The sequence below is a fragment of the Agreia sp. Leaf335 genome, assembly GCF_001423605.1.
In the GTDB taxonomy this organism is placed as follows: domain Bacteria; phylum Actinomycetota; class Actinomycetes; order Actinomycetales; family Microbacteriaceae; genus Agreia.
In genome coordinates this window covers 1-55,574 of record NZ_LMOQ01000004.1, presented here as the reverse complement: position 1 = coordinate 55,574, position 55,574 = coordinate 1, and the positions used below count along the sequence as shown (strand labels likewise).

At 67.0% G+C, this 55,574-nt stretch carries 57 protein-coding genes and 1 tRNA gene (1 of these 58 running past the window's edge); 31 read left to right on the top strand and 27 right to left on the bottom strand.

What is annotated here, in order from left to right; all coding sequences use genetic code 11:
- The 3 genes in view from ASF79_RS14765 to ASF79_RS14760 are tightly spaced (at most 1 nt apart) and all read left to right on the top strand, a layout consistent with a single transcriptional unit that may run on beyond the window.
- A protein-coding gene (locus ASF79_RS14765; RefSeq protein WP_082495951.1) for a class E sortase crosses the window boundary here: on the top strand, positions 1 to 854 show its 3' portion. It extends 193 nt beyond the left edge of the window; the window shows 854 of its 1,047 coding nt (coding positions 194–1,047); its start codon lies beyond the left edge, outside the window; its stop codon occupies positions 852 to 854.
- Position 855: 1 nt separating this feature from the next.
- On the top strand, positions 856 to 1,017 hold the full coding sequence (locus ASF79_RS17570) for a hypothetical protein (RefSeq protein ID WP_181035804.1): 162 nt from the start codon (positions 856 to 858) through the stop codon (positions 1,015 to 1,017).
- Positions 1,014 to 1,652 carry an anthranilate synthase component II gene (locus ASF79_RS14760; RefSeq protein WP_055856311.1) on the top strand — a complete coding sequence of 213 codons (639 nt, stop codon included), beginning with the start codon at positions 1,014 to 1,016 and terminating at the stop codon, positions 1,650 to 1,652. Before ASF79_RS17570 ends, ASF79_RS14760 begins: the two co-directional genes overlap by 4 nt.
- A 34-nt stretch (positions 1,653 to 1,686) precedes the next feature.
- On the opposite strand, the gene pknB is transcribed toward ASF79_RS14760, so the two are convergent.
- The 7 genes from pknB to ASF79_RS14725 all read right to left on the bottom strand — a co-directional run bounded on the left by pknB (position 1,687) and on the right by ASF79_RS14725 (position 10,807).
- The gene (pknB, locus tag ASF79_RS14755) at positions 1,687 to 3,393 is read right to left on the bottom strand and encodes a Stk1 family PASTA domain-containing Ser/Thr kinase (protein WP_156366284.1); all 1,707 of its coding nucleotides are present in this window, start codon (positions 3,391 to 3,393) and stop codon (positions 1,687 to 1,689) included.
- 64 nt (positions 3,394 to 3,457) lie between these two features.
- Positions 3,458 to 5,260: a protein kinase domain-containing protein gene (locus ASF79_RS14750; RefSeq protein WP_082495950.1), complete on the bottom strand. Its 1,803-nt coding sequence runs from the start codon at positions 5,258 to 5,260 to the stop codon at positions 3,458 to 3,460.
- Positions 5,257 to 6,708, bottom strand: coding sequence for a peptidoglycan D,D-transpeptidase FtsI family protein (locus tag ASF79_RS14745; RefSeq protein ID WP_055856306.1), 1,452 nt, complete (start codon positions 6,706 to 6,708; stop codon positions 5,257 to 5,259). The genes ASF79_RS14750 and ASF79_RS14745 overlap by 4 nt, the downstream gene beginning before the upstream one ends.
- A gap of 4 nt (positions 6,709 to 6,712) precedes the next feature.
- Entirely contained in the window at positions 6,713 to 8,089 is a 1,377-nt protein-coding gene (locus ASF79_RS14740; protein WP_235480676.1) for an FtsW/RodA/SpoVE family cell cycle protein, read from the bottom strand.
- Between the two features lie 22 nt (positions 8,090 to 8,111).
- Positions 8,112 to 9,422, bottom strand: coding sequence for a PP2C family protein-serine/threonine phosphatase (locus tag ASF79_RS14735; RefSeq protein WP_055782960.1), 1,311 nt, complete (start codon positions 9,420 to 9,422; stop codon positions 8,112 to 8,114).
- Positions 9,423 to 9,425: 3 nt separating this feature from the next.
- The gene (locus ASF79_RS14730) at positions 9,426 to 10,007 is read right to left on the bottom strand and encodes an FHA domain-containing protein FhaB/FipA (RefSeq protein ID WP_055782965.1); all 582 of its coding nucleotides are present in this window, start codon (positions 10,005 to 10,007) and stop codon (positions 9,426 to 9,428) included.
- The gene (locus ASF79_RS14725) at positions 10,004 to 10,807 is read right to left on the bottom strand and encodes an FhaA domain-containing protein (protein WP_082495949.1); all 804 of its coding nucleotides are present in this window, start codon (positions 10,805 to 10,807) and stop codon (positions 10,004 to 10,006) included. Before ASF79_RS14725 ends, ASF79_RS14730 begins: the two co-directional genes overlap by 4 nt.
- Positions 10,808 to 11,070: 263 nt before the next feature.
- Here ASF79_RS14725 and ASF79_RS14720 point away from each other — a divergent pair.
- The 4 genes from ASF79_RS14720 (at position 11,071) to ASF79_RS14705 (ending at position 13,749) form a co-directional block, all read left to right on the top strand.
- Positions 11,071 to 11,154, top strand: a tRNA-Leu gene (locus ASF79_RS14720).
- Between the two features lie 108 nt (positions 11,155 to 11,262).
- Positions 11,263 to 12,327, top strand: a complete 1,065-nt coding sequence (locus ASF79_RS14715; protein WP_055856302.1) for a hypothetical protein — start codon at positions 11,263 to 11,265, stop codon at positions 12,325 to 12,327.
- Complete coding sequence (locus tag ASF79_RS14710) at positions 12,324 to 13,172, top strand: alpha/beta fold hydrolase (RefSeq protein WP_235500782.1); 849 nt, start codon at positions 12,324 to 12,326, stop codon at positions 13,170 to 13,172. Before ASF79_RS14715 ends, ASF79_RS14710 begins: the two co-directional genes overlap by 4 nt.
- Positions 13,165 to 13,749: a uracil-DNA glycosylase family protein gene (locus tag ASF79_RS14705; RefSeq protein WP_055856298.1), complete on the top strand. Its 585-nt coding sequence runs from the start codon at positions 13,165 to 13,167 to the stop codon at positions 13,747 to 13,749. The genes ASF79_RS14710 and ASF79_RS14705 overlap by 8 nt, the downstream gene beginning before the upstream one ends.
- A gap of 15 nt (positions 13,750 to 13,764) precedes the next feature.
- On the opposite strand, the gene ASF79_RS14700 is transcribed toward ASF79_RS14705, so the two are convergent.
- Together ASF79_RS14700 and pdxR are read right to left on the bottom strand one after the other, a co-directional pair.
- Positions 13,765 to 14,397: a GrpB family protein gene (locus ASF79_RS14700; protein WP_055856295.1), complete on the bottom strand. Its 633-nt coding sequence runs from the start codon at positions 14,395 to 14,397 to the stop codon at positions 13,765 to 13,767.
- A 76-nt stretch (positions 14,398 to 14,473) separates the two neighbouring features.
- Positions 14,474 to 15,901 (bottom strand): MocR-like pyridoxine biosynthesis transcription factor PdxR, encoded by a 1,428-nt coding sequence (gene pdxR, locus ASF79_RS14695; protein ID WP_055856292.1) that lies wholly within the window; start codon positions 15,899 to 15,901, stop codon positions 14,474 to 14,476.
- Between the two features lie 78 nt (positions 15,902 to 15,979).
- Here pdxR and ASF79_RS14690 point away from each other — a divergent pair, with 78 nt between their 5' ends.
- Both ASF79_RS14690 and ASF79_RS14685 read left to right on the top strand, forming a co-directional pair.
- Entirely contained in the window at positions 15,980 to 16,594 is a 615-nt protein-coding gene (locus tag ASF79_RS14690) for a GNAT family N-acetyltransferase (protein ID WP_055856289.1), read from the top strand.
- A 40-nt stretch (positions 16,595 to 16,634) separates the two neighbouring features.
- Positions 16,635 to 17,483, top strand: a complete 849-nt coding sequence (locus ASF79_RS14685; RefSeq protein WP_055856286.1) for an NAD-dependent epimerase/dehydratase family protein — start codon at positions 16,635 to 16,637, stop codon at positions 17,481 to 17,483.
- Positions 17,484 to 17,540: 57 nt separating this feature from the next.
- On the opposite strand, the gene ASF79_RS14680 is transcribed toward ASF79_RS14685, so the two are convergent.
- Complete coding sequence (locus ASF79_RS14680) at positions 17,541 to 18,137, bottom strand: NADPH-dependent FMN reductase (RefSeq protein ID WP_055856283.1); 597 nt, start codon at positions 18,135 to 18,137, stop codon at positions 17,541 to 17,543.
- A 136-nt stretch (positions 18,138 to 18,273) separates the two neighbouring features.
- Here ASF79_RS14680 and ASF79_RS14675 point away from each other — a divergent pair, with 136 nt between their 5' ends.
- Positions 18,274 to 18,681, top strand: coding sequence for a winged helix-turn-helix transcriptional regulator (locus tag ASF79_RS14675; RefSeq protein ID WP_082495947.1), 408 nt, complete (start codon positions 18,274 to 18,276; stop codon positions 18,679 to 18,681).
- A gap of 74 nt (positions 18,682 to 18,755) precedes the next feature.
- Positions 18,756 to 18,971, top strand: coding sequence for a hypothetical protein (locus ASF79_RS14670; protein WP_055782992.1), 216 nt, complete (start codon positions 18,756 to 18,758; stop codon positions 18,969 to 18,971).
- Positions 18,972 to 19,145: 174 nt separating this feature from the next.
- On the opposite strand, the gene ASF79_RS14665 is transcribed toward ASF79_RS14670, so the two are convergent.
- Positions 19,146 to 19,760 carry an N-acetyltransferase gene (locus ASF79_RS14665; RefSeq protein ID WP_055856278.1) on the bottom strand — a complete coding sequence of 205 codons (615 nt, stop codon included), beginning with the start codon at positions 19,758 to 19,760 and terminating at the stop codon, positions 19,146 to 19,148.
- Positions 19,761 to 20,029: 269 nt separating this feature from the next.
- Between ASF79_RS14665 and ASF79_RS17195 the strand changes: the two genes are divergently transcribed.
- From ASF79_RS17195 to ASF79_RS14640, 6 genes are all read left to right on the top strand, one after another.
- Positions 20,030 to 20,119, top strand: coding sequence for a potassium-transporting ATPase subunit F (locus ASF79_RS17195; RefSeq protein WP_104279474.1), 90 nt, complete (start codon positions 20,030 to 20,032; stop codon positions 20,117 to 20,119).
- On the top strand, positions 20,120 to 21,793 hold the full coding sequence (gene kdpA, locus ASF79_RS14660) for a potassium-transporting ATPase subunit KdpA (protein WP_055856276.1): 1,674 nt from the start codon (positions 20,120 to 20,122) through the stop codon (positions 21,791 to 21,793). It begins immediately after the preceding gene.
- 14 nt (positions 21,794 to 21,807) lie between these two features.
- Positions 21,808 to 23,907, top strand: coding sequence for a potassium-transporting ATPase subunit KdpB (kdpB, locus tag ASF79_RS14655; RefSeq protein WP_235480666.1), 2,100 nt, complete (start codon positions 21,808 to 21,810; stop codon positions 23,905 to 23,907).
- Positions 23,908 to 23,970: 63 nt separating this feature from the next.
- Entirely contained in the window at positions 23,971 to 24,582 is a 612-nt protein-coding gene (gene kdpC / locus ASF79_RS14650) for a potassium-transporting ATPase subunit KdpC (protein WP_055856272.1), read from the top strand.
- 2 nt (positions 24,583 to 24,584) lie between these two features.
- Complete coding sequence (locus tag ASF79_RS14645) at positions 24,585 to 27,119, top strand: ATP-binding protein (protein ID WP_055856271.1); 2,535 nt, start codon at positions 24,585 to 24,587, stop codon at positions 27,117 to 27,119.
- Positions 27,116 to 27,802, top strand: coding sequence for a response regulator (locus tag ASF79_RS14640; protein ID WP_055783007.1), 687 nt, complete (start codon positions 27,116 to 27,118; stop codon positions 27,800 to 27,802). Before ASF79_RS14645 ends, ASF79_RS14640 begins: the two co-directional genes overlap by 4 nt.
- Before the next feature lie 32 nt (positions 27,803 to 27,834).
- On the opposite strand, the gene ASF79_RS14635 is transcribed toward ASF79_RS14640, so the two are convergent.
- A complete protein-coding gene (locus ASF79_RS14635; protein WP_055783010.1) occupies positions 27,835 to 28,215 on the bottom strand; it encodes a hypothetical protein in 381 nt (126 codons plus the stop codon).
- 90 nt (positions 28,216 to 28,305) lie between these two features.
- Here ASF79_RS14635 and ASF79_RS14630 point away from each other — a divergent pair, with 90 nt between their 5' ends.
- From ASF79_RS14630 to ASF79_RS14610, 5 genes are all read left to right on the top strand, one after another.
- Positions 28,306 to 29,328: a LacI family DNA-binding transcriptional regulator gene (locus tag ASF79_RS14630; protein ID WP_055856268.1), complete on the top strand. Its 1,023-nt coding sequence runs from the start codon at positions 28,306 to 28,308 to the stop codon at positions 29,326 to 29,328.
- A gap of 423 nt (positions 29,329 to 29,751) precedes the next feature.
- Positions 29,752 to 32,184: a family 43 glycosylhydrolase gene (locus ASF79_RS14625; protein ID WP_055856265.1), complete on the top strand. Its 2,433-nt coding sequence runs from the start codon at positions 29,752 to 29,754 to the stop codon at positions 32,182 to 32,184.
- Between the two features lie 104 nt (positions 32,185 to 32,288).
- Positions 32,289 to 32,909 carry a hypothetical protein gene (locus ASF79_RS14620; protein WP_104279481.1) on the top strand — a complete coding sequence of 207 codons (621 nt, stop codon included), beginning with the start codon at positions 32,289 to 32,291 and terminating at the stop codon, positions 32,907 to 32,909.
- 99 nt (positions 32,910 to 33,008) lie between these two features.
- Positions 33,009 to 34,076, top strand: coding sequence for a COG1470 family protein (locus ASF79_RS14615; RefSeq protein ID WP_055856259.1), 1,068 nt, complete (start codon positions 33,009 to 33,011; stop codon positions 34,074 to 34,076).
- Positions 34,073 to 34,453 carry a hypothetical protein gene (locus ASF79_RS14610; protein ID WP_156366283.1) on the top strand — a complete coding sequence of 127 codons (381 nt, stop codon included), beginning with the start codon at positions 34,073 to 34,075 and terminating at the stop codon, positions 34,451 to 34,453. Before ASF79_RS14615 ends, ASF79_RS14610 begins: the two co-directional genes overlap by 4 nt.
- A gap of 20 nt (positions 34,454 to 34,473) precedes the next feature.
- Here ASF79_RS14610 and nadE read toward each other — a convergent pair whose 3' ends face one another.
- A complete protein-coding gene (gene nadE, locus ASF79_RS14605) occupies positions 34,474 to 35,295 on the bottom strand; it encodes an ammonia-dependent NAD(+) synthetase (protein ID WP_055856254.1) in 822 nt (273 codons plus the stop codon).
- 51 nt (positions 35,296 to 35,346) lie between these two features.
- Positions 35,347 to 35,757, bottom strand: coding sequence for a YbjQ family protein (locus ASF79_RS14600; RefSeq protein ID WP_055783028.1), 411 nt, complete (start codon positions 35,755 to 35,757; stop codon positions 35,347 to 35,349).
- A gap of 48 nt (positions 35,758 to 35,805) precedes the next feature.
- Here ASF79_RS14600 and ASF79_RS14595 point away from each other — a divergent pair, with 48 nt between their 5' ends.
- Both ASF79_RS14595 and ASF79_RS17730 read left to right on the top strand, forming a co-directional pair.
- Complete coding sequence (locus ASF79_RS14595; protein WP_055856251.1) at positions 35,806 to 36,669, top strand: aminodeoxychorismate lyase; 864 nt, start codon at positions 35,806 to 35,808, stop codon at positions 36,667 to 36,669.
- Between the two features lie 131 nt (positions 36,670 to 36,800).
- Positions 36,801 to 37,112 carry a hypothetical protein gene (locus tag ASF79_RS17730; protein WP_055783032.1) on the top strand — a complete coding sequence of 104 codons (312 nt, stop codon included), beginning with the start codon at positions 36,801 to 36,803 and terminating at the stop codon, positions 37,110 to 37,112.
- 72 nt (positions 37,113 to 37,184) lie between these two features.
- Here ASF79_RS17730 and ASF79_RS14585 read toward each other — a convergent pair whose 3' ends face one another.
- A complete protein-coding gene (locus ASF79_RS14585; RefSeq protein WP_055856248.1) occupies positions 37,185 to 38,591 on the bottom strand; it encodes an aminotransferase-like domain-containing protein in 1,407 nt (468 codons plus the stop codon).
- A 67-nt stretch (positions 38,592 to 38,658) separates the two neighbouring features.
- On the opposite strand from ASF79_RS14585, the gene ASF79_RS14580 reads away from it, so the two are divergent.
- Both ASF79_RS14580 and ASF79_RS14575 read left to right on the top strand, forming a co-directional pair.
- Positions 38,659 to 39,546: a DMT family transporter gene (locus tag ASF79_RS14580; RefSeq protein WP_235500780.1), complete on the top strand. Its 888-nt coding sequence runs from the start codon at positions 38,659 to 38,661 to the stop codon at positions 39,544 to 39,546.
- A 75-nt stretch (positions 39,547 to 39,621) separates the two neighbouring features.
- Entirely contained in the window at positions 39,622 to 40,638 is a 1,017-nt protein-coding gene (locus tag ASF79_RS14575) for an endonuclease/exonuclease/phosphatase family protein (RefSeq protein WP_055856243.1), read from the top strand.
- Here ASF79_RS14575 and ASF79_RS14570 read toward each other — a convergent pair.
- Positions 40,635 to 41,306, bottom strand: coding sequence for an HAD hydrolase-like protein (locus ASF79_RS14570; RefSeq protein ID WP_055783044.1), 672 nt, complete (start codon positions 41,304 to 41,306; stop codon positions 40,635 to 40,637). The two genes, ASF79_RS14575 and ASF79_RS14570, sit on opposite strands and share 4 nt — an antisense overlap.
- Before the next feature lie 46 nt (positions 41,307 to 41,352).
- The gene (locus ASF79_RS14565; RefSeq protein ID WP_055856239.1) at positions 41,353 to 41,766 is read right to left on the bottom strand and encodes a winged helix-turn-helix transcriptional regulator; all 414 of its coding nucleotides are present in this window, start codon (positions 41,764 to 41,766) and stop codon (positions 41,353 to 41,355) included.
- Between the two features lie 80 nt (positions 41,767 to 41,846).
- Here ASF79_RS14565 and ASF79_RS14560 point away from each other — a divergent pair, with 80 nt between their 5' ends.
- Positions 41,847 to 42,647, top strand: a complete 801-nt coding sequence (locus tag ASF79_RS14560) for an NAD(P)H-binding protein (protein ID WP_055856237.1) — start codon at positions 41,847 to 41,849, stop codon at positions 42,645 to 42,647.
- Positions 42,648 to 42,662: 15 nt separating this feature from the next.
- Here ASF79_RS14560 and ASF79_RS14555 read toward each other — a convergent pair whose 3' ends face one another.
- Positions 42,663 to 42,980: a putative quinol monooxygenase gene (locus ASF79_RS14555; RefSeq protein WP_055856233.1), complete on the bottom strand. Its 318-nt coding sequence runs from the start codon at positions 42,978 to 42,980 to the stop codon at positions 42,663 to 42,665.
- Positions 42,981 to 43,058: 78 nt separating this feature from the next.
- On the opposite strand from ASF79_RS14555, the gene ASF79_RS14550 reads away from it, so the two are divergent.
- From ASF79_RS14550 to ASF79_RS14540, 3 genes are all read left to right on the top strand, one after another.
- The gene (locus ASF79_RS14550; RefSeq protein WP_055856231.1) at positions 43,059 to 43,754 is read left to right on the top strand and encodes a TetR/AcrR family transcriptional regulator; all 696 of its coding nucleotides are present in this window, start codon (positions 43,059 to 43,061) and stop codon (positions 43,752 to 43,754) included.
- Between the two features lie 51 nt (positions 43,755 to 43,805).
- Positions 43,806 to 45,026 (top strand): SLC13 family permease, encoded by a 1,221-nt coding sequence (locus tag ASF79_RS14545; RefSeq protein ID WP_442853868.1) that lies wholly within the window; start codon positions 43,806 to 43,808, stop codon positions 45,024 to 45,026.
- Positions 45,027 to 45,099: 73 nt separating this feature from the next.
- Positions 45,100 to 47,043 (top strand): amino acid transporter, encoded by a 1,944-nt coding sequence (locus ASF79_RS14540; protein ID WP_235500778.1) that lies wholly within the window; start codon positions 45,100 to 45,102, stop codon positions 47,041 to 47,043.
- Between the two features lie 44 nt (positions 47,044 to 47,087).
- On the opposite strand, the gene ASF79_RS14535 is transcribed toward ASF79_RS14540, so the two are convergent.
- The 7 genes from ASF79_RS14535 to ASF79_RS14505 form a co-directional block, all read right to left on the bottom strand.
- Positions 47,088 to 47,414 (bottom strand): hypothetical protein, encoded by a 327-nt coding sequence (locus ASF79_RS14535; RefSeq protein ID WP_055856223.1) that lies wholly within the window; start codon positions 47,412 to 47,414, stop codon positions 47,088 to 47,090.
- 36 nt (positions 47,415 to 47,450) lie between these two features.
- The gene (locus ASF79_RS14530; RefSeq protein WP_055856220.1) at positions 47,451 to 47,849 is read right to left on the bottom strand and encodes a hypothetical protein; all 399 of its coding nucleotides are present in this window, start codon (positions 47,847 to 47,849) and stop codon (positions 47,451 to 47,453) included.
- A gap of 33 nt (positions 47,850 to 47,882) precedes the next feature.
- The gene (locus ASF79_RS14525; protein ID WP_055856217.1) at positions 47,883 to 48,305 is read right to left on the bottom strand and encodes an SseB family protein; all 423 of its coding nucleotides are present in this window, start codon (positions 48,303 to 48,305) and stop codon (positions 47,883 to 47,885) included.
- 8 nt (positions 48,306 to 48,313) lie between these two features.
- Positions 48,314 to 49,009: an endonuclease NucS gene (gene nucS, locus ASF79_RS14520; protein ID WP_055783061.1), complete on the bottom strand. Its 696-nt coding sequence runs from the start codon at positions 49,007 to 49,009 to the stop codon at positions 48,314 to 48,316.
- A gap of 35 nt (positions 49,010 to 49,044) precedes the next feature.
- Positions 49,045 to 49,530 carry a hypothetical protein gene (locus ASF79_RS14515; RefSeq protein WP_055856216.1) on the bottom strand — a complete coding sequence of 162 codons (486 nt, stop codon included), beginning with the start codon at positions 49,528 to 49,530 and terminating at the stop codon, positions 49,045 to 49,047.
- 2 nt (positions 49,531 to 49,532) lie between these two features.
- On the bottom strand, positions 49,533 to 49,814 hold the full coding sequence (locus ASF79_RS14510) for a helix-turn-helix transcriptional regulator (protein ID WP_055783066.1): 282 nt from the start codon (positions 49,812 to 49,814) through the stop codon (positions 49,533 to 49,535).
- A gap of 62 nt (positions 49,815 to 49,876) precedes the next feature.
- The gene (locus tag ASF79_RS14505; protein WP_055856214.1) at positions 49,877 to 51,115 is read right to left on the bottom strand and encodes an MFS transporter; all 1,239 of its coding nucleotides are present in this window, start codon (positions 51,113 to 51,115) and stop codon (positions 49,877 to 49,879) included.
- A gap of 67 nt (positions 51,116 to 51,182) precedes the next feature.
- Here ASF79_RS14505 and ASF79_RS14500 point away from each other — a divergent pair, with 67 nt between their 5' ends.
- Positions 51,183 to 52,244 carry a LacI family DNA-binding transcriptional regulator gene (locus tag ASF79_RS14500; RefSeq protein ID WP_055856211.1) on the top strand — a complete coding sequence of 354 codons (1,062 nt, stop codon included), beginning with the start codon at positions 51,183 to 51,185 and terminating at the stop codon, positions 52,242 to 52,244.
- A 104-nt stretch (positions 52,245 to 52,348) separates the two neighbouring features.
- Here ASF79_RS14500 and ASF79_RS14495 read toward each other — a convergent pair whose 3' ends face one another.
- Positions 52,349 to 53,926 (bottom strand): glycosyltransferase family 39 protein, encoded by a 1,578-nt coding sequence (locus ASF79_RS14495; RefSeq protein ID WP_055856208.1) that lies wholly within the window; start codon positions 53,924 to 53,926, stop codon positions 52,349 to 52,351.
- Positions 53,923 to 55,389 (bottom strand): glycosyltransferase family 87 protein, encoded by a 1,467-nt coding sequence (locus ASF79_RS14490; protein ID WP_055856205.1) that lies wholly within the window; start codon positions 55,387 to 55,389, stop codon positions 53,923 to 53,925. Before ASF79_RS14490 ends, ASF79_RS14495 begins: the two co-directional genes overlap by 4 nt.
- Between the last annotated feature and the right edge of the window lie 185 nt (positions 55,390 to 55,574).

Sequence of the window (55,574 nt, the reverse complement as noted above, 5' to 3'; positions counted from 1 at the left end):
CTGTGGGAGGCGACGAGCCCCTCGTCGCTGCCGGCGAAGCCGCATCCGCTCGGCCGACGAAGCGGCGAACGTCGAAGAAGACCCCGCGACCGCCGGTGAAGCGCAGTCTTGCCACGAAGGTCGTGGGAGTGTTCGGCGAGCTGCTGATCACAGCAGGGGTCTTCGTGCTCCTGTTCCTCGGATGGCAGCTGTGGTGGAACAGCATCGTGCTCACCAACGAGCAGGCATCAGACGCGACTTCTCTGGCCGACGACTGGAAGCTCCCCGTCGTGACCGGAACGACTCCGACGCCGACTCCGACCTCGACCGGGGCCGCTGCAGCACCGGTGAACTACGGAGAACCCGCCGTGATGGGTGCGCCCTCGGCCGGCAGCGACTTCGCGATCCTCTACGTGCCACGCTTCGGCGCCGACTTCAAGCGCACGATCGCAGAGGGCGTCGATCCGCACACGGTGCTGAACAAGGGCGGCGCTGGTCACTACGACGACACGCAGATGCCGGGTGAGGTCGGCAACTTCGCCGTCGCTGCTCACCGCGACGGCTGGGGCAGCGCGTTCATCAAGATCAACGAGCTGCAGATCGGCGACCCCATCTACGTCGAGACGCAAGACGGCTGGTACACCTACCGCTACCGCGACACGGAGTACGTGACCCCGTACGGAATCGGCGTCATCGATCCCGTTCCGCAGGTCGAGGGAGCCACCCCGGTCGATCGTCTGATCACCCTCACGAGCTGCAACCCGCTGTACATCGCGTCGGAGCGCATCATCGCTTACGGGGCGTTCGAGTCGTGGCAGCCGCGATCGGCCGGACCACCGACCGAGATCGCATCCGTCGTCGGATCGGGGAACTGATATGTACGCCGCTCTCTGGAGAGTCCTGCCCGGCCCGATCTGGCTGCGCATCCTCCTCGTTCTGATTCTCGCCGCCGCGGTGGTCTATGCCCTCGCCGCCTGGGTCTTCCCCTGGATCGACGTGATGATCACCCCGACACAGGAAGTCACCGTCGACCAATGACGCGCGTTCTCGTGATCGACAACTACGACAGCTTCGTCTACACCCTGAACGGCTATCTGCTGCAGTTGGGGGCCGAGACCGACGTAGTGCGCAACGACGACTTCGCGGCCGCAGACGCCTCGGCACGGATAGCGGACTACGACGCGGTGCTCGTGTCGCCCGGGCCGGGCACTCCGCACGACGCGGGCGTGTCGATCCCCGTGGTGCACGCCGCCCTTGCCTCGAGCACACCTCTCCTGGGCGTGTGTCTCGGACATCAGGCCATCGGCGAGGCCCTCGGCGCCACGGTGACGTACGCCGACGAGTTGATGCACGGCAAGACGAGCCTCATCGAGCACGATGGCAGCGCCTTCTATGCGGGAGTGCCCGATCCGTTCACGGCCACGCGATACCACTCGTTGGCTGTCGTCGACGGCACGGTTCCCGACGAGCTTCTCGTGACCAGCCGCACCAAGGGCGGCGTCATCATGGGACTCCGCCACAAGGAGGCGCCGGTGTTCGGCGTGCAGTTCCACCCGGAATCGGTTCTCACCGAGGGCGGTTACCGAATGCTCGGCAACTGGCTCGGTGCGGCAGGTCTCGAGAGCGCGCCTTTTGCGGCTCAGAGCCTCAGCCCGCTCATGCGCACGAACTAGAGGCGCATCGGCTAGACCCGAGAGATGCTGGGCCCTAAGCGCCCGTGCAGTACCGGATGGCGATGGTCGACTTCTGGGCCGCGTCTCCGGCCGCGATCGACTGACTCGACACGGGATTGCCGGGAACCGTCTTGCAGCCCGGGTCACCGTCGACGGTGACCTGAAGCGCCAGACCCTGAAGAGTGGAACTCGCTACCTCGAGCGCCTGTCCGGTGACGTCGGGGACACTGACGAGACCGGACGAGATCACCAGATTGACCGAGTCCCCGACGAAACTGGCCGTACCGGCTGCGGGAGTAGTGCGGATGACCGCGTCGGTGGGAGCCGTGGCGTGGTTTTCTTTCGTCGTCGTGCCGACGGTAAGTCCCAGAGCAGTGAGGGCCTGAGTCGCCTCCGCGTCGGGCTTGCCCGAGACATCCGGAATGGATACCGTCTGCTTGCCCAGAGACACATACACGTCGATCACCAGATCGGAGCCCTCGTTCAGCACCGTGCCCGGCTCGGGGTCGGTGCGAATGACGCGCCCCTCAGGAATCTCTGCATCGAAGATGTCTTGTCGTGCTGTTACCAGGCCCATCTGCTGCAACGTGCTGTCGGCAGCGTCGTAGGTCTGGCCGGCGACATTCGGAACCGTGATCGAGTTGTCGGGAACGATCGTGGTGGGCTGGAGCGTGAAGATCCAGAAGACGATCGCGATGATGATGACTGCGACGCTGGCGATGCCCGCCCAGATCCAGACGACCGGGGGCCTGGACTGCGTGCGGACGGCGTAGTCGTCGTCTCCGGCCAGTTGCGTCAGAGCCGAGTCCGAGGTGGCGGTGAGGCTGGGGGGCGCGCCGAAGAGCGACGACTGGAAGTCCTCGACGGGAGGACGCTTCGACGGGATCTTGCCGGCGCCGGCGACCTGGAGGTCGGTGCGGAACTCGGCGGACGACTGGAACCGCGAGAAGCGGTCTTTGGTGAGCGCGTGGAGCACGACCCGATCGATGGCGGGCGAGATGTTGGGGTTGATCGAAGACGGAACCGGAGGCGTCTCGCTGACGTGCTGGTACGCGACGGCAACGGGAGTGTCGCCGCGGAAGGGTGCCTGGCCCGTGAGCAGCTCGAACAGAACGACGCCGGTGGAGTACAGATCTGTTCGTGCATCGACGGACTCGCCGCGTGCCTGCTCGGGCGAGAAGTACTGGGCGGTGCCCAGGATCGCGGTCGTCTGCGCGACGGTGGCCGAGGAGTCGGAGATCGCGCGGGCGATTCCGAAGTCCATGACCTTCACCTGGCCCGAGGTGGTGAGCATGATGTTGCCGGGCTTTATGTCGCGGTGAACGACACCTGCGCGGTGGGAGTACTCGAGGGCTGTGAGGATCCCTTCGGTGATACGGATCGCCTCGGCCGGCGCGACAGGTCCCTCTTTGATGATGTCTTTGAGGAGGCGGCCTTCGACGTACTCCATGACGATAAAGGGAACGACCCCTTCGAACCCGCCCGGTTCGCGCACCTTCTCTTCGCCCGCGTCGAACACGCGCACGATGGTGGGGTGCGCCATGCGGGAGGCGGCCTGCGCCTCCTGCTTGAACCGAGTGCGAAAGACGGGATCGCTCGCCAGCGACGAACGCAGGAGCTTGATCGCGACCTGTCGCCCGAGGCGCTCGTCTCGTCCCGAGTAGACATTGGCCATACCCCCACGGCCGATGACTTCTCCGATTCGATACCGCCCGGCAAGCAGGCGATGTTCATCGGTCACAGTGATAACTCCATGGTTGGTGGGGCGGGGGGTTCTCAGTCTAGGTGTACAGGCTGGTCGTTAATCAGTTGACTGTTCCTGGGCCATTTCCATTGCCGGTCGGCGCCGTCGTCGAGGGCGACTGCGCGGTGAGACTGAGCGCCGGAGAAGCAGGCGACACGATTCCCGAGCAGGTGACGGTGTAGGCGACCGTGACAGGACCGGCGGCCGTCGCCTGAAGCGTGGCCTGCGTGCCGATGCCCGGCTCGGTGAGAACGGTGGCGTTGGTGGCCACGATCGAGTAGGCGTCGAGACTCGTTCCCGAGGGGCAGCTGTAGGCACTCCACGAGACGGTGAACGAGCCGGTTCCGGCGGGAACCTGGTTGGCCGGGAGCGGCGCCGGAGCATCCACACTGCCGAGCTTCGGCGCCGTGGTGGGCGCGTTCACCGTGGGCAGCGGGCCGTAGACCGTGAGCTCGATCTTGGTGCCCCGCTGAACGTTGCCGACCGGGTTGACCTTATAGACCGTGCCCACCTGCTCCGCCGAGGTCGCCGCGTTGCCTGTGACGCTCGACGCGCTCAGCTCGAAGTTGAGTGCATTGAGCACGGCCGCCGCCTCGTCGAACGACTTGCCGACGAGCTCACTCTCGGGAATAGCGACCGTGGTGGCGGTCGGTGTCGGAGTGGGCGTGCTGGGTTTCGGCGTCGGGGTGTCTTTTGTGGGAGGGGCCGACGAGCTCGTCGTCACCGGGACATCGTTCGAGCCGTTCTGGCCGATGACCAGTGCGGTGACGATTCCGCCGAGAACGAGAACGAGGATGGCGATGAGAACGATGAGCGGCCACGTCCAGGGGCTGCGCTTCTTCTTGTTCTTGTCGTCGCCGTCGCCGGTGCCCTCCGCATCGATGGGGGGCAGACCATCGCCGGCACCGGCCGCACCGATGACGGTGGTGGCTTGAGTCGCTCCGTAGGCGACCGTGTTCGCCGTGGGCATCAGGCTGGTGGCCTGAGTCTGAGGAGCGGGACGACCGCCGAGAACAGCAGGAACGGCAGCGGCAGCAGCCGCGATATCGCCCCGGCGCAGCGCCGTCGCAGCGCGCGCGAGGTTGGCCGTCGATGACGGGCGGTCGTCGGGCTTTTTGGCGATGCACGAGAGAACCAGGTTGCGTACCGGCTCTGCAACGGTGATCGGCAGATCGGGCGGCGTCTCGTTGATCTGCGCCATGGCGATGGCGACCTGCGATTCGCCCGTGAACGGGCGCTTGCCGGCGAGGCATTCGTAGGCCACGATGCCGAGCGAGTAGACGTCGGTGGTCGGCGATGCCGACTGACCCGAGGCCTGCTCGGGCGACAGGTACTGCACGGTTCCCATGACCTGGCCGGTCGCGGTGAGGGGAACCTGGTCGGCGATGCGCGCGATGCCGAAGTCGGTGATCTTGACGCGACCATCGGGCGTGATGAGCAGGTTGCCCGGCTTGATGTCGCGGTGAACGAGGCCCGCGGCGTGCGCGGCCTGCAGTGCAGAGGCGGTCTGCGCGACGATGTCGAGCACCCGGTCTGTCGAGAGAACGTGTTCGCGCTCGAGCACGGTGGAGAGCGCTTCGCCCGGAACGAGTTCCATGACGAGGTAGGCGCTGCCCTCCTCTTCTCCGTAGTCGAAGACGTTGGCGATGCCCTCGTGGTTCACCAGAGCAGCGTGGCGCGCCTCGGCGCGGAACCGCTCGAGGAAGCCGGGATCTCCGAGGTATTCGTCCTTGAGGATCTTGATCGCGACGGTCCGACCGATGACCAGGTCGGTGGCCTGCCAGACCTCGCCCATGCCCCCGATCGCAATGCGACTGGAGAGTTCGTAGCGCCCCCCGAAGGTGAGCCCTGTTGTGGGTCTCATTTACTCAGCACCGCCTCAAGTACTTGTTTTGCTATCGGCGCGGCGATGGAATTCCCCGAGCCGGATTGGTTCTCGCCTCCGCCGTCTTCCACCACTACCGCGATGGCTACCCGAGGGTTGTCTGCGGGGGCGAAACCGGTGAACCAGAGAGTGTACGGATCGTCTTCGCCGTTCTCTGCCGTGCCTGTCTTACCGGCCACGCTGACCCCATCTATTCTTGCATTAGTCGCCGCGCCATTCTGGACTGCAGAGACCATGAACTGCGAAAGTGTCGAAGATGTTGTAGAGGTGATCGGGTCGGCGAAGACCTTCGGTTCGAACTGCTGCAACACCGTCAGATCGGGCGCGGTGATGGAGTCGACCAGGTTCGGTTTCATGATGGTTCCTTTGTTGGCGACTGCCGCCGAGAACATGGCGACCTGAAGCGGCGTGACCCGGTCTTCGTCTTGGCCAAAAGACGCCAGAGCGAGCTTGTCGTCGGCCAACGGTGAACGGATCGTGCTGGGCTGCACGGCCATGGGGATGTCGAGATCTTTGGTGAAACCGAAGGCCTTCGCCATGTCGACCAGAGTGGTGTCGCCCATCTGCACGCCGAACTCGGCCATGGGGATGTTGCACGAGAGCACGAAGGCGGTCTCGAGCGAAACGGAATCGCCGCCTCCACAGGTTCCGCCGCCGGCGTTCGACACGGTGTTGTTCGAGCCGGGCAGGGGGAAGCGTGCGAGGTTCGGCTGCGTGTCGGTCGCGGAGATTCCGCTCTGCAGCGCTGCCGACGAGGTCACGATCTTGAACGTCGATCCCGGCGGGTACAGGTTTCCGTCGATCGAACGGTTGATGAGGGGATCTCCGGACTCGTTGAGCAGCGAATCGTAGGTGTCGATCACGTTCTGGCTGTCGTGCACCGCGAGGGAGTTCGGGTCGAACGTGGGCTTCGAGACCATGGCGAGGATGCGCCCGGTCGATGGCTCGATGGCGACCACCGATCCTCTGAGGTCGCCCAGCGCATCCCACGCCGCCTGCTGCACGACGGGATCGATCGTGAGTTCGACCGAGGCGCCCTTGGGCTTCTGCCCTGTGATGATGCTGTTGATGCGCGCGAGGAACTGCGAATCGGCCGTGCCCGACAGGAAGTCGCCCAGCGAGTTCTCGATGCCCGTGGAACCCTGACCCAGCGTGTAGTAGCCGGTCACCTGGCTGTAGAGCGGGCCGTTCGGATACGTGCGCTGGAACTTGTAGTCGTCATCCGACGGAACAGACATCGCGATCGGCTGGCCGTCGACCAGGATCGGGCCGCGCTCGGCATCGTAGCTGGCATACAAGGCACGCGTGTTGCGACTGTCGGCGGCGAGGGTGTCGGTCTGAAAGAACTGGATGCTCGTGGTCGCCACGAACAGGGCGCCGAACATCAGGAGAACGACGATCGCGACACGTTTGAGTTCTTTGCTCATCGGACTAGATCACCAGCCTTGGCTGGTTGCGAACTGTGTCCGACAGCCGCAGAAGGAGCGCGACGATGATCCAGTTGGCCATCAGCGACGAACCGCCGGAGGCGAGGAACGGCGTCGTGAGGCCGGTGAGGGGGATGACCCGGGTGACGCCGCCGATGACGACGAAGCACTGCAGGGCGATGACGAAAGACAGCCCGACGCCGAGCAGACGACCGAAGTCGTCGTGGCCCGCGAAGCTGATGCGCAGGCCGCGCGCGATGAGCAGCAGGTAGAGGCAGAGGATGGCGAACAGGCCGGCGAGACCGAGTTCTTCGCCGATCGCCGAGATGATGAAGTCGCTCTGCGAGAGGGGGGTGATGTCGGGGCGACCCCTGCCGAGGCCCGTGCCGATGAGTCCGCCGTTGGCCAGGCCGAAGATGCCCTGCACGAGTTGAAAACTGCCGCCCTGGTCGTCGTAGTTCTTCTGGCTGAAGGGATCGAGCCAGGCGCTGAAGCGGTCGTTGACATAGGTGAGGGTCTGGCTCGCCACGACGGCGCCGGCGAGGAAGAGGCCACCACCCAGGAGAATCCAGCTCGTGCGGCCGGTCGCGACGTAGAGCATGACCACGAAGAGGCCGAAGTAGAGCAGCGCGGTTCCGAGGTCGCGCTGGAAGACGATGACCGACATCGAGAGCGCCCAGATGACGATGATCGGACCGAGATCGCGTGCGCGGGGAAAGCGCACGCCGAGCACCTTGCGGCCCACGAGCGACAGTGTGTCGCGGCGTTGCACGAGGAATCCGGCGAAGAAGATGGCCAGCAAGATCTTGGCGATCTCGCCCGGCTGGAACGAGAACGGACCGATGTGGATCCACACCCGGGCACCGAAGATCTCCTGCCCGATGCCCGGCAGCATCGGTAGGAGCAGCAGCACGAATGCCGCGAACATGAAGACGTAGGTATAACGCTGCAGCACGCGATGGTTTCGGATGATGACGACCACGGCGATAGCGCAGATCAGCGCGATGGCACTCCACACGACCTGGCGGATGGCGGTCGAATCCCAGCCTGTATCGCCGTTGATCAGATCGACGTGATAGATCACGGCGATGCCGATGCCGTTGAGGATCGCGGCGACGGGAAGGATGAACGGGTCGGCGTTCGGAGCGACGTAGCGCAGCGCGATGTGCATGCCGAGAACGAGAACAGACAGGCTCGCGCCGAGCGTGATGACCGTCGAATCGACGGTTCCGATCGCGCCGAGCTGCACGAGCGCGACGGCGAAGGCGTTGATTCCGCACGCGACGACCAGCAGGAACAACTCGAGGTTGCGGAGTTTTTGGGGCACGCGGATGCGACGGATGCCGCGCCCGGCATCCGGAACGCGCGGCGAGGCCTCGATCACGGGAGACGACCCTTTGACGTCAGCCAACGGGGGCCGCCGGGGCTTCGGGTGCTGGCGTGACCGACGGAGTGGGCGTGGGTGTCGGCGTGGGCTCCGGTTCGACCGCGGCGCCGAGGCGCTTGACGATCTCGAGCGCGGCCTTCACCGAGTCGGCACTGATCGTGTCTCGCACCTGCTCCTGCGTGTAGAAGGGAAGGTCGTCGAGCTGGATGTCGGTGGTCTGGTAGACCTCGGACAGTGCGATCGGCCCGATGCTCTGCTGCACACCGTGGAAGATCGCGACCTGCCCGTCGACATCGCCGACGTAATAGCGGGTCTGGGTCCACTTGTAGCCGGCGAAGGCGCCGGCCGCGATGGCGAGGATGATGACGAGGGCGCCGGCCAGCCAGGCTGTCTTTCGTCGCCTCGAGCGGCGCCGGTTCTCTTCGATGAGCTCGTCGAGGTAGTCCTCGGATTCGGGCTCGAAGTGGCTGGGATCAGCGGGACCGCGAGGGTGCAGGCGCAGGCCCGGCAGACGGGAGACGCGACGACCGAGCGTTCCCTCGAACGCCACCGGTTTGGATGCGGAGCCGACCGTCACCGGTTCGACGCCGTGCTCGTCGAACGACGAGCTGATGTCGACGACCACGATGGTGACGTTGTCGGGGGCGCCACCGTCGAGGGCCTGCTTGACGAGTTCGGAGACGACCTCGGCCGGCGTCATCTCGCTGGCCAGGGCCTCGGAGATGTGGTCGTTGTCGACGACACCCGTAAGGCCGTCGGAGCAGATCAGCCATCGGTCGCCGGGACGGGTGTCCATGACCTGCAGGTCGACATCCGGTGTCGAATCGACGTCGCCGAGCACCCGCATCAGAACAGAGCGGCGGGGGTGGGTCTTGGCCTCTTCGGCCGTGATGCGACCCGAGTCGACGAGGCGCTGCACGAAGGTGTGGTCGGCGGTGATCTGAGTCAGCGTGCCGTCGCGAAAGCGGTAGACGCGGGAGTCTCCGATGTGGGCGAGGGCCACGCTCTGGCCCACGCGCACGAGAGCCGAGAGGGTCGTGCCCATTCCGGTGAGTTCCGGATGCTCAAAGACGGTCTCGGCGAGGATCGCGTTGGCCGCGACGATGGCCTCCTGCAGGGCGAACTCGGCGTCGACGGCCGAGCCGTATTCGCCGTCGATCTCACGCAGCCGCGTGATGGCCAGAGCGGATGCGACATCGCCGCCCGCGTGGCCGCCCATACCGTCGGCCACCGCGAACAGAGACTGCCCGGCGAACCCGGAGTCCTGGTTGTTCGAGCGGATCTTGCCGACATGGGAGATGGCGGCGCTCGATGTGACGAGTGCCATGTGTTAGCGCCGCAACTCGAAGCTGGTCGCGCCGATCTTGATGGGCGTATTGAGGGGGACGTTCACCGGGGAGGTGACGCGCTTGCCGTCGAGGAAGGTTCCGTTCGTGGAGTCGAGGTCCTGCAGCATCCACTCCTCGTTCCACACCATGAGCCTGGCGTGGTGAGTGGAGGTGTAGTCGTCGCGGATGACGACGCTCGAGTCGGTCGAGCGACCGATGGTGAGGGGCATGGTTCCGAGAGGAATCTCGGTGCCGCTCTTCGTGCCGGCAGTGATCACCAGGCGAGACGCGTTGCCGGTCGTGGCGCGGGGGTGGGTTCCGGCAGACGAGCCCTCGAGGGGGGTGAAGGTGGGGACCTTCGACTGGGGCACGGGCGCCTGCTGACGGGGCGGGGTGTTGGTGCTCACGGCGGCGGCCGGGGCCGCAGTCGGGAAGCCGGCCGCGCCCGCGGCCTGCGCATCCGGGAGCTTCTTGACCCGGCGACCGAAGAGGTCGCTGCGCATGGCGTAGACCACGACGAAGACGAAGATCCAGAGAAGGGCGAGGAACGCGAACTGCAGGATCAGGAGGGTGAGTTCACTCAACTGTTGTCCCTCCAGAAGCCGCCCGGATCGTGGCGCGGTCGGTCGGGGCGCGGCGGCAACGGGCGCTGCTCGCGGAACGGCTCGGGAGCGCGGCTCTGGCGCTGCGTGCGCAGATCGGAGTACTGATCGACGCTGGCCGACTGCGCGAGAACGCGGAACACGATGCGTGTGCGGCCGATCTGGATGACCGACTCCGGCTCGAGCGGGGCCTTCGAGACGGCGACCCCGTTGAGCTGCGATCCGTTCGTGGAGCCGAGGTCTTTGACCTGGGCGCGTTTGCCGTCCCACAGGATCTCGACGTGTTTGCGCGAGGTCCCGGGATCGTCGATGGTGATGTCGGCATCCGACCCGCGACCGATGACGGTGCGCGACGAGGTGATGGGGTAGCGCTTGCCGGCGACGTCGAGCACGGGGGTCCAGGTGACCTCGCCGGCCGCGTTGGCCGACTCGATCTGCACCAGACCATCGGTGAGGCGTGCGTTCTGCACGAGCTCCATGGAGATTCCGCCGGCGAACTGGTAGCCCTGCTGCTTGGCGTGGGTCTGGATGAACTGGATGAGGTCGTCGTTGAGCGTGGGGCCGAGGGCCATCATGCGCTGGTAGTCGTTCGGGCCCACGATGACGCGGAACGAGTTGGGCACGAGGATGCGGTCGCGCGAGATGACGGCGGCCTTGGTGTCGAGCTCGCGGCGCAGGGCAGAGGTGATCTCGACCGGTGCCAGCCCCGAGCGGAAGGTCTTGGCGAATGCGCCGTTGACGGCACGCTCGAGACCTTTCTCGAAGTTGTCCAGCAGTCCCACGTGTCTCCCATTTCTTGCGCGCACGCCATTAGTCGGGCGGCGACGCTCAGGTAGATGTTACTTGTGTTGCGTGCAAATCCACCTAGTACGCGTTCCGTGCCGGTATTCCGGCGGATTTCGTACCTCTTAAAAGCAGCGCGCCGATGGAGTGGGCGATCCGAGTCGGAGCGGTGGTGTCCGCGAGTGCCCAGCAGCGCGTGTCGAGGCTCCATTCGCCCTCGAATTCCCCCGCACTGCCCCTTCGTGCTAATCTCTCTAAGTTCGCGCGAGTGGCGGAATTGGCAGACGCGCTGGCTTCAGGTGCCAGTGCTCGAAAGGGCGTGGGGGTTCAAGTCCCCCCTCGCGCACGTGAACGCAACAGAGAGCCGGTCAGCGAGAAATCGCTGGCCGGCTCTTTTCGTCGTGTCTCGTCGAAGATCGACCTGCGCCCTGAGGGCTGCAACTAATCTGAGCGGGTGACTCTGGATACCAGCCCGCTGACCGACAGGATCGACCACCGGGCCCTGCGCGCGTTCCGGCGCACCCTTCCCTCTGCGGTGCGGCCGAGGCTGGCGAGCGTGGTGCTGCCGTTCGTCTTTCTCGCCTTTCCTGTCGTGTTCTTGGCCATGGTGCTCAAGGGTGTGGGGTTCGATCGAGTCATCGGCGACTTCAGCTCGTCGAGCGTGATGTTCCTCGTGCCGGTCATCGCCATGCCGATCATTGCCATTGCACTTCTTGTGCGCGCCCTCAGATCGCGCAACGGTGTCCGGCAGTTCCGCATCGACGGCTTCGCTCGGGCGAACTCGTTCAGCTACGCTCCGTGGTCGAAAGGTCCTCAGCTTCCCGGCATGATCTTCAGCCGTCAGGGGCAGTCGTCTGCCTACTCGACCGACGTCGTCAGCCGTGAGGGCGAGCCACCCGTGACGATCGCGAACCACACCTTGGTCGTGGGGTCGGGCAAGAACCGAACCGTGCACCGGTGGGGCTACGTGGCGATTCGTCTGACCACGCCATTGCCCAACATCGTTCTCGACGCCCAGAAGAACAACGAGTGGGGCAGGCCCGCTCTGCCGGTCGCGCTCTCCGCGGGGCAGAGGTTGTCTCTCGAGGGAGACTTCGACCGGCACTTCGCGCTGTATTGCCCTTCAGGGTACGAAGCGGACGCGCTGTACCTCTTCACCCCCGACGTCATGGCGAAGTTCATCGACAATGCCGCCGCCTTCGATATCGAGATCGTCGACGACTATCTGTTCCTCTACGCCCAGGGAGAGTTGTCGACCCTCGATCCCGACCTGTGGAAACAGCTCCTCTCTGTGGTCGAGATCCTCTCGCAGAGGGTCCGGCAGTGGGAACGATGGCGTGACGAGCGTCTGGATGCCGAAGTCGCAGGATGGACGGGCGGCGTCGTTCCGAACTCCGCCCGACGAGAGGGCGTTGCGCCCCAGGGGCGAAGACTCGCCCGTCGGGCCGAGTGGTGGTGGGTCATCGGCGGAATTCTGGCTGTGATCGGTTTCTACAACCTCTTCAAAGACATCCTGTGACTCTGCTCGTTCGCATGGATGATCTCGACCTGCCCTTCGCGGTCTCCTGCCTGGGCGACGCCTCCGGTCCGGCCGTGATCGTCTTGCCGGGCGGCCCGTGTCGTGGCCCCGAGTACCTCGGAGACCTCGCCGGCCTGGCCGACGATCATGCCCTGGTGGTGCTGCATCCCCGGGGTGCTCCTCACAGCGGAGGACTCTCGCGAGGGTGGTGGTCGGATGCCGATGACGTCGTCGCTCTCGTCGATGCTCTCGGGCTGGCGGATGTCGACATCGTCGCGCACTCCGCCGGAACCCGGTTGGCCCTCGCGACCGCGGCGCGCTTTGGCGAGCGGGTCCGATCTCTCGCACTCGTCACGCCTCCGGCTGCCTGGCTCACCGGTGCATCGTCAGACGTCGCATCGATCGCCGTGAATCGCGCGGAGCCCGAGGTCACCGAAGCCCTTGCTGCGCTGGAGCACGGCGATGCGAGCACTGAGACGGAGTATCGCGCGTTGTTCCTGCGGCAGGCCCCGGCCGGTTACGCGCGATGGACAGACAGAGAACGTGCCCACGCGCAGCTCGGGGCGGTGAGCCTGGCGGCGGCGACCGCCTGGTTCCGCGACATTCCGAGCGACGCGCCCGAGCGCATCCAGGCCATGCACTTGCCACCGCCGACGCTCGTCGTCGGAGGAGATCAGGATCTGCTGACCGGGGTTCAGCCCGTTCGCGACTATGCGGCGGCGCTCGACGCCCGGGTGGCGTTCATCGCGGAGTGCGGTCACTATCCGTGGCTCGAACAGCCCGCTGCCTTCCGGGAGCTGCTCGACACCTGGTTGGCAGAGCGGAGCCGAGCCGCTCGTGGATGAACTCGACGTCATTCGACAGGAGATCATCGACCACCCGTCGAACGCGTGGGCGTCGGAACAGGGGTGGGCGCCCCTGTTCACCGGATCCGCGCGCGCTCGCGTGCTGGTCATCGGGCAGGCGCCGGGCCGAGTCGCGCAGGAGACGGGCCTGGCCTGGAGCGATGTGAGCGGGCGGCTGCTGCGATCGTGGCTCGGCGTGACGGATGCCACGTTCTACGACCCCGAGCAGTTCGCGCTTCTGCCCATGGACTTCTACTTTCCGGGCAAGGGGCCGAGCGGTGATCTGCCGCCGCGGCCCGAGATCGCGCCGCTGTGGCATCCGCGCATCATCGGCGCGCTCAGCGACGTGCGTCTGACCGTGCTGGTGGGCGCGTATTCGCAGCGGTACTACCTGCACGGGCAGAAGCGCCAGTCCGTGACCGAGACCGTCCGGGCGGCCGAGACGTTCCTGCCGTTTTTTCCGTTGGTTCATCCGTCGCCTCTGGCCCGCGGCTGGCGTTCCCGCAACCCGTGGTTCGAGGAGACGACGGTTCCGCTGCTCGCACAGGAGGTGCGGCAAGCGCTGGACGCCGGCTGAGGCGGCGCGCGGGCGTCAGCTCAGAAAACCCGAGGCGCGGAACGCGCGTTCATAGATGTCGAGGATCACTGTCTGTTTTCTGGCGTTGTAGTCCATGACGGCGTCGTCGTCGCGCTGGGCGGCGGCGGCGGCGCGTTTCGTATCGGCGTACAGCTTTCGGTCGCTCGCGCTGGCGCGCAACCAGTTGCGGAAGACGAGATGCTTGATCGGCTCCGGGCTATCGGGCCCGAAGATATGGATGTTCGTGGCCGGGCCGCCGTCGGTCGGTGCGACGCGATCGTCCGAGCGTCGGCCGCCGCGGAACAAACGGTGTTCATGCCACCAGGGCTCGCGCACGGTGAGAACGAATCCCGCCTCCTGCAGTCTGCTCACGTACCCCGCCTCGTCGGCCGGATCGGCGACCGTGACGTCGATGTCGATGACCGGCTTGGCGGGCAGGCCCTCGACGGCGGTCGATCCGACGTGATCGATGCGGATGGCCCGCAGGCCGAGCAGCTCGCTGAGTCGGTCGCCGATCTGTCGGGCCTGCGTCGGCCACGCCGGGTCGTACTCGACAAGCTCGATGGTTGCGGGCATGGGCTCGACGACCCAGGGGTTGCCGGCGGCCGGTTCATCGGAGAACTCTGTGATCTGACGCGTAGAAGGCATCGGGACAAGCTATCAGGGCGACGCGGCCGATAACGCAGGTGGGGATGTCAGCCCATAGGCAGGATGATCGACCCGGTCAGGCCGTCTCGCGCCGGATCGTGGCGAGTGCCGCCTGTAGCTCGAGATCGGTCGCCGCTCCGTAGCCGAATACGATTCCCTCGCGAGGCGGGGCGGTCGGCGCGAAGTAGTGTCTGGCGAGCTCGGTCACGACGACGCCACGACGCGACAGACTTTCTGCCAGATCGGCGTTGCCGCTGCCTGCGGGCGACGAGAGCACGGCGTGCAGCCCGCCGTCGAGCGCGCTGAGCGTGAGAGACGATCCGAGCTCGCGACCGAACGCATCCCGAACCAGGGCGCGCTTGTGCGCGTACGCTCGCCGGGTGCGGGCGAGGTGCCGGCTGAGTCCGCCGCTCTCGAGGTAGTGCGCCAGCGCCTGCTGCGGGATGCCCGACACGGTCTCGCCGACGTCGACCCGGGCATCCAGAATCGCGGCACGCAGCGCCGGGTCGCGCACCACCACGTAGCCGCAGCGCAGCCACGGGGTGATGACCTTCGAGTAGCTGCCGACGTGGACGACCAATCCGGAGTCGTCGAGCGACGCGATCGACGGCAGTGCCCGCCCGAGGTGGCGGAATTCGCTGTCGTAGTCGTCTTCGATGATGATCGAGCCTGTTCGCGCAGCCCACTCGAGCAGCTGAAGCCGCCGCCCCACGTCGAGGCTTCCTCCCAGCGGATACTGGTGGCTGGGCGTGACCAGCAGTGCGGTCAGTCGCTCACTCTGCACGGCGTCGAGGTCGACCCCGCCGTCGATGACGTCGATGGGCACGAGTTCGGCCCCGAACCGTGCGAGCACCGTGCGACTGCCGACGTGGCCCGGGTTCTCGCATCCCACCCGCAGGTGGCGGCCGTGCCGGGCCGCGAGCCCGAGCGCGACCAGCGCGAGCCCCTCTCGCGCGCCCGAGGTGACGATGACATCGTCGGGGTCGCACGCGAGACCACGAGCGTGAAACAGGTGCCGCGCGATCCGCTCGCGCAGGGCGGGCAGCCCCGCTGCGGGCGGGTAGACGGCGGGCACCTCGCCCGCGGTCGCTCGGCGCCAAGCCGCTGCCCAGTCGCCGCGCGTGATCGACGCGGTCGAGGGGATGCCGGGGCGCAGCTCGATGGGTGGGCTCGAGGGGGCGGTCGGTGCGGGATCGCCGGCGTTCACCCGTATCTCCGTGACGACATTCTCAGCGTGCGGCGCTCGCGGAGGCACGCGTGTGGAGACGAAGGTGCCCGAACCCTGAACGGTCTCGAGGTATCCCTCTCCCGACAGCTCGTCGTAGATGCGCACGACGGTTCCACGCGCGATTCCGACGGCGGATGCGACGGCGCGGCTCGACGGCACCGCGTCACCCGGTCGCATCCGGCCGCCGAGGATCGCCGCGCGGAGCCCCGCCGCGAGTCTGTCGGCACCCTCGGGTGCGATCATCTCGACGATATCGACTGCGCGCGCGTGCCTCATGGACTCCCTAACTGGTCTATGCGAGTTCGCCAATAGTGGCATACCCGATGATCCACTGCTGCGCCCAGAATCGGAGGCATGACACTGACGATCGCCCCCACCACCCTCACCGGAACCCACGTCGTTCTCGAGCCGCTCAGTCACGACCACCACGACGGGCTTGCGGATGCCGTGCGAGACGGCGAGCTCTGGAAGCTCTTCTACACGACGGTGCCATCACCCGAGGGCATGCGCGCCGAGATCGATCGGCGGCTGCGGCTGCAGGAAGAAGGCTCGATGCTGCCCTTCACGACCCGCGTGCGCGACGCCCAGACCGGCGAGCCCGGTCGCATCATCGGAATGACGACCTACATGGACATCGATCACACGACGCCGCGACTCGAGATCGGCTACACCTGGAACGCAGCCTCGGCTCATGGAACGGGAACCAATCCCGATTCGAAACTGCTGCTGCTCGGGCACGCCTTCGAGACCCTCGGATGCGTGGCCGTCGAGTTCCGCACCAATTGGATGAACCAGCAGTCGCGCGAGGCGATCGCCAGACTCGGCGCGAAGCAAGACGGGGTGCTGCGCAGCCATACCCGCATGGCGGATGGAACGCTGCGCGATACCGTCGTGTTCTCGATCGTCGAGAGCGAGTGGCCATCGGTGCGCGCGGGGCTGCGGCGCCGCGTCGAGAAGGTTCGAGGCTGACGTCCGATCGATCGTTTTCCGCTGAAGCGAGGATTTTTCTATGCGCATCTTCATCGCTGGTGGTTCGGGTGTACTCGGTCGTTCCCTGATTCCGCTGCTCATAGAGCTCGGCCACGAAGTCACCGCGACGACCCGTTCGGCCGATAAGTTCTCGCTGATCAGCCGTCTCGGTGCAACCCCGGCCGTGTTCGACGCGCTCGACAGAGATGCAGCGTTTCACGCGGTGAGCGAGGTTCGACCCGATGTGGTCGTTCACCTCCTGACCGATCTGAGTTCGGGCGACTCCTCCAGCAATGCCCGGTTGCGTGTGAGAGGCACTCGCAACCTCGTCGACGCGGCGATGCGGGTTGGAACGCCCCGAATGATTGGGGAGAGCATCTCCTGGGTCTACACGCCCGGACTCACCCTCGCCGAGGAAGGAGAGCCGCTCGATGCCGATCCTGCCGAGCCGAGGCACACCACGATTGCCGCTGTGAGGGCGCTCGAGTCGTGTGTGCGAGAACTTCCCGACCATGTTGTGCTGCGCTTCGGCCAGCTCTACGGGCCGGGTACCTGGTTCTCACGCAACGGTCGCTTTGGCGACGACGCACGAGCCGGACGCCTGATGGCCACAGACACGGTTGCGTCGTTCATCCACACGACCGACGCCGCTCGCGCTGCTGTGCTCGCATTGGATTGGGCGAGCGGCGTCTACAACGTCGTCGATGACGAGCCTGCCTCGGGTCGGGAGTGGGCGCCACGGTTCGCTGTGGGCGTCGGCGCATTTGGACCGCTCGACTCCCACTCCCGCCCCGGCGATATCGGCCGACCTGTCTCAAATGCCCGCGCCCGTGCACGTGGTCTCGAACTGACCTACCCGAGTTGGCGCGACGGGTTCCGTTCTCTGTGATTGGCGCCGCCGAGCCGGCCCATCGCATCCGGTGATGGGCCGACTGGGGTCAGACGATCAGGCGACGACGGTCTCGTCGGCGTCAGTGGGCACGACGGGAGCGTGCAGCGGCTCGAGAGCCTTCGACCAGGCCACGAGCTGGTCGAGCATCGTGTCGACCTGCGGAAGCAGGTAGTCGTTGGGCGTGAAGACGGAGTAGTTCTCGAACTCGGTCACGAGCGAGATGGCGACCTGGGCGCGAACCGTCGCCAGCTGCAGCTCGGATGCGACGAGTCTCAGGTGCTCGACCGCGCGGGCTCCACCGACCGAACCGTAGCTCACGAAGGCCGCGGCCTTGTTGTTCCACTCGTTGTAGAGGTAGTCGAGGGCGTTCTTGAGTACGCCCGAGGTGGAGTGGTTGTACTCGGGGGTCACGAACACGTAGCCGTCGAACTGGGCGATCTTCGCCGACCAGGCCTTCGTGTGCTCGTTCTGGTAGTTACCCCACGCGGGCGAGCCGGGCTCGTCGAAGTGGGGGAGCGGGAAGTCGGCCAGGTCGACGAGCTCGAAGGTCGCGTCGTCGCGCTTCACGGCGATGTCACGAACCCACTTGGCGACGGCCTCTCCGTTGCGTCCGGGGCGCGTGCTGCCGAGAATGATTGCGATTGTGGTCATCTGGTTTCTCTCCTTAGGAACTTTTCGTGCGTAACGCACGTTGTCAGTCATACGAAGAGGTCGGAGGCGCGATTTAGTCCCGTCGCCGGCCGCGCACTTTGGAGTGCGTCACGCACACGAAGGGAAGTCACGCGTTATGACGGCACTGTCGATAACGGCCGCTGCAGAATCGGTCGAGGGGCTCGACAAGGCGTGCGAGGTTCCGTCCACTCGAGACCTCGTGCGCGACATCTTCACCATGACGGGGGATCGCTGGTCGATGCCTGTCATCCGAGCCCTCGACGAAGGCCCGGTGCGCTTCACGGCTTTGATGCAGGCCGTCGAGGGCATCTCGCACCGGATGCTCACCCGCACGCTTCGCTCGCTGCAGAGGGACGGCCTGGTCGGTCGCACCAGCTACCCCGAATCGCCACCGCGGGTCGAGTACGAGCTCACCGAGTTGGGCCAGACGCTGAGCGAACCCGTGCGGGCCTTCGTCGCGTGGACGCAGCTGCACCAGTCCGAGATAGAGGAGAGTCGACAGCAGTTCGACGGAGTGAGGTAGTCGCCAGCGCGCTTGCCGCGAATTCTCAGCGCGCACTCATACGGTGGAGGCACTCAACCGGAAGGAACGACACCATGGGTTTTCTCGAGAACGCCAAAGACGCTGCAGAGGCCACCGGTAAGAAGATCGGCGAGGCCGTCGACGACGCCAAAGAACGCCTCAGCGACAAGGCCGACGAGGTTCGAGCCGACGCCGAGGTCAAGCGGGCAGAGGGCGACGTGAAGCGCGCCGAAGCGGAGCGCGACGCCACCGAAGCCAAGAACGAGTACAAAGAGAAGCTGCGCGACTAGTAGCGACAGAACGAACGAGGGCCCCGGGTGACGAACCCGGGGCCTTCGTCGTGCGCGGGCCCTCTTTTCTCGCGCTCACACCCACCATGTGGCGCAAATCGACCCAAACCACGCGGCTTCGGTCGATTTGTGACAGGTGGTGCCGCATATCTGAGCGCGCGTCCGTCCTCACGTTCACCGCCCGCGGAGGGTGACGATGCGGGCGACCTCCAGCCATCCGAGGCTGTCGTATAGCTTGCGCCCGCTGACGCTCGCCATGAGCAGGCCCGTCGCAGCGTTGTTATCGGCAGCCCAAGCTGTGAGACCGGTCATGACCAGACGACCGAGGCCGCGGCGGCGGAACTCGGAAGTGGTCTCGATGCGATCGAACACCACGTCTGCGGCGCTCAGCGCAGCCTGTCCACGGGCCGCGAGTGCACCATTCACCTCGATACGAGCGTGGGCGACCCGGCCGTTTTCTTCGATGATCACGATCGCCGGCGAGGCAGTGGGCACGATCGATGTGGTCATCATGCGTTCGTCGCTCGTGACCGGGTCGAGGCCGCCCACTGCGCCACGGCTCTGCGCGTCGAGGTCTCCGACGAGCGTCAGCCACACGTCCGGCGCGGCGGTCGCAGCCACCAAACGGTAGAGCTCGGGGAGCGACGGTGATTCGCTGATGTACTCCCAAGAGCGCGTCTCAGCGGCCACCTCGACGAGCCAGCTGTCGCCGTCACGCGCGCTCAGCATCCCGCGAGAAACGGCCCAGCCGTCGACCCATCGGTCGACGAGTGCTCTCGTCTCGGTCATGACTCCACGGTAGCCGGTGCCCTTCGACAGGCTCAGGGAACAGCCACAGCCGTATCGACATCGTATGGATGCGCGAGGCGCCCGTTAGGAATCCGTTAGGGCGCGGGATGCCGCCCGAAAGCAGGTATCTACTCGGATGAGCGACCCCGGCCGGGGCGCGTCACGTCACATCATCCGATGGAGTTTTCCGTGCTCGACCTCGTCTACGTTCTCGGCATCTTCGCCGCGTTCGCGCTCGTCGGCGTCATCGCCTGGGGGGTGTCGAAGCTGTGATCGTCTTCGACACGCTCGCGGCGGTGCTCGCCGTCTCGGCCCTCGCGTATCTCGTCTACGCCCTCGTGAAGCCGGAGAAGTTCTAGATGGACTCCTCACTTCTCGCAATCCTGCAGGTCGGCGCCCTCGCGCTCGTTCTCGTCGCCATCCACCGGCCGCTCGGCGACTACATGGCCCGCATCTACTCGTCGACGAAAGATCTGCGTGTCGAGCGCGGCTTCTACCGCCTCATCGGCGTGGATGCCCGTGCCGAGCAGAGCTGGATGGCGTACCTCCGCAGCGTGCTCGCGTTCTCGCTCATCGGCGTGCTGCTGGTCTACGCTCTCCAGCGCGCGCAGGCGGTGCTCCCGTACTCCCTCGGCTTGCCGGCCGTTCCCGAGGGGCTGTCGTTCAACACGGCGGTCTCGTTCGTCACGAACACCAACTGGCAGAGCTACTCGCCCGAGGCGACCATGGGCTACACGGTGCAGCTCGCCGGCCTCGCCGTGCAGAACTTCGTCTCTGCCGCGGTCGGAATCGCCGTGGCCATCGCCCTCGTGCGCGGCCTCGCCCGCACACGCCAGGGCACCCTCGGCAACTTCTGGGTCGACCTCACCCGCGGCACCCTGCGCCTGCTCCTGCCTCTTGCGGCACTCGTCGCGATCGTCCTGATCGCGGGAGGCGTCATCCAGAACTTCGCCGGCTTCACCGACGTGACCACGCTGTCAGGCGGAACTCAGAGCATCCCGGGCGGCCCCGTCGCCAGCCAGGAGGCCATCAAGATGCTCGGCACCAACGGTGGCGGCTTCTTCAATGCCAACTCGTCGCACCCGTTCGAGAACCCGACCGGGTTTACGAACCTCGTGCAGATCGTGCTGATGCTCGCCATCCCCTTCAGCCTGCCCCGCACCTTCGGCGCGATGGTGGGAGACAAACGCCAGGGCTACGCGATCCTCGCGGCCATGGCGGCCATCTTCGTGGTCTCGCTCACCGCACTCACCCTGTTCGAGTTGAACGGCGCCGGCACTGCCCCGCAGCTGGCGGGCGCGGCGATGGAGGGCAAGGAGACCCGCTTCGGCATCGCGGCCTCGACACTCTTCGGCTCGACCTCGACGCTCACGTCGACCGGTGCGGTCAACTCGATGCACGACTCGTTCACCTCGCTGGGTGGCATGATGCCCATGATCAACATGATGCTCGGCGAGGTCGCACCGGGAGGCGTGGGTTCCGGTCTCTACGGAATGCTGATCCTCGCCGTGATCGCGGTCTTCATCGCCGGCCTGCTGGTCGGACGCACGCCCGAGTACCTGGGCAAGAAGCTCGGCCCGCGGGAGATCAAGCTCGCGAGCCTCTACATCCTCGTGACTCCCACGCTGGTGCTCGCCGGAACGGCCCTGAGCTTCGCGATTCCGGCGATCAGGGCGGATGTCGAGGGCACGTCGATCCTGAACCCCGGGCTCCACGGCCTCAGCGAGGTGCTCTACGCGTTCACCTCGGCCGCCAACAACAACGGATCCGCGTTCGCGGGGCTCACGGCGAACACCCCCTGGTTGAACACCACTCTCGGTGTGGCCATGCTGTTCGGCCGATTCATTCCGATCGTGCTGGTGCTGGCGCTCGCGGGCTCGCTCGCCGCGCAGCCGAAGATCCCCTCGACCGCGGGCACCCTGCCCACGCATCGTCCGCAGTTCGTGGGCCTGCTCGTGGGCGTCACGATCATCGTGTCGGCCCTCACCTATTTCCCCGTTCTCGCACTCGCTCCACTCGCTGAAGGGCTGTAACCACAGCTATGTCCATGCTCACCGCAACAGTCATCCCCGCTCTGCCGGGGGCCCTGCGCAAGCTCGATCCACGCCAGATGTGGCACAACCCCGTGATGTTCGTCGTCGAAGTCGGCGCCGTGCTCACGACTCTGCTGGCCGTCGCCGAGCCGTTTCTCGGCGGGCCGGCCTCATCCGGCGGCTCACCCGTGCCGGCCACGTTCACCGCGGGGATCGCGGTGTGGCTCTGGCTCACCGTGGTCTTCGCGAACCTGGCCGAATCCATCGCCGAGGGCCGCGGAAAGGCCCAGGCCGACAGCCTGCGCCAGACCCGCACCTCGACGACCGCGAATGTGATCGCGTCGTACGACGCCGAATCGGATGCCGGTGGCCTGCGCGCCGAGACACGTCCGGTCTCGAGCGCCGAGCTCACGCTCGGAGACCACGTCGTGGTCACCGCGGGCGAGTTGATCCCGGGCGATGGTGACATCGTGTGGGGCATCGCCTCGGTCGACGAATCGGCGATCACGGGTGAATCCGCTCCCGTCGTGCGGGAATCCGGCGGCGATCGAAGCGCCGTGACCGGCGGCACCCGCGTGCTGTCGGATCGCATCGTCGTGCGCATCACGTCGAAGCCCGGCGAGACCTTCGTCGACCGCATGATCGCGCTCGTCGAGGGCGCCTCGCGGCAGAAGACGCCGAACGAGATCGCCCTGAACATCCTGCTCGCCAGCCTCTCGGTCATCTTCGTGGTCGTGGTGCTGACGCTCAACCCGATCGCCGGATACTCCGCGGCCTCGGTGAGCGTTCCCGTGCTCGTCGCCCTGCTCGTCTGCCTGATTCCGACCACCATCGGAGCTCTGCTCTCGGCCATCGGCATCGCCGGCATGGACCGCCTCGTGCAGCACAACGTGCTCGCCATGTCGGGCCGCGCCGTCGAGGCTGCGGGCGACGTGACCACGCTGCTCATGGACAAGACCGGAACCATCACCTACGGAAACCGCCAGGCGGCCGAGTTCTCGGCGCTCGACGGTGTCGCGCCGCTCGAGCTCATCGAGGCCGCCGCCAGCTCGTCGCTCGCCGACCCCACCCCCGAGGGCAAGTCGATCGTGGTGCTCGCCGAGACGAAGGGCTTCGTGACGCCCGACGATATCGACGGGGTGATCGTGCCGTTCACGGCGCAGACCCGCATGTCGGGGCTGGATCTTCCCGACGGATGCCAGATCCGAAAGGGCGCGGGCTCCGCCGTGCTCGCGTGGGTCGAGGAGTCGGGCAGGGCGGCCTCGTCGACCATCGCCCAGCTCGACGAACAGGTGCAGCGCATCTCGAACGCGGGCGGCACGCCCCTGGTGGTCGCCGTGAAGGCGCCGCCCGTCGGAAAGCAGCCGGGCGAAGCCCGCATCCTGGGTGTCGTCTATCTCAAGGACATCGTGAAGGAGGGCATCGCCGAGCGGTTCGCCGAGCTGCGGGCCATGGGAATCCGCACCGTGATGGTGACGGGAGACAACCCGCTCACCGCGAAGGCCATCGCGGCCGAGGCCGGGGTCGACGACTTTCTCGCCGAGGCCACGCCCGAGCAGAAGCTCGAGCTGATCAAGCGCGAGCAGGAGGGCGGCAACCTCGTCGCCATGACCGGCGACGGCACCAACGACGCGCCGGCACTGGCCCAGGCCGACGTGGGAGTCGCGATGAACACGGGCACCTCGGCCGCGAAGGAGGCCGGCAACATGGTCGACCTCGACAGCGATCCGACCAAGCTCATCGACATCGTGCGCATCGGCAAGCAGCTGCTCATCACCCGCGGCGCGCTCACCACGTTCTCGATAGCGAACGACGTGGCCAAGTACTTCGCCATCATCCCGGCGATGTTCGCGGGCGTGTTCCCCGGGCTCGCGGTGCTCAACATCATGCAGCTGCACTCGCCGGCCTCGGCCATTCTCTCGGCGATCATCTTCAACGCCATCATCATCGTGGTGCTCGTGCCGCTGGCCCTGCGCGGCGTGAAGTACCGGGCACTCTCGGCCTCGCGCATCCTCGGCCGCAATCTGCTGATCTACGGACTCGGCGGAGTCGTGGCGCCCTTCATCGGCATCAAGCTGATCGACCTCGTCGTCACCCTGATCCCTGGTTTCTAGGTCTCGATACGGCCGCAGGCGGCCTACTCGACCAGCGCATTCATACAAGAAAGAAGCACGAAAATGAGTTCACGTTCACGCAGCGGCCGCCAGTACTGGGTCGCCCTGCGGGCGATGGTGGTCTTCACCGTCGTTCTCGGCATCGGCTACACGGCTGTCGTCACCGGTATCGGGCAGTTGGCCCTCCCGGCCCAGGCCGGCGGCCAGCCGGTGTCGGATGCCGACGGCCAGGTCGTCGGCTCGGCCCTCATCGGGCAGTCGTTCACCGACGCCGACGGCAACGCTCTTCCCCAGTGGTTCCAGTCGCGTCCGTCGGCCGCGGGCAGTGGATACGACGGAACCGCCTCTAGCGGCAGCAACCTCGGCCCCGAGAACGCCGACCTCATCGCGGCGATCGGTGAACGTCGAGCGGCCGTGGCTAAACTCGAAGGCGTGTCGGAGTCCGAGGTTCCCGCTGACGCCGTCACCGCGTCGGCATCCGGTCTCGACCCTCAGATCAGCCCGGAGTACGCGCGACTTCAGGTCGCCCGCGTGGCGGAGGCTCGTGATCTGCCCGAGGCGAAGGTCTCTGCTCTCGTCGACTCGTTCGTCGAGGGTCGCGATCTCGGAATCCTCGGAGACCCGACGGTCAATGTGCTCGAGTTGAACCTCGCGCTCGCGTCGATGGCCGGCTGATCATGGGGCGCGGCCGCCTGCGTGTGCTGCTCGGTGCCGCGCCCGGCGTCGGCAAGACATACACGATGCTCGAGGAGGGCACCCGACTCGCCGCCGAGGGCCGCGACGTGGTCGTGGCGGTCGTCGAGACCCACGGGCGATCGGCCACCGCGCGCATGCTCGGCGGCCTCGAGGTCGTGCCGCGCCTGGCCGTGACGCATCGCGGGGTGACGCTCAGCGAGATGGATCTCGACGCCGTGCTCGAGCGGCATCCGAATGTGGCGCTCGTCGACGAGCTCGCGCACAGCAATGCGCCGGGGTCGCGCCACGAGAAGCGCTGGCAAGACGTCGAGACCCTGCTGGATGCCGGCATCGACGTGATGACGACCGTCAACATCCAGCACATCGAGTCGCTCACCGACGTGGTCGAGCAGATCACGGGAGCGCGCCAGCAGGAGACGGTGCCCGATTGGGTCGTGCGCTCGGCCGAGCAGCTCGAGGTCGTCGACCTGGCCCCCCAGGCACTGCGCGACCGCCTCGCCGATGGACGCGTGTACCCCGCTGCGCGCATCGATGCTGCCCTCTCGAACTACTTCCGACTCGGCAACCTCACGGCGCTGCGCGAGCTCGCCCTGCTCTGGCTGGCCGACGAGGTCGATTCGGCGCTCAAGTCGTATCGGGCCGACCACGGAATCGCGAGCAAGTGGGAGGCCCGGGAGCGCGTGGTCGTGGCTCTGACCGGAGGCCCTGAGGGCGAGACCCTGCTGAAGCGAGGCGCCCGGATCGCCGCCCGGTCGGCCGGCGGCACCCTCGTCGCCGTGCACGTGACGAGCCAAGACGGTCTGCGCGCGGCTCATCCCGGGGCGCTGGCCGCGCAGCGCTCGCTCGTCGAATCGCTGGGCGGGACATTCCACCAGGTGGTCGGCGACGACATTCCCGCGGCTCTCGTCGACTACGCCCGTGGAGTGAACGCGACCCAGCTCGTGATCGGAGTGAGCCGCCGAACCCGCCTCAGCGCAGCCCTCTCCGGCCCGGGTATCGGGGCGACCGTGATCCGCGCATCCGGTGACATCGACGTTCACATCGTGACGCACGCGGCCGCGGGGGGAAAGCTGCGTCTTCCCCGGTTCAGCGGATCGTTGACCGCGCGTCGCCGGATTCTGGGATTCGTGCTCGCCCTCGGAGGAGGGCCGCTGGTGACCTGGCTGCTCGTCACGCTGAGGTCCGACGAGTCGATCACCTCAGACGTGTTGACGTTCCAGCTGCTGGTGGTTCTGGTGGCGCTGGTCGGCGGAATCTGGCCGGCGCTGTTCGCCGCCCTGCTCTCGGGACTCACGCTCGACTTCTTCTTCGTCTCTCCGCTCTACACGGTCTCGGTCGGCGAACCCCTGCACCTGCTGGCGTTGGCGCTGTACGTCGTGAACGCCGTGCTGGTCAGCGTGGTCGTCGACACCGCGGCCCGGCGCTCGCGGCAGGCGAGGCGGGCGGCGGCGGAGTCGGAGCTCCTCGCGAGCATCGCCGGCAGCGTTCTGCGGGGGCAGGATGCTCTGCAGGCGCTCGTGGACAGAACGCGCGAAGCCTTCAGGCTCAACGAGGTGCGGTTGAAGGCATTGGACGGCAGCATCCTGGCTTCGTCGTCGCTGTCGGAGTTCGAGGCCGAGGCTGGAGCCGGGACTGAGACCGTGTCGCATGCAGCGTCGACGATCGCGGTCGGCGACCGCGCCACGCTGGAGCTCTGTGGCCCGGACCTCGCCGCATCCGAGCGCCGGCTGCTCGGAGTCATCGCGGCCCAGATGGATCAGGCGCTCGAACACAGAGATCTGGCAGCGACCGCGAGCGAGGTCGGTCCTCTGGCCGTTGCCGATCGCATGCGCAGTGCTCTGCTCGCGGCCGTCGGTCACGATCTGCGCCGCCCTCTGACCGCGGCGACCGCCGCCGTGAGCGGGCTCCGGTCGACCGAGGTGGAACTCAGTTCGCATGACCGCACCGAGTTGCTCGATACGGCCCAGGAGAGTCTCGACACCCTTGCCGACCTCGTGACCGATCTGCTCGACGTCAGTCGCGTCGAGGCGGGTGTGCTGGCCGTGTCGATGCACGCGATCGATGTCGAAGACGTGATCGTTCCCGCGCTCGACGAACTGGAGCTCGGTCCCGATCGCGTGGAGCTCGCCCTCGACGGCGACGAGCGGCCGCCGGTGTTGGCCGACGAGGTTCTGCTGCAGCGGGTTCTGGTGAACCTGTTGTCGAATGCGGTGCGGTTCTCGCCCGAGGGGGCGAAGGTGCGGCTCTCTGCCAGCGCGTTCCGCGGCCGGGTCGAACTGCGCGTCGTCGACAGCGGTCCGGGTGTTCCCGGCGAACGGCGAGACGAGATCTTCGTGCCGTTCCAGCGTCTCGGCGACACCGACAATTCCACCGGTCTCGGGCTGGGGCTCGCCCTCTCGAAGGGTTTCGTCGAGGGCATGGGCGGAACGATCGAGGCCGAAGACACGCCCGGCGGTGGCCTGACCATGGTGGTCTCTCTTCCCGCAGTCCAGCCAGCAGCCGAGGAGAAGCCATGAAGATTTTGATCGCCGACGACGATCCGCAGATCCTGCGTGCCCTATCGGTGACTCTCCGTGCCCGCGGATACGACGTCGTGACGTCGCGCGACGGGGCCGAGGCCCTCAACGCGGCTATCGATCAGCACCCCGATCTGGTCATGCTCGATCTGGGGATGCCGAAGCTCGATGGCATCGAGGTGATCGAAGGGATCCGCGGCTGGTCGCAGGTGCCGATCCTCGTCGTGTCGGGGCGCACCGACGGGGCCGAGAAGGTGCTCGCGCTCGACGCCGGCGCCGACGACTACGTCACCAAGCCGTTTGCGATCGACGAACTGTTGGCGCGCATCCGAGCCTTGACCCGGCGGGTGCCGACGGCGGGCGACGAGGCGCTCGTGACGTTCGGCGACGTCACGATCGACCTCTCGGCGAAGCAGGTCACGAGACGAACGGATGCCGGTGGCGACGAGAGCGTTCGGCTCACGCCGACCGAGTGGATCATTCTCGAGACCCTGGTGCGGAGCCCCGGAAGGCTCGTGACGCGAGCAGCCCTGCTGACCGCCGTCTGGGGCCCGAACCACACGAACGACTCCGGATATCTGCGCGTCTATCTCGCGCAGTTGCGCAAGAAGCTCGAACAGGAGCCCGCGAGGCCGCGCCACCTGCTGACCGAGGCCGGCATGGGATACCGCTTCGTGTTGTGAGCCGAGCGCCGTCGGCTCGGTGAGCCCGAGGCCTAGTTGGCGATGCTCGAGGTCAGGACGCCGGCGTTCGTGAGCGCCGTGCCGACAGCGTGAGATGTGGCCTCGAATGCCGTCGCGGTCTTCGACGCACCGATCGCGCCGCCCTTCAGGGCGCCGACCGCGAGGTCGCGCGCGAGGCGAGCGACGAGCTGGCCGCGCTCGTCGACGAAGAACTGCGTGTCGAAGGCCATGTGCAGCTTCTTGCCCGCGAGTCCTCCCCAGAGAACGGTGGCGGCGGTGCTGCCGCGAACGGCGTGAAATCCGCCGTCGGTGTTCATGGTGATCGTGAAGCCCTCGGCGGTCAGCGCGTCGCCGATGATGGTCTTCGCAGCGTTGTGATCGCCGGAGATGAAGAAGTCGTAACTGGATGCCATGCACTGACAATAGCGGCACGACGAGTCCGATCCAGCGATGCCCTGGCGGTAAAGTCGAGTGTCTCCACTCCGCGAAGAACGGAAGCAGCGATGGACGTGAGCGATCAGCCCGGAAAGACCGGCATCCGTCTCGTCGCATCCCTCGCCGGGGTGTCGCACATGACCGTGTCACGGGTGCTCAACGGCCACACGAATATTCGGCCGGCCACCCGCCAGCGGGTGCTCGATGTGATCAGCGAGCTCAACTTCACCCCGAGCACGGCCGCGCGGGCGCTGGCCACTCACCGCTCGAGGCAGATCGGCGTGGTCGTGGAGAGCGCGGTCGAGTACGGCCCGATGAGCACCATTCGTGCCATCGAGGAGGCGGCCCGTGACATGGGCTACTCGCTGACGACAGCGACGAGCCATCGCGGCAAGCTGACGCCGACTCAGTCCGTGGAACATCTGCTGGCCCAGGGAGTGGACGCTCTCTGCATGATCGCCCCGCGCACATCGTCGCTGGTCGCTCTGCGGCAGATGGCCATAGCCGTGCCGGTTCTCGTGATCAAATCGACCGCAGACCGCACCTTTCTCACGGCCGGGGTAGACCAGGTTCTGGGTACGAATCTCCTGGTCGACCACCTCGCCGAGCTCGGGCACCGCGACATCCTGCATATCTCGGGTCCGCTCGACTGGTCTGATGCTCAGTCGCGGTTGCGAGCGTTCCATGCTCGCATTCGCGCTCTGGGCCTGCCGAAACGGCCTCACGTGGTGGGGGACTGGACGGCGGATACGGGGTACGAGTTCGCCCGTGCCCTCACCGGCATGCCCGACTACACGGCGATCTTCGCCGCGAACGACGACATGGCGCTCGGCATCATGCACGGTTTGCACGACCGCGGCATCGCTGTGCCGCATGATGTCAGCGTGGTCGGGTTCGACGATCTACCCACCTCACGACACCTGCGCCCGCCACTCACCACCGTCGAGCAGGACTTCACGGCGCTCGGCGTGAAGGCGCTGGAGCTTCTGCATTCGGCACTGGAGTCCGAGGTGTCGGCCAGGCATCTGAAAATCCCCAGTCGCCTCGTGGTGCGCGAGTCGACCGCGCCGCCACGCTCTGCCGCGCTGTAGCGCGGGCCGATCGACTTGATTAACACGCGTTTCCGGGTGCCGCCTTGTGAGCGCTAACAAAAGTTTCTGTGATTTACTTGACCGTCTTCGAGTGTTCCCGGTAACATCCTGACGAAGGTCACCCCCGCTCGGGGGTAACGCCTGGATCCTGGTTCGCGCTCTGCGACAGATCCGTCTCGCCACAGCAAAGGAGCTGGAATGAGATCGTCACTCTCGATGTCGTCGTTCGTCCCGACATCCCAGCACGGTGCCCTCGTTGTTACCGCTCTCAATGCGTCCGCGTGGGCCGACAGGAACCGCAACCCGCATCGCCGGATTAGTACAACGATGCACCCGCGCCACGTTGCTCCGATCGCGACGTCGTACGACGCCACGCCCTGCGGCTGAGAAAAGCACACCACGTCCAGCAATCAAGGAGGATAAATGGAACAGCTCGTGCACAACCGGTGGAGACGCCGGTCGAAGATAGGACTCGCGGGGATGGCCCTCGCGGCCCTTCTCGCGTCGTCGTTCTCGGCAAGTGCCTCATTCGCCGCGGATCAGGAACTGATCGTGAACGGCGGGTTCGAAAGCGGAACCGCCAATTGGATCGTGAACAACGGCAACGCGACCGACGGCGGCACCCTCGCCACGACCCCGGATGCGACCACGGGAGCCGCAGCGGCCCTGATCACCGGTCGGCTCAGCACCGGGTCCGGTCCACTGCAGGACCTCACCGGCAAGGTGCAGGCGGGCCAGACCTATACGGTCAAGGCACGCATCAAGTACGAGAACACCGCATCGCCCGCGACGAAGCAGTTCTTCGCAACCATGCACTACGGCGGAAGCACGTACACGAACCTCGGCAGCGTCACCGCGACGAAGGGCGAATGGGCGACACTCAGCGCGAACTTCACCATCCCGACTGCTCAGAGCGTCGGCACCGCCAGGCTGTTCTTCGAGACCCCCTGGGTCGCTGGAGCCACGGCCGCGGCTGAGCCGGCCACGCACCTGATGGACTTCAAGGTCGATGACGTCTCGCTCGTCGGCGCCGCCCCGCCCGCGCCCCCGTCGAAGACCATCGAGGTGGTCGGCAAGAACCCGGGAGAGCACAACCCCGTGATCTCGCACAAGTTCGGTGCCGACGCGTTCGGCTTCGTCGACAACGGTCGCGTCTACGTCTACATGACCAACGACACCCAGGGCTACGCTCCCAACCCGACGACCGGCGTCTCGCCGCAGATCAACTACGGCAGCATCAACCAGATCACCGTGATCTCGTCTGAGGACCTCGTGAACTGGACCGACCACGGCGAGATCCAGGTCGCCGGTCCGAACGGAGTGGCTCCGTTCACGACCAACTCCTGGGCGCCGGGCATGGCCAAGAAGACGGTCGACGGCGTCGACAAGTACTTCCTGTACTACGCCAACGGCGGAGGCTCGAGCAACGTGCTCACCGGCTCCTCGCCGATCGGGCCGTGGGTCAGCGAGCGCACCAGCACACTGATCAACAGCAGCACCCCTGGAGCTCAGGGCGTCAACTGGCTGTTCGACCCGGCTCCGCTGGTCGATGACGACGGCCAGGCCTACCTCTACTTCGGTGGTGGCCCCGCCTCGACGAGCCTTCCGGCAGCCGAGCGCTTCAACAACCCGAAGAACATCCGAGCCATCAAGCTCGGAGACGACATGGTGTCGACCGTCGGCGAAGCCGTCGTCGTGGACGCGCCGGTCGCCTTCGAGGCGGCGCAGGTGTTCAAGCGCAACGACAAGTACTACCTGTCGTATTCGTCGCACTTCGGTGGCAACGACTTCGGAGGCAACCAGACCGCTCTTCCCGGCTACCCGGGTGGCGGCCAGATCGGTTACCTGATGTCGGACGACCCGATGGTCTGGGACAAGAGCACCTACCAGGGTGTGCTGTTCCCGAACCAGAGCCAGTTCTTCGGAGCGGGTACGGGCGGTAACAACCACCAGTCGGTGTTCGAGCTCGATGGCAAGTACTACTTCACGTACCACGCACCGACGCTCAACAAGCGCATCAACGGCAACACCACGCAGGGGTACCGCAGCACCCACATCCAGGAGCTGACCTTCAACGAAGACGGAACCATCCAGCAGGTCGTCGGCGACTACGCCGGTGCCGATCAGATCAAGAACCTCGATCCGTACACCGTTCTCGAGGCCGAGACCATCGCCTACCAGCAGGGTCTCGCCACGAAGAAGATCGACGGCGGCTCGACGCAGTTCGGAACGGACGCGCCGAACCTCGTGCTCGACGACGTCGACAACGGCGACTGGACCTCTCTCTCCGCGGCCGACTTCGGTGACACCGGAGCCGCTTCGGTGACGGCCAAGGTCAAGGCGCTCGCGGCCGGCGGCACGATCGAGGTGCGTCTCGACGACCGTGCCTCCGACGTGATCGCCACCATCGATGTCGACTCACCGGTCGGCGAGTGGGGCGAGGTGTCGACCGAGCTCGAGGGAGTCACCGGAGTGCACGATGTGTACTTCACCTTCACCGGTCCGGCCGGGCAGAACCTCGCCGAGGTCGACACCTGGTCGTTCACCCAGGCGGCCGCTGCGCCGGTACTGGATGTCGTGGCGTCTGCTGGTTCGCGGTGTGCTGCGGGCAAGGCGCTGCTGACTGTTCAGGTGACGAACAACGATGAGGTGCCGGTGAAGCTGGTGATCGAGTCGGCTTACGGGTCGAAGACGATCGCTGCCGTGGCGCCGACGAAGAACGGATCTCATGCGTTCACGACTCGTCTGGCGAGTCTGCCTGCGGGTGAGGTGACGGTCACGGCATCGGCCACGATCGATGGCCAGCCTGTGAGCACCGTGCTGCCGGCGTCATACGACGCCAAGCCCTGCGGCTGATCCACCCGCGCGCGGGGCGGCCGGACTCCCGGGCTCGGCCGCCCCGCGTCATCCTCATAGCTCTTACCCCTGCACCATCTGCATCGAACGAAATGGAACCCACAATGCGTAAACGAGAATTCGCCGCCCGAACCTCGGCGGTGGTCGTCGGAACCCTGCTGCTGACCGGCCTCGCCGGCGCCGCCGCGGCCGAAGAGGTCGGAAGCGACGATGTCGATGTGAAAGTCGAGATCGCCGAGATCGAAGGCCCCGGAGTGCTCGCCATGAGCGTCGGCGGCACATCGACGACTCTCACCGAAACGGGCTCGACCGAGCTGGTGCGTCAGTTCACCGGAACTCTGCCGACGGTCACGGTCACCGACACCCGCGCCGCCGAGGACATCCCGGCCGATGTCGGATGGTACGTGCTCGGCTCCTCCACGGACTTCGTGGGCGACGCCGGCCAGGCACCCATCGGAGCCGAGTATCTGGGCTGGATCCCCGCCCTCATCGATGGCGGCGAATCCGGCCTGGTCGCCGAGGGCGACCCGGTCGACACCGCCATCGACGGAGGAGAGGACGGCGTGGGTCTCGTCGATCAGGAGCTGCTCGCGCTCGCCATCGACTCCGGCGCCATCGCAAGCGAGGGCCAGTGGACGGCCAACGCCAACCTGTTCCTGCGCACCCCCGCGACGGTCGCGCCGGGCAGCTACAGCTCGACTCTGACCCTGTCTCTGTTCGAGTAGTCACCGAGCGGGACTGCGCGCCCCCAACAGCGCAGTCCCGCTCGGTCTCGTCATCGGCTGCACCGCCCCATTCGCCCCAGTATTCGAGGTCTCCCTTCCGTGAAACCCAGAGAAACCGCACCCGGCGCCCGTCTCGCATCCGCCCTCGCAGCCCTCGCCGTCGCATCCGGTCTGGCGCTGACCGGCGTGGGGTCGGCCGCCGCCGCCCCTGCCGCAACGGACACCGCCGAGCCCACGATCACGTGGTCCGTGACTCCCGCCGATGCCGCCGGCCCCGACGGCCGGTCATGGATGGAGCTCGAGGGAGACCCGGGCCAGACCATCGACGAGCACCTCGCGGTGCGCAACCTCGGTACGACCGAGGTGACCTTCGCTCTCAATGCCGCCGACGGGTACTTCACGTCCAAGGGGCGGTTCAACATGCTTCCGCACGGCACCGAGTCGGTCGACGCCGGCACGTGGGTCGCAGTTCAGGAGAACGTCACCGTGGCGCCAGGCGGCATGGCCGTCGTTCCCGTCGCCGTCACCATCCCCGAGAATGCCACACCGGGCGATCACGCGGCCGGGCTCGCCGCCTCGATCTTCTCGAAGGGCACAGACGGAGGAGCCTCGGTGGGCGTCGAGAGCAGGGTGGGTTTTCGGGTTCTGACCAGGGTGACCGGAGAGATCGCGCCGTCGTTGGCCGTCGTCTCGAGCGCCGCCACGTACCGCTCGTCGTGGAACCCCTTCGAGCCCGGTTCGACCCGAATCGGCTACACGCTCGAGAACACGGGCAATGCGCGACTCTCGGTGAGCGGCTCCACCGTCGCCGGGGGCGTTCGTCTGCCGGATGCCTCTGGCGAGGCCGCCGCGCCCGTGGAACTGCTGCCGGGTGATCGCCGCACCTTTCAGCTCGAGGTGCCGGGTGCCTGGCCCGTGGGCCTGCTGAGCTACCCGCTCACCGTCGAACAGTCGGTGATCCTGCCGAACGAGGCAAGCGAACCCGCTGCCGCCCTGCAGCAGGACATCGAGGTGTGGGCGATCCCGTGGTCGCAGCTGGTCGTACTACTGGCGGTACTGCTCATCGTGGGCGGCCTGCTGTGGAGCCGGATGCGCCGCACGCGTCAGATGGAAAAAATGCTCGAAGCTGCTCGAGAAGAAGGTAGAAGATCGGTGGTCACCTCATGAACGATTCACGCACGACGACACGGGCCTCGAGAGGCTCCCGGATGGTGCTGCTCGGCTCCCTGACGCTGGCCATCGTGGCGGGTCCCGCGCCTCTCGCCGCGACGGCGGCAGGCATCGACGACGACGGGGTCGGCGTGCACGTGGAGATCACGCCGCGGCCGGGGGAGACGACGACGCCGAGCAATCCCGGTGGATCGGGCGGGTCCGGGCCGGGGTCGGGATCCGGCTCCGGCGAGGGCGGATCTGGCGGTTCGGGTCAGCTGTCGTCGACCGGCTTCGACGGGCTCGGGCTGCTCGCCGCCACGGGCCTCGGTGTCGGCCTGGCGGGCGGCATCCTCACCTTTGTCGGTCGCCGCCGCCGAGCGGACGGCGCCTGACGCAGGAGAACGAAGGGGCGTTACTTCCACCACGAGTCGGCCGGGCCGACGGGCAGGGCGCGCTTGTGGGCCGTCGCCGCGTAGCGGTCGATGATGGCGTCAGCCACGCGGTCTTCGACGTCTTTGCCCTCGAGGAAGTCGTCGATGTCGGAGTAGCTGAGCCCGAGGTTCGCCTCGTCTGTCTGACCCGGGGTGTTGTCGAGCAGATCGGCCGTCGGGGCCTTGAGATAGAGCCGCTCGGGCGCATCCAGTGCTTCGAGCAAGGCCCGGCCCTGTCTCTTCGAGAGGCCGGAGAGCGGAAGCACATCGGCTCCGCCGTCGCCGAACTTCGTGAAGAATCCGGTCACCGCTTCGGCGGCGTGGTCGGTGCCGACGACCAGCAGACCGGCGTCGCCCGCGATGGCGTACTGAGCGATCATGCGGGTACGTGCCTTGACGTTGCCCTTGTTGAAGTCGGTGATCGGAGTTCCGACGGCGTCGGCGAACTCGGCGGCGATGCCGTCGACACCGCGCTTGATGTCGAAGGTGACGACTCGCTCCGGCTTGATGAAGTTCAGCGCCAGCTGGGCGTCGTCTTCATCGGCCTGAACGCCGTAGGGCAGACGCACGGCGATGAACGTCGCGTCGACGCCCTCGCCCTGGAGCCTCTCGACGGCGAGTTGGCACAGCCGACCGGCGAGAGACGAGTCCTGCCCTCCGCTGATGCCGAGCACGAGACCCTTGGCTCCCGTTCGACGCAGGTAGTCGACGAGAAAAGACGTGCGGCGTTCGACCTCGGCCGTGGCGTCGATCGTGGGCAAGACGGTGAGGGCCTCGATGATGTGGGCCTGTTCTTCGCGCATGATGACAAAACTACGCCGAACTACGCAGCGACGCCTCTCAATTCAGGCAGGTCACGCCTGATCCGCCGCGGGCGGAGTCTGGGCACCCGCGGCGGACTCGACGAGGTACGCCGACTGACCCGTGGCGCCGGCCTCGCCGCGACCGAGCGGAATGGCGAAGACGGCGGTTCCGTAGGCGCAGACCTCTGTCCAGTTCGTGCCCATCTCCGACGTGTCGAAGCGCATGGCGACGATGGCGTTCGCCCCCTTGCTCTCGGCCTCGACGACCATGCGGTGCATGACCTCCTGGCGGCTCTCGTAGAGAGCCTTGGTCATCTCGGGAAGCTCGCCGCCTCCGAGGGCACGAAAGCTGGCGGTGAACTGCGCGCCGATATCGCGTGATCTCACGGTGAGGCCCATGACCTCGCCGAAGACGGCATCGATGCGGTGGCCCGGAATCTCATTGGTTGTCACGACGATCATGGCTCGATGCTAGCCCCGGACATCCCCGGGTGCGAGTAGCTTCTTGGTATGAGTTCGTCGCGCCCCGTCCTGTTTCTCGTCTCTGCCGATTCCGGATGCGTGAGGGCCGATCCCGACGCGCCGCACGTCTCCGTCATGGATCTCGGGGTGACTCGCGGCGATGGCATCTTCGAGACGATCAGCGTGTGCGACGGCCGCGCGCAGGCGCTCGAGGCGCATCTCGACCGCTTCGCGAGGTCTGCCCGGCTCCTCGATCTGCCCGAGCCGGATCTCGGCCTCTACCGCCAGGCGATACTCGCCGCGATCGAGGCCCACGACGACCTCGCCGAGCTCTACGTCAAGACCGTGCTGACCCGGGGCATCGAGGGCACGGGAGTGCCGACCGGGTGGGTCTACGCTGCGACGGCGGCCGATTTCACGAGCGCGCGCACCGACGGCATCCGGGTCGTCACCCTCGATCGTGGGCTGAGGCACGATGTGGCGCAGACGTCGCCATGGCTGCTCCAGGGCGCCAAGACCCTGTCGTACGCGATCAACCGTGCGGCGCTGCGCGAGGCCGAGCGCCGCGACGCCGACGACGTGATCTTCACCTCGAGCGACGGCTTCGTTCTCGAAGGCCCGACGGCGAACGTCATTCTGAGAAAAGGCGACACGCTCCTGACTCCTCGGACAGATCAGGGCATTCTCCCCGGTACGACCCAGGCGAGCGTCTTCGAGTTCGCGCAAGCTGAGGGCATGAACACGGAGTACGCGGTCATCCCGGTCGCCGACCTCCTCTCGGCAGACGCGTTGTGGCTGGTGTCGAGCGTGCGACAGGCAGCGCCGATCAACAGCCTCGACGGTGTGGAGCGCTCGATCGACGCAGAGCTCACCGCCCAGATCACGTCGTACCTGCTCGGTCGCCGCGACTGACAACGCCGCCGCTACCTCCGGGGGAGTGCGCGAGGTGCATCCCGCGGGAGGATTCCGTTTGCGGAGGATCGGAGGAGTATCTATCTCAGCGGCCAGAACGGCCGCCCACGATCCCTAGAACGGAACACACCATGACTCACAACTTCGATGAGGGCCACGAGCCCGAGACAGACAACAACAGCAATTCAGATCGCCGCGGCCAGCGCCCCGGCTTCCCGTTCGGCGGACCCGGCTTCGGCGGGCGCGGCGGCCACTTCGGCCCGCGCGGCTTCCGCGGCGGCCGAGGACTCGGCGGGCACCTCGGCGAGGTCGTTCTCGCGGAGCGCTTCGCGCGTGGCGAGATCGACGCGGCCGAATACCGGGAGCGCGTCGCCGTGCTCCGCGAGGTGCAGGCCGAAGGTCGGGCAGCCCACGAGGAGGCCCGCAAGCCGCGCGACGCGTAGCGGCATCCGCGCCGGTTAGGCGTATCGGCGCCCGGTCGACCAGCAGCGGATGCGCCGAAAGGGCGCGGATGCTCAGCGACCAGCGAGCTGCGCCGCCACCGTCTCCATCGCTCCGGCGAACTGCTCGGGCCTCGCGCCCGAGTAGTTGAGGCGGATGAACGCACCGGTCGGCTCGGCCGGAAACCAGTCGGCGCCAGGCGCGACCATCACGCCGGCGTTCCGGCTGCGCTCGACCAGACCCGAGACATCCACGTTGTCGGCGAGACGCACCCACAGGTTGAGCCCGCCGCGCGGCACGAACGTCAGCGCGTCCGGCCCGAGATGCGCCTCGACCTGGCGGGCCAGCTCGTCTCGGCGATCGCGCAGCTGGGAACGCAACCGGACGAGGTGGCCGCGCCATCCTGGATCGCGCAGCACGTCGACGGCTGCCGATTGCAGCACGCCGCTCACGTAGAGGTCGTCGACCGTTCGATCGGCCTGGATGCGCGCGAGCGCCGGCCCCCGCGCGATGACGGCGCCGACCCGCAACGACGGGCTGAGGCTCTTGGTCAGCGAGCGGATGTACACGACGTGCCCGTCGGCATCCTCGGCGAGCAGGGGCAGAACGTCGCCCTCGATGGCGAAGTCGTGCGCCCAATCGTCTTCGATGAGATACGCGCCCCGCGCCCTGACAACCGACATGATGTCTCGGCGCTCTTCGGGGTTCCACTGTGCACCCGTGGGGTTCGCGAAGTGCGGCTGTGCGTAGAACAGGCGCGCCCCGCTCGCCGCGAACGCCTCGTCGAGGTCTGCCGCCGACGGTGCGCGCGATCCCCGCGCCACCGGAATGATGCGCAAGCCGGCCTGCCGCGCGGCGGCGATGGCACCCCAGTAGGTGGGCGACTCGACCACGACCGCGTCGCCAGGGGCCGCGAGAGCTCGGAAGATCGAGGCGAGTGCGCTCTGGCCGCCGGGCGTGATCATGACGTCGTCGCTCGAGACGGGGGCGGGCGCGGATGCTCCGACCGGAGCGATCTCCGCGGCGAACCAGCTGCGCAGCTCGGGCAGGCCGTCGACCGGCCCTCGGCTCAGAGCGGATGCCCCGCGCGAGGCACGCACGAGGGCCGCGCGCACGAGACGACCCGGAAGCAGCTCTTCTGTGGGATAGCCCGAGTGCATCGCGATGACAGACGGGCCGACCGCGGCCATGGCCGTGCCGACGGCAGACGTGTCGACGCGGGGCGCGCCGAGGGCGGTGGTCTGCCACGCGAAGTCGGCCTGCCGTACGGCACGTGGTCGGGCCACGAAGCTGCCTGCGCCGGGGCGCGTCTCGATGAGGCCCTCGCCGACCAGACGCCGCACCGCGCGCTGAACAGTCACGGGGCTCGCGGCGTGCTCGGCGACGAGAGCGCGCGTCGAGGGCAAGCGTGAGCCCGCCGGCCGAGACTCGACGAATCGGCGCAGGTGACGCTCGATCGTCGAAGTGCTATCGTCGCTCATGACTAGAGACAGTAGCGCTACCACCTCGTCTGCACCAGCGCTATCGACGGTTGCAGGTCGCACGCGGATGACGCGGGCCGGACTCGTGTTCGGGTTTGTCGGCGTGCTCGCGTTCTCGTTCACGCTGCCATTCACGCGCATCGCGGTCGAACAGATCGACCCGCTCTTCATCGGCGCCGGGCGTGCCGTCGTGGCGGCCGCCCTCGCCGCACTCGTGCTCGCCGCTACTCGGCAGCGCCTGCCCAAAGGCGCTCAGTGGCTGCGTCTGTGCGTCGTCGTGATCGGAGTCGTGGTGGGGTTCCCGCTGCTCACGAGCTTCGCGTTGCAGACCGTTCCCGCCGCTCACGGCGCCGTGGTCATCGGCCTGCTGCCCGCCGCGACGGCCATCGCGGCGGTGATCCGCGCGAAAGAGCGGCCATCCATCACCTTCTGGGTCGCGTCGGGCGCGGGCGTCGCGTCTGTGATCGCGTTCATCGCGCTCGCGGGCGGCGGCCTCGAAGGGCTGCATCCGAGCGATCTGCTGCTGCTCGGCGCGGTGGTGCTCGCCGCAGTCGGCTACGCCGAGGGCGCCCTGCTCTCTCGCGAAATCGGCTCGTGGCAGACGATCTGCTGGGCGCTCGTGGTGGCGCTGCCGGCGATGATTCCGCTGACGGCCGTCTCGGTCACGACTCATGGCTGGCCTCAGGCGGATGCGTCGCACTGGCTGGCGTTCGGGTACCTCGCGCTGGTGAGCATGTTCCTGGGATTCTTCGCCTGGTATCGAGGCCTTGCCATCGGGCCGATCGCCCAGGTCAGCCAGATTCAGCTCGTGCAGCCGGTGCTCACGATCGTCTGGTCGGCGCTGATCGTGGGCGAGCGCCTCGACCTGTTGGTGTGGCTCGGCGCCCTCGTGGTGGTGGTGTGCGCGGCAGCGGCGGTGCGTGCCCGCATCGCGTCGAGCACCCGCGCCGGTTAGGCGCATCGGCGCCCGGTCGACCAGCAGCGGATGCTCCGAGAAGGCGCGGATACTCAGCCGGTAGGGTCGGGCGTCATGTGGGGTCGCATTGTTCTGCTCGTGGTCTGCGCTGCGGCAGCGCTGCTCGTCAGCGCGCCCGGGCTGTTCGGGGTGCAACGCCAGCTCGTCTTCGCGCAGCTGATCGCCTTCCGCGGGATGCTCGCGATCGGCTTCCTGATGCTCGGTCTCGTCGGCGCGCTGCTGTTCTGGATGCTGCGGCGCCGGGCCCGCACGACGCGCGCGGTCATCGGTGGGCTGGCCGCGATCGCACTGCTCGCGGCGGGGGCAAACGTCACCGTTCAGGCCAGCCGAGGGTTCAGTTCGGAGGCGGCGACGGGCTCCGCGACCGACACGATCGACCCGGCCACAAGCATCCGCATTCTCACCTGGAACACCTACGACACCGTGTCGGCCGACGACATCGCCCGCGTGGCTGTCGGCGAGGGCGCCACTGTGCTGACGCTGCCCGAGACCTCGCGCGAGACCGCCGAGGCCGTGGGTCGAGCCATGGATGCGGCGGGTCGGCCCATGCAGGTCTTCGCTGCCGAGCGCGGCGATCCCTCGGCGACCCCGCCGACAGCGTTGCTCGTGTCGGAGGAGCTCGGCGAGTACGAGGTCACCGACGAACTCGGCGACACGGGCGCTATGCCGAGCGTCGTCGCGCGGCCCGCCGACCGAACCGGGCCGGTGATCGCAGCGGCGCATCCGATGCCGCCGCTGCCATCGATCATGTCGTCGTGGCGCAGCGACGTCGACTGGGTGCTGTCGCTCTGCGATCAGCCCGAGCTCGTTCTCGGGGGAGACCTGAATGCGACGCTCGATCATCTCGGCCCGCTGGGCGGATGCTCGGACGCACTCACCGAGGCGGGCGGCGGCGCCGAGGGCAGCTGGCCCACCTCGCTGCCGCCGCTTCTCGCGGCCCCGATCGACCACGTGCTCACTACGGGCGGCTGGAGCGCTGTCGAGGCGCACGTGCTGAGTACTGAAGACGCGGCCGGCAGCGATCACCGCCCGGTGGTGGCGACCCTGAAACGTGCTGGCGGAGCCCGCTAGAGCAGTTGCGCGCGCAGCTGATCCATGGAGTGCACCACGTGGATGGCGCCGGCCGCCTCGGCGGGGGAGCCGTAGCCCCACTCCACCATGATCGTGGGGATGCCGTGCTCGGCCGCGCCCTCGATGTCGTGATGGCGGTCGCCCACCAGAACCATGTTCGACAGATCGACGTTCTCTGCACGCAGGCGCACGAGAGCCTCGGCGACCACGTCGGCCTTGGCGCTGCGGGTCTCGTCTTCGCTCGAGCCGGTGATGGTCGCGAAGAGGTCGGCGATGCCGAGGTGCTGCAGAATGCGCACGGCCTGCACCTCTGATTTCGAGGTCGTGATGGCGAGGGGGATGCCCGCCGCGTGGATCTCGCGCAGGATCCCGAGGATTCCGGGGTAGACCACGCTGTCGCCCTCGGGCCCGTCTGTGGCGGCGAGTCCGCGGTACACGACGAGCGCCTCCTGCGCTCCCGCCGCGTCGATGTCGGCGACCGCGCGGAAGCCGTCGAGAATCGGCGGACCAACAAACTTGACGAGCTCGGTGGGCGGCGGCACGGGGTGGCCGAGAGCCTCGAGAGTGCGCGCCAGCCGGTTCAGGATGCCGGGGGCCGAGTCGGTGATCGTGCCGTCGAGATCGAACAGGATCGTCGACCAGGGCTTGGAAGGGGCGTGGCTAGTCATCGCAGACATCCTATTGGGAGGCCCTCGGTACTGCGGGCTTTCGGCGTCAGTGGATGACATGCCCCGGGTGGGATACGTCGTAGTGATGCCGGGCCGCGGCGATCGCGGGTCGCTGCTGGATCGACCAGTCGGCCAGTGCCTTCACGAGGTGAGTCAGGCTTCGACCTGAGTCGCTGAGTTCGTAGGACACCTGCGGGGGCACCGTCGGATAGACGGTGCGCTCCACCAGACCATCGCGCTCCAATCGTCGAAGGGTGAGGGTCAGCATCCGCTGCGAGATTCCGTCGATCGCGCGCTGCAGCTCGCGGAATCTGCGGGTGCCGGAAGCGAGCTCGACCACCACGAGAACGGACCATTTATCGCCCACCCGGTCGAGCACGTCGCGGATGCCGCAGTCAGGATGCTCGTCCTTCGCGCACGGCTCGAGGTCTGCGGTTACTTCGGTGTGCGTGAGTGACATAGAAGTGCCTTCTTGTGACGGTGTGAGCTGTCGGAACAGAATCAGCCTAGTTACCGAAGAGAACCACGAAAGGCGATCTGTTGATCCTCGTCACCGGCACCACAGGCAAGCTCGGCCACGCCATCCTGTCTCACCTCATCGACCGCGGCGCGCCCGTGACCGCGAGTAGTCGCGGCGGCGTCGGCGCATCCCGCGCACTCGACTTCGACCGACCAGACACCGTTACTCTGACCGGCGTCGACACCCTGGTTCTCGTCTCTGCCGGCGAAGCGGAGGACGACGTGGTGATCGCTCGGCACGAGGCCGTGATCGCTGCGGCTGAGCGCGATGGAGTGGCTCACGTGGTCTACACGAGTCTCGTCGGCGAGGGAGACCATCTCGCGTTCGCTCTCGCCCATCGGTGGACGGAGCGTCGACTGCAGCAGAGCGCGCTGTCGTGGACCATCTTGCGCAACGGCCTCTACGCGGAGTTGTTCGGCTCGCTTCTGCAGTGGTCGGGGGCGGGCCTGACGTCGGCCTTCGGCGAGGGGGCCCTGGCCGCGGCGACCCGCGGAGACCTCGCCGAGGCTGCCGCCGTGGTCGCAATGGATGCGTCCGCGCATTCCGGGCAGACGTACGAGCTCACCGGTGCGCCGATCACGGCTCATCAGGTCGCAGCGCACGTGGGGGTGACGCTGATCGACATCACGCTGCAGGAGCGGCGCGAGCAACTCGATCACGCCGAACTGAAACCCTTTCAGCCGGCGATGCTCATCTCGATCCACACTGCTGTCAGGCATGGTTTTCTTGCTCGCACCGGAGACGACCTCGCTGGGCTGCTGGGCCGCGAGCCGAGCAAGACCGTCGCCGTCGCGGCCGAGGTGCTACGCGCATCCGAATAGTGGCCGTCGCGCCGCTTAGCTCGAGGACACGACGTGCACGTCCACCCTCATCGATGAGTCCAGTCCTTCTCGGCTCTCCAGCATGTCGAAGATGCGCTGGTGGGGCTCGTCGAGCGACGGATCGTCATAGTGCCGGTCGAACGACTCCTGGTCGCGGTAGAACTCGAACGCCCACATCACATCGGGGTTCTCGTCATCTCGGCTGAGCACCCAGTCAACGGGGCCATCGGGATCCCCGGTGTAGTGCAGGTCGGTGACGAAAGTGAACAGAGCGTCACCCTCACCCTTCTTTGCTTGGAACCGCAGGACAACGCCGGGCTGATTCTTATTCATGACATCCTTCTCTCTTGTTGGAACGGTGTTCCAAAGACGATTATGGAACGTCGTTCCATCGTGTGTCAAGATGGGTGCATGCCATCCCCGACACCCGCTCGCCGGTCGCGGCGAACCGATGCACTGTCTGCCGACGCCATCATCGATGCGGCGATCGCGGTGCTCGACGCAGAGGGCGAGGACGCGCTGACCTTCCGGGCTCTGGCGAATGTGCTCGAGACAGGACCGGGCGCGATCTACCACCACCTCGCGAGCAAGCAGGAAATATTGGCCGCCGCGGCACGCAGACTCGTGGTCGACGCGCTCGCGGACGTGCCGACGGATGTCGACGGCGAGAACGGGATTCGCGCGGTGATGCTCGCGTTCTTCGACCTATTCGGCGCTCATCCTTGGGTCGGAACGCAGCTCTCGCGCGAACCATGGCAGGCCGCGCTCCTGGAGATGTTCGAAGCCATCGGCACGCACCTCGATGCGCTGGGCGTCGACGAGCGCTACCAGTTCACCGCGGCCTCGAGCCTGCTCAATTTCGTGCTGGGCGTCGCCGGCCAGCACGCATCGGCAACTCGCCTCGCGCAGGATCTCGATCGCATCGCATTTCTTCGAGACATCGCCGACGGCTGGAAAGAGGAGGCGACCGCCGCGTCGCACCCGTTCTCTGGCCGGATGGCAGACCAGCTTGCCCAGCACGACGACAGACAGCAGTACATCGACGGAATCGATTTTCTCCTCGCCGGCATCGCAGCCGTCGCGAACGCTGTCGCGAAGAGATTCTGATGAAGCCTTCTCGCGCCTCGCTGTCAGCAATCGAGTCATAGAATCACCTTCATCGAACAGCATTCCTCGGCCGCGTCGGATTCCGCCTCCACGCCCTCGCCCCCCGGTCGTCGCGGTCTCATCGTCGTCGTCTCTCTTCTGGCGGCGTCGTTCGTGGTCATCGCCACCGGCATCCTGCCGTGGCGCGACACACTGGTGCTCGCCGACCGGGTCGTGCCCGTACTCGGCTTCGTCGCCGCGATCACGATCGTCACCGAGCTCGCCGCCGAGGCCGGGGTCTTCTCGGCGCTCGCCGGCCGTCTGGCGCGCTGGGGCCGCGGCCGCCGCATCCTGCTCTGGCTCTTCGTGCTGGCGCTCGCGGTGGTCTCGACGATCTTCCTCTCGCTCGACACCACGGCGGTTCTCGTGACCCCCGTCGTCGTGCTGCTCGCTCTGCACGCCGGCCTGCCGCCGCTGCCCTTCGCACTCGCGACGGTGTGGCTGGCCAACACGGCGTCACTGCTGCTGCCGGTCTCGAACCTCACGAATCTGCTCGCCGAAGGGCGAATGGATGTCGGTGGCCCGGCCGGATTCGCGGCCCTCGTCGCCGCTCCTGCCGCCGTCGGCATCCTGGTGCCGGTCATCGTGCTCAGCCTCATGTTCCGCAAGGAGCTGCGCGGACGCTACTCGGCGCCGCCCGTCGAGCGCGCTCCCGATCGCACACTGCTGCTCGTGAGCGCGATCGTGGTCGCCGCGCTGCTTCCTCTGCTGGTATCTGGCCTGCCCGTCTGGATTCCGGCCGCCGCCGCGGCCGTGGTGATCGTCGTGCTGTTCGGCATCCGGCGCCCCGGCGCCCTCAGCCTGAAGCTCGTGCCGTGGCAGCCTCTGGGAATCGCGGCGGGGCTCTTCGTGCTCGTCGAGACGGCCCACGCGCGTGGCCTCACCGCCTTCATCTCGAACATCGGCGGAAACGGAACGGATCTGCTGAGCCTGCTGCAGCTGTCTGCCCTCGGCACGGTCTCGTCGAACGCGATCAACAACCTGCCCGCCTACCTGGTTCTCGAGCCGATCGGTCACTCACCCGTGCGGCTCGCGGCGCTGCTCATCGGCGTGAACCTCGGCCCGCTGGTCACCCCGTGGGCCTCGCTGGCGACCCTGCTCTGGCACCAGAAGATCACCTCTCTCGGGGTGACGCTGTCGTGGCCGAAGTTCATGCTGGCGGGTCTCGGCGTAGTGCTGCTGACGGTGCCACTGGCGACGGTGGCCCTGTGGCTGACCACGGGCATGCGTTAGGAATTCGTTAGGACTGCAGTGATGCTGTGCATCTGAGTGAATCCGCGTCAGCAGAACCATGCAAGCTGTACTCATGACGACTACTCCTGCGCGGCGGCGCGGCTTCGGGGCCTGGCTTCTCGACGGCCTGGCTGACGACTCGGGCGCGCACCAGGGCCCGCACGCCGCGAAGATCGAGAAGACGCACTCGTGGTGGCGCGTGATGTGCCTCACCGGAGTCGACTACTTCTCGACCCTCGGCTACCAGCCGGCGATCGCTGCCGTCGCAGCGGGTCTGCTGTCTCCCTTCGCGACGGTCGTGCTCGTGCTGCTGACCCTGTTCGGGGCGCTGCCCGTATACAGGCGAGTCGCCCGTGAGAGCTTCCGGGGTGAGGGATCGATCGCCATGCTCGAGCGCCTGCTTCCGTGGTGGGGCGGCAAGCTCTTCGTGCTCGTGCTGTTGGGCTTCGCGGTCACCGACTTCATGATCACGATCACGCTCTCGGCGGCGGATGCGACGGCGCACGCCGTGGAGAATCCGTTCGCACCGAGCTGGTTCCACGGCAACGAGGTCGTGATCACGCTCGTTCTCGTGGCGCTGCTCGCCGCCGTGTTCCTGCGCGGCTTCAAAGAGGCGATCAACATCGCCGTGGTGCTGGTCGCGGTGTTCCTCGTGCTCAACGCCATCGTCATCGCCGTATCGATCGGGCACGTGGCCGAGAACGCCGTGGTGATCACCGACTGGTGGGCGGCGCTCACCGCTCAACACGGCAACCCTGTCGTGATGGTCGGCATCGCCCTCATCGTCTTCCCGAAGCTCGCGCTCGGCCTCTCCGGTTTCGAGACGGGCGTCGCGGTCATGCCGCAGATCTCGGGAAAGCCCGGCGACACCGAGGCCGACCCGGCCGGTCGCATCCGGGGCGCGCAGCGACTGCTCACGACGGCCGCGATCATCATGTCGACGTTCCTCATCACATCGAGCATCGTCACGACATTTCTGATTCCGCAAGAGAAGTTCAAGGCGGGCGGCGAGGCGAACGGGCGTGCCCTCGCGTACCTCGCGCACGAATACCTGGGGCCCGCGTTCGGCACGGCGTACGACATCAGCACCATCTGCATCCTGTGGTTCGCGGGCGCCTCGGCGATGGCCGGCCTGCTCAATCTGGTTCCTCGCTACCTGCCGCGCTACGGAATGGCGCCGCAGTGGGCGCGCGCCGTGCGGCCGATGGTGATCGTCTTCACGCTGATCGCGTTCGTGATCACGATCGTGTTCCAGGCGAACGTGGATGCGCAGGGTGGCGCGTACGCGACCGGCGTGCTGGTGCTCATTACCTCGGCATCTGTGGCCGTGACCCTCTCTGCCCTGCACAAGAAGCAGCGCAAGCGCACGTTCGGATTCGGCGCGATCGCCGTGGTCTTCGTCTACACGACCATCACGAATGTCTTCGAGCGGCCCGATGGCGTGCGCATCGCGGCGCTGTTCATCCTCGGCATCCTGGTGGTGTCGATCGTGTCGCGGGTGCAGCGCTCGTTCCAGCTGCGCGCGACCAGCGTCACGTTGGACGAGAGGGCGCAGGACTTCGTGCTGGCCGACGCGGATGCCTACGACCAGGTTCTCATCGTGGCCAACGAGCCGGACGACGGCAGCGCGAGCGAGTATCGACAGAAGATCTCAGAAGAGCGACGAGACAGCGGAATTCCGTCGCGACGGCCCGTGATCTTTCTCGAGGTGTACCCGAGCGACTCGTCGAACTTCGAGGAGGATCTGGAGGTGCGCGGCGTCGTCAAGCACGGAAACCGGGTGCTCGAGGTTCGCAGCGGCAACATTCCGAACACGATCGCCACGGTGCTGCTCTCCATCCGCGATCTGACGGGGACTGTGCCCGACATCTACTTCGAGTGGACCGAGGGAAACCCCATCTCGAACATGTTCAAGTACCTCATCACGGGTGGCGGCGAGGTCGCGCCGGTGACCCGCGAGGTGCTGCGCCGGGCCGAGCCGAAGCGCACGCGCCGCCCCGACGTGCACGTGAGCTAGGGCTCGTTGATCGAGTCCGCGGTGCGGAGTCGGCGAGCCTGACGCTAGAACGTCGGGCGGCTCGCCGTCGATACGAGCACGGCCGCGACCACGGCGGCGATCGAGACCCCGAGAGCCGTCGCCCACATCCGACGCGACAAGACCCGCCGGATGGCGACGAGCAGGAACGCGAGGAGCGCCACGGCCGCGAGACCGGCCACCACGGTGCCGACGACCGCTGGCTCGAACACGGCCACCTGCTTGGTGGCGACGCCGGTTTCGTCGGGTGCGCTGTACCAGGTCACGCCGATCTGGCTTGCAGTCACGACGAGGGCGAACCCGGCGATCAGGATCAGGCCGGACGCGGTGACGATGCGCTGCACGCGGGACATGGACTCAGTATGCATGGCTAGAGCGGATACGCCGGGTCAGGCGAGTCCGAGCAGCGTCATCGGGAGACCCCCGAAGAGGAACAGCGGAACCGGAAGGACGACCGCGGCGATGCCGCCGATGAGGCTCCTCCTGGCAGCCAGTGCTCCCAGACCGGTGGCGCCCGCGGCCTCGGGAGTCGACGCCCAGCGCAGCCCGCGCCGCGCAAAGACGATGGCGCGGATCGCGAAGTACCAGATCACCGGAATGCAGATGAACACGAACGGCGCGAGCACGAGTTGGCCGTCTTCTCGAAGCAGATAGAGCGGCGCCCACAGCACGACGAACCCGATGGCGGTGAGGGCCCCGGCGAGAGTGGCGTTGACGGTGGCGACCCGTGCCGCGCTGTTGACGAGCGGTTTCGGAAGCAGCTTGAGCGCGCTCTTGTCTGGTTCCATGAAAATGACTCTACCGACGCGCCCTTCGTAGGCTCAGGGAGCGGGAGTGGCCAGCGCCTCGTCGACGAAGCTGCGCTTCACGATGATCTGGCGGCTGCCCGGGTCGAACTGCACGGCGACGATGTCGGCGCTCTGCACGATCGCGAGGGCGTCGCGGCCGGACAGGATCGTGCCCTGCACCTCGGCGCGCTCCGCCTCGGGCACCGCGAGCCCGAGCTCGGCCAGGCTGGTGAACAGGGGCAGCACCAGCTGGCCGTCTGTGGAGGTGAGTGTGCGCACACGCGGGCCGGACTCGGGAGTCGAGCCCGTCACATCCACAACCAACCCGCCCGACGTCGCGAGCGAGAGGACCTTCTGGATGCCGGCCACGCTCGGTTCGGCCTCGAATGCCACGAGGGCGTCGCGTACGGCGGTGTTGACGTAGCTGCGGGGAAACGGAATGGGGCGCTTGGCCATGGGGGCTCCTAGAAGAGTCGGGAGTCGCTGTCGTCGAGGCCGCGCATGGCGTCGTAGTCGAGCACTACGCAGCGGATGCCGCGGTCTTGCGCGAGGGTGCGGGCCTGCGGCTTGATCTCCTGCGCCGCGAAGACCCCCTGCACGGGCGAGAGGTGGGGGTCGCGGTTCATCAGTTCGAGGTAGCGGGTGAGCTGTTCGACGCCGTCGATGTCGCCGCGACGCTTGATCTCGACGGCCACGGCCGCCCCGCCAGAATCGCGGGCCAGGATGTCGACGGGCCCGATGGCGGTCATGTATTCGCGGCGAACGAGCGTGTGCCCGTCGCCCAGCAGGGTGATCTGCTCTGCGAGCAGCTTCTGCAGATGCGCCTCGACTCCGTCTTTCTGCAGTCCGGGGTCGATGCCGAGTTCGTGCGAGGAGTCGTGCAGTACGTCGTAGATGCTCACGACCAGAACGTCGTCGGTCTTCTTCTGCGTGACCTTCCAGAGCTGGGTGATGCCGGCATCCTTCTGCACGTCATCGGGCTCGTCGAAGGTGATGTAACACGGTGGGCTCATCCAGTTGAGCGGCTTGTAGGAGCCGCCGTCGGAGTGCACCAGGATCGATCCGTCGCTCTTCAGCATCAGGAGTCGGGTGGCCAGCGGCAGGTGCGCGCTCAGGCGGCCTGCGTAGTCGACGGAACAGTTCGCAATGACGAGACGCACCCGTCGAGTGTAGCCGCGCCCTGTCGACCCTCTCGTCAGACCCGAACGCGAAGGGCCGTGACGAAGGTGGGAATGGTGACGATCACCTGCACGAGAAGGGCCAGAACTAGCACGGCCGTGATCTCGTCGAGCGGCCACCACGACTGGCCCATCAGCACGGTCGCGAGGCAGGCGAGGAGTGACGCCGTAGCGAGAGCCCAGTACGAGCGCGAGAAGATCTCTCCGCGCAGCTGAGCCTGGCGCTCGTCGAGAACCTCGGGCGAAAGTTCTTCGACCCCGCGGGTCGACGCCTTGAGGGCGCCGAGCAGCATGACGCCGGCGAAGATGACGACGACCATGATGCCGATGAACACACCGATCGGCATGAGGCCGACAGTGAAGAAGGCCGCGATCTCGACGATGAACACACCGATGAGGGCTGCAGCGAGAGCGCGTCGCGCCTTCGGATTGCGTAGCTTTTCCATCGACGGGTCGTCTAGGCGGGCCGCGCGGCGTTCCTGGTAGCTGTTCGTGGGGGACATGGTTATTCCTCTTCTCGGCTGGTCAGGGTGGGGTAGATCTGTTCGGACATGGTGGCAAACGGCTGCAGCGAGAACACCGCGTCGAGCGGCAAGCGCAGAAACTGGGCGATGCGCAAGGCGAGCACGAGGCTCGGGCTGTACTCGCCCCGCTCGAGGTAGCCGACGGTCTGGTAGTGAACTCCGACCGCGTCGGCGAGCTCTTTTCTGCTCAGACCTCGCTCGGCCCGGAGGACGGGGAGCCGCGTGTAGAACGGCGGCTCTCCGTCTTGTTTTTGCTTTGCCATGTAGCAAATGTACTACATAAAATCGCAAACCAACATCGTTGCGGGGCGTCAGCCCGGCGGACCTACTTCGTATACGTGCGCTCGCGGGTTGCCGGCGAGGCGAAGAACGACAGCACCAGCAGCGCCAGAATCACGTAGAGGGCGTTCAGGATGCCGAAGTGCTCGCCCAGGAATCCAAGCAGCGGCGGACCGGCGAGGAACGCGGTGTAGCCCACGATCGCCACGGCGCTCACGCGTGCGGCCGAGTTCTTCTCGTCGTCTGCGGCCGCACTCATGCCCACGGGGAATCCGAGTGAGGCACCGATGCCCCAGAGGATCGCGCCGATGATCGTGACCCACATGTCGGTCGAGAGGATGAAGAGCAGCAGCCCCGCGATGCCGATGACCGCCGTGACGCGCAGCGTCGGAACGCGCCCGAAGCGGTCGAGCAGAGGGCCGCCCGCGACACGGCCGACGGTCATCGCCGCGACGAAGATGCCGAAGACGATGGCGCCCGTGGTGTTGGACTGCTCGTGACCGTCGACCGTCGCGATCGCGATCCAGTCATTGGCGCTGCCCTCGGCAAAGGCCATGCCCAGCATCACCGCGCCGATGAGCAGCAGGCGGGCGTCGGCCCAGACGGCCAGGCTCGCCTTGAGGCGCTGGCCGAGCGGGATGCGCGGGGCCGAGGCCGTGGCATCGGCCTGATCTGCGGCATCCAGATCGTGGGGGATGAACCTGACGGCGGCGATCACGGCGACGACGAGGATCACGGCGATCGTGACCAGATGGGCGAAGACCGGGATGGCGAGACCGGAGGCCAGCGCGCCGATGCCGGCGCCGAGAACTGTTCCGCCAGAGAACATGGCGTGCATCAGGGGCATCAGCGTCTTGCCGATGGCTCGCTCGGCTGCCGCGCCCTCGACGTTCATCATCACGTCGCACGCGCCGTTGCCGAAGCCGAAGAGCACGAGGCCGATGAAAGCGATGGTCACGGCGGGAACGAGGCCACCGCCGATTCCGATGAGAACGAGGCCCGTGGCGACCAGCGAGATGCAGAAGGTGATGCCGGCGCGCGGCCCGAAGCGGCGCAGGATGGCGGGCGCGACGATGAGTCCGACCACCGAGCCGGCCGACATTCCGAAGATGAGCACGCCGACGTTGGCGGTGTTCAGCTCGAGTCCGTCGCGGATGGCGGGGAGCCTCGCGACCCAGGTGGCGATGCTCACTCCGCTCAGGATGAAGATCACGAAGACCGCGTTGCGCCAGGCGATGAGAGTGCGTTGCGGATGCACGGCGACGTCGCTCGTGGGAGTGGTCATGGGGTGTCCTGAAGAGTCGGAGGAGCGGTATCGCGCGAGATCGAATCGATTCGACTACGCTACCAACATGACTGCGAGCGATCAACACACCCGCCGTCCCACCCTGGCAGACGTGGCCAAGGCTGCAGGCGTATCCGTGTCGACAGCCTCGATCGCCTTCAGCGGTTCGGGCCCCGTGTCGGATGCGACGCGCCAGCGCGTGCTCGCCGCCGCGGCCTCGCTCGGCTACGACGGTCCAGACCCTCGGGCGCGCTCGCTGCGTCAGGGGCGGAGCGGCGTCATCGGTGTCGTTCTCGAGGGCAGCCTGCTGTACGCATTCCGCGACCCCGTGACATCCATCACCCTCGACGGAGTCGCCACCGCCCTCGGCCCGCAGGGCGCCGGCCTGCTGCTGCTCACCGATTCGGGCGAGGGCGCGGCCACGATCGACACCGCCGCCGTCGACGCCGTGATCCTGCTCGGATGCTCGACCCGCGTCGACCACTCGATCGAGGTCTTCGGTCGTCGAGACATTCCCGTCGTCTCGGTCGAGGGGCCCTCACGCCCCGAACTCGTCGAGGTGACCCTCGACAACCGCGCGGCCTCGGTGGTCGCCGCGCGGCACCTGCAGTCGCTGGGCCACGAGCGCGTTGCCATCGCGACTCTGGGCACGGCCGACGGCCAGCCTGCGGGCCCCATCCACGACGACACGCCTATCGCCGTGTCGGTCACCCGCGAGCGACTGCTGGGCACTCGAGAGGTGTACCCGGATGCGCCGGCCTACTCGTCGGCGCACAACACCCCCGAAGACGGTCGGCGTGCGGCGACGGCACTGCTCTCGGGCGCCGCATCCGAACGGCCCACCGCCATCGTGGCGCAGGCCGATCTTCTGGCCGTCGGAGTGATCGAGGCCGTCGAAGAGCTAGGGCTGGTGGTCGGCGTGGATGTGAGCGTGATCGGTTTCGATGGAATCCGCATCGACGGCTTCGCGCACGACCTCACCACGATGGTGCAGCCCGCCAGCGCCAAGGGCCACGCCGCGGGAGCCGCGGTCACGTCGCTGCTATCGGGAGAGCGTCCGGACACCCCGATCGCGTTCACCTGCGAGCTCCACGTCGGATCGACGACGGGTCCCGTTCGCCCTTCGTGACTCCTGTTACTGATTCAGGAGGAGACGCCCGCCTCGTGGATAGTGGCGTCGACCACACGCTCCTCCTGAATTGATTACAGGATCGGTGATCAGCGCTACGAAGGTCAGCGGGTGAAGACCTTCACCCAGAGGTTCGGGTAGTGCCAGCTGTCGGACTCGGCGAAGCCCGCATCTTCGATCGCCTGCTCGTTGACCTCGCGGTCGCGGCCGCTCGACACCAGGATCACCGTGTCGTGCCCCTCGAGCATCTGCGTGTCGACGGGGTTCGACGTCTCCCAGAGCCGGGGCAGGGAGCCCACGGGCTTGTCGAGGGCGACATCGTCGAGCGAGGTAAACGCCCACGGGTACGAGTACTCGACGACCCGTGCGGTGGCGGTCGGATGCCACGCGACGCTTCCGAAGACAACAGCGGGATCGGAGCCGGCCGGCAAGGTCGAGGCGACCTCGCCCACGCGCCAGGCGGCCTGCGACCACGAGGCCTTCTGCTTCGCGCCCGTCACGCGCTGACCCGCGTAGCTCGGCTGTGTGAGCAGGGCCAGAACGAGCACGCCCGCGACCGCGGCCAACGCCGTCCACGGAACCGATCGCATCCGGGCCGCACGCGGGCCCTTCGAGAGCCGAGCCGCCAGTCGGGTCAACCGGCCGAGGCCCACGATGCCCCCGGCGATGGCCACGGCCAAGGCGGGCATGAGGAACGTGAGATAGCGCGGCGAGTACAGCGGGGTGATCAGCACAGAGGTGAGCACGAGCACGACGGTCGGCACGACCAGCCACGGCAGCACCCACGCCATCAGGTCGCGGGCCGCGCGGGCGCGCGTCGCGGACGAGCGCCGGGCCACGATGAAGGCGACGATGCCGACGAGCACGACGATCCAGGTGAAGATCGCGAACGGCGCGTTGCGCGGGGCGAACTGGGTGACCAGGATTCCGGTGAGCGTGCGCTGACTGATCGGGTCGATCCAGGCGAGCTGGCCCGACTGCCCGGCCACGATGAGCACGAAGGGGATGCAGACCACCCCGAGCGGAACGACCGTGCAGACGAAAGCGAACAGCTGCCGACGCGTGAGGGTGCCCGAGATCGTGAGCACCACGACCGTCACGGCGTGTGCCACCACGATGAGCGACAGGTAGACGAAGATTCCCACCGAGAAGAGCCCCACGCCGGCGTACGCGAGCCAAGGCCAGACGGCCGCCCAGCGGGTCGACGGGGCTCGGGCAGCGTCGAGCGCCCGCATCAGCAGCAGGGTCAGTGCGACGGCGAGCAGAGCGGTCAGGGCATACGAGCGACCCTCGATTCCGGCCCAGGTGAAGCGCGGGATCGTGATGAGCACGACTCCCGCGAGCAGCGCGAACCCGCGAGTCCCGAAGCGCGAGGCGAGCAGCATCGTGAGCGCGACCGTGCCGCCCGAGACGAGCGCACTCGGCAGCCGCAGCGTGAACGGCGAGTAGCCGACGATGTCGAACCACACGTGCATGAAGGCGTAGTACAGCCCGTGCACCGCGTCGACCGTGTGCAGCATCGCCCAGAGTTCCGGCCAGGTGCGCGTCGCCGACACGATCGTGGCTGCTTCGTCGTACCAGATCGACGGGGTGTCGCTGCCGATGACGACGATCACGATGGCCGCGAGCGACACGAGAGGGATCTCGATGCGGCGAGCCAGCAATGCGGTTGCGCGCGTCACGATGACACCTCCTTGATACGACCGGATGCGTCGGGCCGGCTCGAGAGCCGGCTCCTGCCCGGTAGGTGCAGGCCGCCGCCTTGAGCGAGGTGCTGCCGATAGAACCACGCGGCAACGACGATGACCGTGGCCAGCGCGAGGCCGCCGCGCATCACGTCGACGGTGGGCACGAACAGGCGCACGGTGAGGGCCAGCGCGACGGCGAACCACTCCCAGTGCTGGCTGAGTACGATGAAGGGGATGAGCAGCAGCGCGTACCAGGGGTAGCGAGGGCTCACGATGATCAGGATGCTGCCGATCAGCACCAGCTGCGGCAGCCACGGCGACGTCGGGCTGGCGCGCCACCAGGTGAGCCCCGTGATCACGGCGATCAGCAGCGCGGCCACGATCACCGCGGACTTGCCGGGCAGGACCGTCGAGAGCAGGGCGAAGCTGGTCCCGTCTTCGTAGCCCTCTTCGGACAGGTATCCGGGAAGATAACCGAGCACTTTGATGCCCGAGCTCAGCACGTAGGGAACGTAGAGCGCGGCGAACGTGGCGACCGAGACCAGGATGAGGGTGAGGGGCCGCTTCTTCAAGAGGGGTGGGGCGACGATCACGGGAATGAGCTTGGTCGCGATGGCCGCGCCGAGCGCGATGCCGCCCCAGACACGTCTGCCGGATGCGACGAGCAGGCTGGCCGCGAGGGCCAGCGCCACGCCGAGAACGTCTACGTGCGAGTTGGTGATCGCCTCCGTCGCGACCAGGGGGCACCAGGCCCAGAGGGCCGCCCACCTCGGATCCATGCCGCGGCGGCGCAGGGCGACGAGCAGCATCCAAGTGACGCCGAGCGAGATGAGCAGGCCGCCGACCTGGAACGGCCAGTATTGGACGCTCGGATCGACGAGCGCGCGTACGCCAGCGAAGTAGAGCTCGGCCATCGGCGGGTAGATCGTGGGATCGTGCGGCCGGTTGATCGCCGTGCAGAGCAGCTCTCGCGAAGGCGAGGACTTGGTGTCGTTGTAGCGGTTTCCGACGCCGGGGCAGTCCGCGTCGTGGTCGACGTCGTTCTTGCCGGCGGCAGCGCTGTCGGCGACGGCCGTGCCGGCGGGGGTCGGAAAGAGCCAGTCGGGGCGCAACTCCTTCGTGGAGTCGGCCACGGGAATGTGTGCGTAGGGGGAGACTCCGGCGTTCGTGACGATGCCGTCCCAGGCATAGCGAGCGGAGTCGGTGCTGGTGTTCGGCGGCCCGAGCAGCGCTGCCCCGCCGATGGCGAGCGATCCGGCAATGATGACCGCCGTCACGTGACGTGCCGGGACCTTTCTCAGCGCGAGGAAGGCGAGGGCGAAGAAGATCCAGGCCGCTCCGATGACGACGATGAAGGTCGGAGCGTCATCGCGGGTGAACAGTTGCAACTGGGTCGTCGCGAAGCCGATGGCTGCCGCGACTGCCGCGGTGGCGGCAAGGGTTAGAACTGTTCTCACTGATCGATCTTTGCATCATCGGGCTGGGAAAGTTTCGGGGTAGCAGAATGGCCCGCCACGTTTGTGGCGGGCCGTTCTGGTTGTGCGGGGGGTGTTACTTGGTGTTGACGGTGATCTTGGCGACTCCGACGAGGAGGCCGGCCTTGACGGCGTCGGTCTTGAACGTGTCGTTCAGGAGGCCGGCG

Coding starts and splice junctions, on each gene's coding strand:
- ASF79_RS14555 (WP_055856233.1), bottom strand. CDS start 42,980: ATGAATAAGAATCAGCCCGGCGTTGTCCTGCGGTTCCAAGCAAAGAAG.
- ASF79_RS14630 (WP_055856268.1), top strand. CDS start 28,306: ATGGACGTGAGCGATCAGCCCGGAAAGACCGGCATCCGTCTCGTCGCA.
- ASF79_RS14510 (WP_055783066.1), bottom strand. CDS start 49,814: ATGGCAAAGCAAAAACAAGACGGAGAGCCGCCGTTCTACACGCGGCTC.
- ASF79_RS14535 (WP_055856223.1), bottom strand. CDS start 47,414: ATGTCCCGCGTGCAGCGCATCGTCACCGCGTCCGGCCTGATCCTGATC.
- ASF79_RS17570 (WP_181035804.1), top strand. CDS start 856: ATGTACGCCGCTCTCTGGAGAGTCCTGCCCGGCCCGATCTGGCTGCGC.
- ASF79_RS14580 (WP_235500780.1), top strand. CDS start 38,659: ATGACGCGGGCCGGACTCGTGTTCGGGTTTGTCGGCGTGCTCGCGTTC.
- ASF79_RS14745 (WP_055856306.1), bottom strand. CDS start 6,708: ATGAGCAAAGAACTCAAACGTGTCGCGATCGTCGTTCTCCTGATGTTC.
- ASF79_RS14750 (WP_082495950.1), bottom strand. CDS start 5,260: ATGAGACCCACAACAGGGCTCACCTTCGGGGGGCGCTACGAACTCTCC.
- ASF79_RS14640 (WP_055783007.1), top strand. CDS start 27,116: ATGAAGATTTTGATCGCCGACGACGATCCGCAGATCCTGCGTGCCCTA.
- ASF79_RS14565 (WP_055856239.1), bottom strand. CDS start 41,766: ATGTCACTCACGCACACCGAAGTAACCGCAGACCTCGAGCCGTGCGCG.
- ASF79_RS14540 (WP_235500778.1), top strand. CDS start 45,100: ATGACGACTACTCCTGCGCGGCGGCGCGGCTTCGGGGCCTGGCTTCTC.
- ASF79_RS14515 (WP_055856216.1), bottom strand. CDS start 49,530: ATGTCCCCCACGAACAGCTACCAGGAACGCCGCGCGGCCCGCCTAGAC.
- ASF79_RS17730 (WP_055783032.1), top strand. CDS start 36,801: ATGACTCACAACTTCGATGAGGGCCACGAGCCCGAGACAGACAACAAC.
- ASF79_RS14505 (WP_055856214.1), bottom strand. CDS start 51,115: ATGACCACTCCCACGAGCGACGTCGCCGTGCATCCGCAACGCACTCTC.
- ASF79_RS14685 (WP_055856286.1), top strand. CDS start 16,635: ATGCGCATCTTCATCGCTGGTGGTTCGGGTGTACTCGGTCGTTCCCTG.
- ASF79_RS14600 (WP_055783028.1), bottom strand. CDS start 35,757: ATGATCGTCGTGACAACCAATGAGATTCCGGGCCACCGCATCGATGCC.
- ASF79_RS14665 (WP_055856278.1), bottom strand. CDS start 19,760: ATGACCGAGACGAGAGCACTCGTCGACCGATGGGTCGACGGCTGGGCC.
- kdpA (WP_055856276.1), top strand. CDS start 20,120: ATGGACTCCTCACTTCTCGCAATCCTGCAGGTCGGCGCCCTCGCGCTC.
- ASF79_RS14595 (WP_055856251.1), top strand. CDS start 35,806: ATGAGTTCGTCGCGCCCCGTCCTGTTTCTCGTCTCTGCCGATTCCGGA.
- ASF79_RS14625 (WP_055856265.1), top strand. CDS start 29,752: ATGGAACAGCTCGTGCACAACCGGTGGAGACGCCGGTCGAAGATAGGA.
- kdpB (WP_235480666.1), top strand. CDS start 21,808: ATGCTCACCGCAACAGTCATCCCCGCTCTGCCGGGGGCCCTGCGCAAG.
- pdxR (WP_055856292.1), bottom strand. CDS start 15,901: ATGAGGCACGCGCGCGCAGTCGATATCGTCGAGATGATCGCACCCGAG.
- ASF79_RS14760 (WP_055856311.1), top strand. CDS start 1,014: ATGACGCGCGTTCTCGTGATCGACAACTACGACAGCTTCGTCTACACC.
- ASF79_RS14530 (WP_055856220.1), bottom strand. CDS start 47,849: ATGGAACCAGACAAGAGCGCGCTCAAGCTGCTTCCGAAACCGCTCGTC.
- ASF79_RS14670 (WP_055782992.1), top strand. CDS start 18,756: ATGGGTTTTCTCGAGAACGCCAAAGACGCTGCAGAGGCCACCGGTAAG.
- ASF79_RS14525 (WP_055856217.1), bottom strand. CDS start 48,305: ATGGCCAAGCGCCCCATTCCGTTTCCCCGCAGCTACGTCAACACCGCC.
- ASF79_RS14570 (WP_055783044.1), bottom strand. CDS start 41,306: ATGACTAGCCACGCCCCTTCCAAGCCCTGGTCGACGATCCTGTTCGAT.
- ASF79_RS14575 (WP_055856243.1), top strand. CDS start 39,622: ATGTGGGGTCGCATTGTTCTGCTCGTGGTCTGCGCTGCGGCAGCGCTG.
- ASF79_RS14735 (WP_055782960.1), bottom strand. CDS start 9,422: ATGGCACTCGTCACATCGAGCGCCGCCATCTCCCATGTCGGCAAGATC.
- ASF79_RS14500 (WP_055856211.1), top strand. CDS start 51,183: ATGACTGCGAGCGATCAACACACCCGCCGTCCCACCCTGGCAGACGTG.
- ASF79_RS14690 (WP_055856289.1), top strand. CDS start 15,980: ATGACACTGACGATCGCCCCCACCACCCTCACCGGAACCCACGTCGTT.
- nadE (WP_055856254.1), bottom strand. CDS start 35,295: ATGCGCGAAGAACAGGCCCACATCATCGAGGCCCTCACCGTCTTGCCC.
- ASF79_RS14675 (WP_082495947.1), top strand. CDS start 18,274: ATGACGGCACTGTCGATAACGGCCGCTGCAGAATCGGTCGAGGGGCTC.
- ASF79_RS14645 (WP_055856271.1), top strand. CDS start 24,585: ATGGGGCGCGGCCGCCTGCGTGTGCTGCTCGGTGCCGCGCCCGGCGTC.
- ASF79_RS14610 (WP_156366283.1), top strand. CDS start 34,073: ATGAACGATTCACGCACGACGACACGGGCCTCGAGAGGCTCCCGGATG.
- ASF79_RS14680 (WP_055856283.1), bottom strand. CDS start 18,137: ATGACCACAATCGCAATCATTCTCGGCAGCACGCGCCCCGGACGCAAC.
- ASF79_RS14585 (WP_055856248.1), bottom strand. CDS start 38,591: ATGAGCGACGATAGCACTTCGACGATCGAGCGTCACCTGCGCCGATTC.
- kdpC (WP_055856272.1), top strand. CDS start 23,971: ATGAGTTCACGTTCACGCAGCGGCCGCCAGTACTGGGTCGCCCTGCGG.
- ASF79_RS14550 (WP_055856231.1), top strand. CDS start 43,059: ATGCCATCCCCGACACCCGCTCGCCGGTCGCGGCGAACCGATGCACTG.
- ASF79_RS14700 (WP_055856295.1), bottom strand. CDS start 14,397: ATGCCTTCTACGCGTCAGATCACAGAGTTCTCCGATGAACCGGCCGCC.
- ASF79_RS14635 (WP_055783010.1), bottom strand. CDS start 28,215: ATGGCATCCAGTTACGACTTCTTCATCTCCGGCGATCACAACGCTGCG.
- ASF79_RS14620 (WP_104279481.1), top strand. CDS start 32,289: ATGCGTAAACGAGAATTCGCCGCCCGAACCTCGGCGGTGGTCGTCGGA.